Below are 54903 nucleotides of genomic sequence, written 5' to 3' on the forward strand. Positions count from 1 at the left end.
CCGCTCTACAAGGTCGAGAACCAGCCCTACGTCTATTACCGCAAGGGCTCGCTGGTCATGTACCGGCTGCAGAGCGAGGTCGGTGAGGAGACGGTCAACCGCGCCCTGCGCAAGCTGATCGCCAACCACGCCTTCAAGGGCGCGCCCTACCCGATCACGACCGACTTCCTGACGGCGCTCCGGGCGGAAGCTCCCGCCGACAAGCAGGCCCTGATCACCGACCTGTTCGAGAAGATCACCCTCTACGACCTGAAGACCAAGTCGGCGTCGGTGAAGAAGCGGGCCGACGGCAAGTTCGATGTCACGGTCACGATCGACGCTCAGAAGAAGTACGCAGACGGCAAGGGCAAGGAGACGGGCGCCGCGCTCGCCGAAAACATGGAGATCGGCCTCTTCACCACCAAGCCGGGCGACAAGGGCTTCGACGCCAAGGACGTAGTGCTCTACGAGCGCCGGCCGATCCGCTCGGGCGTGCAGACCTTCACCTTCACGGTGGCCAAGGCGCCGACCTTCGCGGGCATCGATCCCTACAACACGGTGATCGACCGCAACGGCGACGACAACACGGTCAAGGTGGGCGGGTGAGCGAGGCGATGAAGATGGACGCGGAAGCGCTGAACGCGTTCCTGCGTCGCGCCTTTCCCGACATCGATCCCGACCAGATCGCCTCGGTGGTCGAGGTCGGACCCGGGCGGGCGCTGCTGAAGCTGCCGCACCTGTCCCGGCATCTGCGGCCGGGCGGGGTGATCTCGGGACCGACCTTGATGGGCCTGGCCGACACGGCGGCCTATGCGGTGATCCTGGCGCACATCGGCGAGGTGGCCATGGCGGTGACCACCTCGCTCAACATTCATTTCCTGAGAGGGTGCAAGCCCGGCGATCTCTATGCCGAGGCCACCCTGCTCAAGCTCGGCCGCCGCATCGCGACGGCCGATGTCCTGATGTGGACGGAAGGGCGAGATCGGGCCGCCGCCAAGGCGACGGTGGCCTACGCCATTCCTTAGGAAGCTTACTGCTTCGCCTTCGCGACGTCCTCGCCGGTGTCGAAGCCCTTCTTCAGGCCCTCGGCCATGTTCAGGTGCTCCTGGACCTTCGGGGCCGTGGCGGCGGCGAAGGCCTTGATGGCGGCGGTGTCGCCGTCCTGGGCGTAGCGCTGCAGCAGGTTCAGGGCCGCCTGGTGGGCGTCGACCTGGCTGTCCGCGTACTTCTTGTCGAAGTCCTTGGCGTCGGCCTTGTTCAGGTCGTCCAGGTCATCCTGGGCGTCCTTCGACAGCATCGTCGGCAGGGTGATGGCCGCGCCCGAGGCGGCGATGGCCGTCTTCAGTTCCGCGCTGGTGGCCGTGTGGGCCTTTTCCATCATCGCGGCGAACTTCTTCACCTCCGGATTGGTCGAGCGCTTGGCGGCCAGCTTGGCGGCTTCGATCTCGAACATGTCGCTATCGGCGGCCTTCATGGCGAAGACGTCGGCCTTGGTCTCGTCGGCCGGGGTCGGCACGGTAGCGGCGGGGTTGGCGTCCGGCGTGGCGGCCTGTTCGGCCGGGGTGGCGGCGCCCTTGGTCTCATCGGCCTTCTGGCCGCAGGCAGCGAGGCTCAGCGCCGCGACGGCGGCGCCGACAATAAGAAAATGACGGGTCATGGCTGTCTTTCCCTGGGGTTCTTTTTGTACTGAGGGATGAAGGCGGCGCCGCGGTTCGCCGTCGTGCCGAATAAACATCACGGGCCTGTGATCGGTTCCGTGACCAGGGGGACAATCGACATGGCTGAAGGCCCGCTCTCCGGACTGCGCGTGATCGAGATGGGCTCGCTGATCGCGGGGCCCTTCTGCGGCCAGGTGCTGGGCGACTTCGGGGCCGAGGTCATCAAGCTGGAGGATCCCGGCGTCGGCGATCCGATGCGCCAGTGGGGGCGGTCCAAGCCCAAGGGCCTGTCGCCCTGGTGGCCGGTGATCGGCCGCAACAAGAAGTCCGTCACCCTCGACCTGCGCACCGAGGAGGGCCGCGACATCGCCCGCGCCCTGATCGCCAAGGCCGACGTGGTGGTCGAGAACTTCCGCCCCGGCACGCTGGAGAAGTGGGGCATGGGCTACGAGGCCCTGGCCAGGACCAATCCGGGCCTGGTGATGGCGCGGGTCTCGGGCTTCGGCCAGACGGGCCCCTATTCCAGCCGCGCCGGCTACGCCCTGGTCGGCGAGGCCATGGGCGGCCTGCGCCACATCACCGGCGAGCCCGACCGCAACCCCGCCCGCGCCGGCATCTCGATCGGCGACAGCCTGTCGGGCCTGAACGCCGCGCTCGGCGTGATGATGGCCCTGCACGCCCGCCAGCGGACCGGCAAGGGTCAGGTGGTCGACGCGGCCATCTACGAGAGCGTGCTGACGGTGATGGAGAACCTGATCACCGAATACGACCTGACCGGCTATGTCCGGGAACGGTCAGGGGCGGTGCTGCCCGGCATCGCGCCGTCGAACGTCTATCCGACCAAGTCCGGTGAGCTGGTGCTGATCGGCGCCAACCAGGACACCCTGTTCAAGCGCCTCTGCGACCTGATGGGCCGGCCTGACCTGGCCGAGGACGTCCGCTACCGCGACCACGCCGCGCGCGGCGTCCACCAGCACGAACTGGACGCCCGCATCGCAGCCTGGACCGCCGACCAGGAGATCGACGACCTGCTGCCCAGGCTGCAGGCCGCCGGCCTGGCCACGGGGCGCATCTATCGCGCGCCGGACATGATCGAGGATCCGCAGTTCGTCGCCCGGGAGTCTATCGTGACCGTGGCCCATCCGGTGTTCGGCCAGATCAAGATGCAGAACGCCTTCCCGAAACTGACCGAGACGCCAGGCGGCGTGCGCTGGCCGGGGCCGACCTTGGGCGAGCACACGGATGCGGTGTTGGCCGAGGTGGCGGGACTGAGCGCGGAGACGGTCGCGGGGCTGCGGGCGAAGGGGATCGTGGGCGCGGCTCCCCCCACCTGACCTCGCTTCGCGAGGTCGTCCGCCCCCGAAGGCGGGCGGAAGGAACGCAATGATCTTCTTCCCCCTCCGGGGGAGGCGCGCCGAAGGCGCGGAGGGGGCAAGTGCGCCGCTAAATCCGCCCCGTAACCCCCGCCACCGCGCGCGCGATCTGGTGGACGTTGTAGGGCTTCCTCACGATCGGCGCATCGAAGCCCATCGGCGCGGCCTTGTCGGCATAGCCGGTGGCGAACACGAACGGCCGCCCGATGCTGCGCAGGATCTCGGCCACCGGGGCGACCGACTGGCCGTTGAGGTCGGCGTCCAGCACGGCGACGTCGAAGTCCAGCTCGACCATCGACAGGGCCTCGCTGAGTTCGGCCGCGCAGCCGACCACCTCGACGCCGGCGTCTTCCAGCCCCGCTTCCAGCTCCAGGGCCAGCAGCAGGCTGTCCTCGACGATCAGCACCTTCAGACCGGCGATCGCGCCCGGCCGGACGGTCTCGTCGGCGGCGACCACGGTCTCGACGATGCGTTCCGGCGCCTCGGCGACGGGCTCGATCGGCAGGAAGTCGACCAGAGCTTCGGCCGCGCCCTGGATCATCGCGGTGACGCCGCTGGGCTTGTAGTGGATCCTGGCCGAGCCGCCGAGTTCACGGCCGGCGACGTCCTCGATCAGGGTCGCGCCGAAGCCCTTGGCCGTGGGGGCGGTGGCGGGCGGGCCGCCGGTTTCCAGCCACTCCAGGGCGAAGCCGCCTTCGGGCGTGCGACGCCAGACCACCTCGACCTTGCCGTGCTCGGTGGACAGCGAGCCGTAGCGCACGGCGTTGACCGCCAGCTCGTGCAGGGCCAGCGACAGCGCCGAGGCCGCGCGCGGCGTCAGGAACAGTTCCGGCCCGTCCCAGCGCGTCTGGGTCGGCGCCAGGCCGCCCAGCTCGGCCGCGGCGATCCGCGCCAGGGTGGCGCCGCGCCAGCGGGCGGCGGTCAGCAGGTCATGGGCCGAGCTCATCGACTTCAGCCGCGCGGCGAAGGTCTTCAGGAACACGTCCAGCGAGGCCGACTTGCGCGCCGACTGCGCCGCCACCGACTGGACGACGGCCAGCAGGTTCTTGATGCGGTGGTCCAGCTCGGTGACGAGGTTCTCGCGCTGCTCTTCCTCGGCCTTGCGCTCGGTGATGTCCTGGACAACGCCGATCAGGTAGGCGGGCGTACCGTCCGGCCCGGGCACCACGACGCCCGTGCCGTGGTTCCAGGTTTCGCGACCGTCCGGCCCCGTGGGGCGGCGATACTCGACATCGTACTGGCCGGTTTCCTTCAACTGCCTGTTGATCTCGTCCCGCGCCCAAAGCTGGTCGTCGGGATGCAGGTAGTCGAACAGCACTAGGCCGTTGCCAGCGGGCACCTCGCCCGGCTCGATGTTGGAGATCTTGGCCAGGCGCGGGCTGACGGTGATGATGTCGCGGGCGATGTCCCACTCGAACTCGCCCAGGCTGGCGGCGGTGATGGCCAGCTCCAGGCGCTCGCTCTCGAGATTGCGCGCGCCGCAGGGCCTGGCCGCCAGTTCGGTGGCGGCCAGATCGGCCAGATCCTCCAGGGCTTGCAGATCCTCGGCCGTGGCCGGTCCGCTGGCGCCGGGGCCTTCGACCACCAACGCGCCTAGAGCATGGCCTTCGGCGTCGCGGATCGGAACCGCCAGGCCGACCGGCGCGTCGGCGGCGACCACGCGCGCGGCCAGATCGCCCTCGCGCGAATCTTCGGCGCCGGCGTAGCCGACATAGCCCTTCCGCCAGACCCGGGTCTCGTCGACCAGGACGACGGCGGCCTTGGGGGCGTCGAAAAGCCGGGCGGCGAGGCGCGCGAGGCGCAGGAAATTGGGTTCGTTCGCGGGGCCGTCCAGGACGCCAAGGGCGCGCAAGGCGGCGAGACGAGCGGCTTCCTGGCGTTCGTCGCTGACGATGGTGGCGTCCTCCATGATTCGACCTTAGACCCGCTTCGCGTTTGGCGCGAGCGCCTTTGGAGAGGTCGATCGGACAGTCCGCCGAGGGCCTTCGGAGGGTGCTCGCGGGGATTCGCCAGTGGTGAAGCTTCAACCCCTGCGCTAATGTGGAACCGCAACGTCAAGCTCGGCGTTGACGGGGCGCAGCTTGAAGCGCCCGGTCGGTCGCGTCGCGAACAGGAGAGAAGAACCATGCCCGCCAGTTCCCCCGCCGCCAAGGAAGCCGACAAGGCCAAGACCGCCGGCCTGGAAGCCGTCGAGCACGCCGAGCGCAGCTTCGCCCAGGCCGCTGAAGCCGCCCGTGTCCAGCTGACCGATGCGGCCCGCCGCATCGAGAAGTCGGTCAGCGAAGGCTTCGACACCCTGCGCGCCCAGAGCCGCGCCTATAGCGACACCGCCGGCCAGTCGCTGGAAGAGGCGCAAGCCTATGCCTCGGAGCGCATCCGCGAGCGCCCGATCACCGCCACCCTCGCCGGTCTCGGCGTCGGCGTGCTGATCGGCCTGCTGATCGCCGGTAGCAGCCGCAACAACCGGTGATCTTCGAAAAAACCCTCATGACCCTGGCTGCGGCGGCGGCGATCGCCGCCGCCGCCGCGGTCGGCGTCGTGTCCGCGGCCTTCGCGCTGTACGCGGTGCTCGTGCCGCTGGTGACCCCGGCGGGCGCGGCCGCGATCGTGGCGGCCGTGGCGGCATTGATCGTCGCCATCGCCGGCATGCTCGCCGCGCGCAAGGTCGAGGGCCATCGCCATCACGGTGCGCCGGGCCAGCCGCAGGCGAACTTCGACATCACCGGCAAGGTGGTGGAGATCGTCAAGGATCGTCCGCTGATGTCGATCGGCATCGGCCTGGCGGCCGGCATCTTCGCCCTGAAGAACCCGACCCTGACCGCGACCCTGGCCAAGGCCTTTTTGGACCCGAAGCCACCACAACGCTGATCGCGCGTTTATAAAATGACCGGACGCCGTCGAGCCCGCTCGGCGGCGTTCTGCATTCCAGATTTCCTGGAAACCCCAAGTTTCCCAAAGCCCCTAAGTTTTCGGGGGAATTTCTCAACTAAAGTTGAGCGCCTGAACCTCTCGAAAGCGCTTACGCTTTCGCCTCCCGCGCTCTAGATGCCTTCCCGTGCGCGTTCCCGCTCCTCCCTCCAAGGGAACGCCTTCCCCTGGAGTGACCATGACGTACAAGCTGCCGGACCTGCCCTACGCGTACGACGCGCTGGAGCCGACGATCTCCGCCAACACCCTGCGCTTCCACCACGACAAGCACCACGCCGCCTATGTCACGGCCCTGAACGGCCTGCTGAACGGTGACGACAAGGGCTCGCTGGAAGCGGTCATCAAGGGCGCCGGCCCCAGCAAGGTGTTCAACAACGCCGCCCAGGCCTGGAACCACGCCTTCTTCTGGGACGGCCTCTCGCCGGCCAAGACCGCGCCGGGCGCCGACCTGGCCGCCGCCATCGAGTCGACCTTCGGCGGCCTGGACGCCCTGAAGGAAAAGTTCGTCGCCGAAGGCATCGGCCACTTCGGCTCGGGCTGGGTGTGGCTGGTCTCGGACGCCTCGGGCGCTCTCTCGATCATCTCGACCCACGACGCCGAGAGCCCGGTCACCCAAGACCTGACGGCCCTGGTCGTCGCCGACGTCTGGGAGCACGCCTACTATCTGGACTACCAGAACCTGCGGAAGGGCTTCCTGGAAGCCGTGTTCGACAACGTCATCAACTGGACCCTGGCCGACAGCCAGTACGCCGCCGCCAAGTCGGGCCAGCAAGGCTGGGCCTATCCGGCTCCGGAATAGGCTCCGGAACGCCCATTGACGGGGGTGCGTTGTTCCTAAGCGGGGCTACGCACCCCGGCCTTGGCCGGGCAACCCGGAGAGGCCGATGCTCAATTGGGCCGTGATCTTCCTGGTGATCGCCCTGGTCGCCGCCGTCCTTGGCTTCACCACCCTGGCCGGCGCCGCGATCAGCGTCGCCAAGATCGTCTTCTACGTCTTTGCCGTCCTGTTCGCGATCTCGGTGTTCCGCTACCTCTTCCGAGGCAATGCGTCCTGAGATCGTGACGGGCAAGGCATCGAACGGCGCGGCTTCGGTCGCGCCGTTTTCGTTTCAGCTTCGCCGGTCGAAGGCCCAGGTGCGCCAGACGTCGAAGCGGCCGTTCTGATAGGCCAGGGCCTTCACCCGCACGCAGCCGGGTTCGACCTCGATCACATTGAAGCCCGGCGCCGCGCCCCGCTCACGGTGCGAGAGCGTGCCCGAGCCGACCGCCTGGGTCTTGCCGTCGCCGAACGGGATGGCGGTGACGAACGGCAGGTGGATGTGGCCGGACAGGATCACGTCGGCGCCCGCCCGCACGAAGCGGTTGGCCGCATCGACCCCGCCGTGGACCTTGGCCGTCATCGGCCCGCCCAGGATCTCCATCAGCGGATGGTGGCAGACCACGATCCTCAGGTCGCCGGCCGGGGCGGCCTTCAGTTCGGCGACGACGCGGCGGACCTGGCCGCGCGACACCGCGCCCTTCGACCAGTTCCAGCGGATCTGAGCAGCGCGGGCGCTGTTCAGCGAGGCGACGGTGATCCCCGGTCCGCGCCAGGCCGCGCCGTCCTCGTCGCCGAACCGGTCCTTGAACCGCCGCCACGCGCGGGTGAATCGCTCCCACAGCTCGGCCGGTCCGACGAAGGGCGTGTCGTGATTGCCGGGGACGACGACCATCGGGTCCGGCAGGCGCGCCAGCCAAGCGGCGGCGGCGTCGAATTCGGGGACCTTGCCGTCCAGCGTCAGGTCGCCTGCGACGACGACCAGGTCCGGCGTGTTCTCCACGATCCAGGCGCACGTGGCCTCGACGGCCTCCTTGTTCTCGCCGCCGAAGTGGATGTCGGAGAGCTGAACCAGCCTCATGCGGGGGGCGCCTCCTCCGGCGGAGGAACCAGGGCGCGGAACGCCTTGGGCCGGAAGCGGATAGTCACGTCCGGGTCGAACCGGGCCGGCTCGCCGTCCAGGATCGCCGGAATGCGGCCGTTGGCCCAGACGCGGCCGATGCGGCAGCGGCCGACGCTGACGGACGGATCCTCGCGCCACTGCCCCCGCGCGGCGTTGAAGCCCAGGCGGAAGACGTCCAGGGCGCTGGACGGGTCGAGGGCTGCGGCCTCCAGGGCCCGCTCCTCGGCGTCGAGGGCGGTGGAGACCAGCGGGCACATCAGGGTCAGGGCCTCGGCCTTCACCTTCGGCCGGCCATCCAGAGTGAAGCGCAGCCGGCCCGAGAAGGCGGTGCGGAACGCGCGGCGGGCGCGGGCGGCGGCGATGGCGAAGCGGCCCTCACGAGCAGCTTCCCGCGCCGTGGCCCACAGGGCCGGGCTGCCCAGGATGGCGGCGACGAAGAACAATCGTCCGCCGACCTCGCCGCCCGAGATCGTCCTGGCCTCGCCGCTTTCGAGGCAGGCCTGCATGGCCGCCTGCCAGTCGCGGTCGCCATAGAGCGCGCGGGGCAACATGTTCATGGTCCCGCCCGGGAGCGGTGCGATCAGCGGACCGTCGGGTCCGGCCAGCTCGGCGGCGGCGCGCGCCGTGCCGTCGCCGGCCAGCACCAGCACCGCGTCGGGCGCGCCGTCGATCACCGCGCGCAGGCAGTCGCCCAGCTCTCCCGGCTGCGGCGCGTGGACGACGCCCGAGACGCCGTGCTCGGCCAGCAGGCGCTCGGCGATAGCCGGGGCGTCCGGGCCGACCGACCCCGAGGCGATGTTGGCGATGATGTCGATGCGCTTCACCCGCGTCCCCGTATGGCGAAAACTCGCCCAGGCAACGGCCGCCCATGGCTTATGGTTCCGCTTGCGAAACGGAACCGCCCCTTCGCGCGACCGTTTGCAGAGCAGGGGACAGGAAGCTCGGAACGGAGAGCCAAGATGAAGATGACCATGATCGCCCTGATGGGCGTGGGTGTGCTCGCCACCGCGTGCACCTCGACCGGCAATGTCGAACGCAACGCCGCCGGCGGCGCGGCCATCGGCGCCATCGCGGGCGCGGTGATCGGCAACAATGTAGGCAGTGGCAGCGCCGGTACGGGCGCGGCCATCGGCGCGGCCATCGGCGGCACCGCCGGCGCCATCAAGGGCTGCCGCGAGGATGGCGGTTGCGGCTCGACGGCGGTCAATCGGCGCCAGTACTATGACGAGCGCGCGGGCCGTTACTACTATTACGACTCCCGCAGCGGTCGCTACTATTGGGAAGACGGCGCCCCGCGCTACTAATGCCGGACTAGGCGACGACGCCCCTGCAAAGGCGATCGGCCTGGCCGGTCGCCTTTGTTGTGTCAGAAGGAGGGTTTGGATGAAGACCACGACGAAGCTCATCGCCCTGGGCGGCGCCGTCCTGGCCCTGGCGGGCTGCGCGGAGACGCAAGGCCCCTGGCGCAAGGTCAGCAAGCCGGTGGCCGCCGCGCCGCTCTCCTGCGCCGACTTCCAGTCATCGGTCTATTTCGAGCAGGACAGCGCCGACCTGACCAAGGAGGCGAAGATGATCCTCGCCGCCGCCCAGACCCAGGCCAAGGGCTGCGTGGTGAAGTCCGTGCGCGTCGTCGGCCTGGCCGACGCCGTCGGGACCTCGGAGGCCAATCTGGCGCTGTCCAAGCGTCGCGCCGAGAGCGTCAGCGCCGCTCTGGCCAAGGTCGGCTTCGGCAAGGTCGAGATCGACCAGGCTGCCGTCGGCGACGCCGGCGCCGTGGCGGCCTCGGGCGCCGCCGCGCCGCTGCGCCGCCGGGCCGACGTCCTGTTCGACGTCGAGACCAAATAGCGCAAACGAAGGAGAGGCGGGCCGGATGTCCCGGTCCGCCAAAGTTCGCATCAACAAAGGGGGGTGCGAAGGCGGCAGGCTGGCTATCGCCAGCCTCAAGTCGGGGGGGCGTCGCCGCCTTCGCAATGAGAAAACGACAAGCCGCGCGATGGGTTCCCGCCCCGCGCGATTTTTTTTGCGCGCGATGTTTCCGAGGTCGGCGCCCCTCCCCGCAGGGAACGGCTGTGCTCCCGAGGCGTTGAAAATCAAGGCGGCTAGAGGGTCGCCGGGGCAGGGGAGCAGCGTCGTGATCCGGACTTATCAAGCCGAGCATGGCGGTACGGTTTTCACTTCGGCGCCCTCGCGGCGTCAGCAACGGGCGCGTTCACGGATCATGGCCATCGCCGTGATCGTCGCGGTCGCCGCCTCCGCCGGGATGGTGCAGGCGTTCAACGACCGGGACAGGGCGGACGCCGCCGAAATCTGGAGGAGGTAGGACATCATGCCCGCCGACATTCATCACACCGCGCCGACCAGCCATGGTCCGCGTCTCAACGCCACCCGCGCCCGACAGGGCCGCTGGGGCCGTCACGTCTTCTGGGTTCTGATCATCTCGACCGTCCTGGCCGCCATGGCCCTGTTCGGCGCCTGGACCTTCAGGGCCAACGACCTGGCCTCGGTGGAGGTCAACAACGGCGCCAAGACGCCCGCCGAGGCCCAGCGCTACGACACGCAACAGACCCCGGCCCGCCAGACGCCTTAGGGATCTCCCTCATCCCTCTCTCCTTGTGGGAGGGGGTGGCCACCGGAGGTGGTCGGGTGAGGGGTTGAAGAACGATACCGCCGCGACAGCCTGTCCGCTGTCGCGGCGTTTCTGTTTGCGCGACCCCTCATCCGGTCCTCCGGACCACCGTCTGCCGCAAGGGGAGAAGGAATCCCCCAAACAAAAACGGCCTCCCTTTCGGAAGGCCGTCTCGTGGGGTGGGATATTTCGGGAGACCGCGTCCTACGCCGCCTTGGTGCGGGTCCGGCGCGGGTGGAAGAACAGCGCCTGGCCGATCGCCGCCTTCACCGTTTCCGGCTGGAAGGGCTTGGTGATCAGGAAGGTCGGTTCCGGGCGCTCGCCGGTCAGCAGGCGCTCGGGGAAGGCGGTGATGAAGATCACCGGCACGTCCATCCGGCCCAGGATGTCCTTGACCGCGTCGATGCCCGAGCTGCCATCGGCCAGCTGGATGTCGGCGAGCACAAGGCCCGGCGTGCGGCGGCTGACGGCCTCAATGGCCTCGCCGCGCGTGGCGGCGATGTCGGTGACGTCGTGGCCCAGTTCGCGGACCAGGGCCTCGATGTCCGCGGCGATGACCGGCTCGTCCTCGATGATCAGGACGTCGGTGGCCAGTTCGGCGTCGATCTCGGCCTGGGCGTCGGCGATCAGGCGTTCAACCTCGCCGAAGTCGCAGTCCAGGATCTGGGCCGCCTCGGACGGGGTGAAGCCCTCCAGCGCGGTGAGCAGGAAAGCCTGGCGCGAGCGGGGCGCGATGCGCATCAGGCGGCCGGCGGCGTCGTCGCCTGCCGTGAGGCCCTCGTCGCGACGCGCTTCCAGCTGGGCGCCGGAGCTGAGCCAGATGGCGTGGAACACCCGATACAGCGCCACGCGGGGCGACAGGTCGCCGTCCAGCGAGCGCTCGCCGGCGGCCAAGGCTTCCAGGGCCACGCGCACATAATGATCGCCCGTCGACTGGTCGCCAGTCAGGGCGCGGGCGTAGCGGCGGATGTAAGGCAGATGCGGCGCCAGCCGAGCAAGAAGACTCATGACCCCTCCCGATGCGGTGTCTTCGAAAACTAACCAACGCACGGCGAAGCTACGCCGTTCCGTCGAAGGTCGATAACGTTCCCTCAACTGAGCGGTTCCGTGAACGACGGAATTTTGACATCCTACGCCCAAGCTTATGGAACCCGGTACGGAAAACCACGTTGTCGTCTGGCGGAGAGACATTCGGCCAAAGGGGGCGGACGCCGATGCATATGCAGTTCGGTGTCGAGGACATGATCGAACACGTACCCATGGAAGACAAACGCAAGAGCGCCGCGGCGCTGGATGAAGCCCGACTGCGTCAGCAGGCCATCGGCGTGAAACTGCGTCAGATGTTCGACGAGGTCGTCAACGAGCCCGTGCCGGACGAATTCCTCGACATCCTCCGAAAAGCCGAGCCTCCAGCGGGAGGTCGCTGAGTATGAGCGAGGAACAAGTCGGTCGCTCGCCGCCCGACCCCGTGCGGGACAATGTGTTCAAGCGCGAGCTGGTCACGCTCATCCCGCACCTGCGCGCCTTCGCCCGGACCCTGACCGGCGATCCCACCGCGGCCGACGACTTGGCGCAGGACGCCATGATGAAGGCCTGGGACGCGCGCGCCTCCTTCCAGCTGGGCACCAACATGAAGGCCTGGACCTTCATGATCCTGCGCAACCAGTTCTATTCCGAGAAGCGCCGCAGCTGGCGCCAGAGCCAGCTGGATCAGGAAGCCGCCGAGCGGACCCTGGTGGCGGTCGATGATCCCGAGGCCCCGGTGGCTCTGGACGAGCTGCGCCTAGGTCTGGGCATGCTGCCGCCCGAACAGCGCGAAGCCCTGATCCTGGTCGGCGCGGGCGGCTTCGCCTACGAGGAGGCGGCCGATATCTGCGGCTGCGCCGTCGGTACGGTGAAGAGCCGCGTCAGCCGCGCCCGTCGGGCGCTGCAGGCCATTCTGGAGGCGGGCGCCTATGATCGGGACGGCGGCTCGGCGGGTGACGCCATGCACGCGATCCTGGCCGACGCGGAGCGGCTGAGCTCCCAGCGGTGAACATCCTCGCCGGCCGCGCCACGCAGGCCGTAACCTCGATCCGCGTCCGCCTGGCCATAGCTCTGTTCGTGGCCCTGCTGCCCGTGCTCATTCTCGGCGGCATGCAGTCGATCTTCGCCTTTCGGGCGGAGGCCGACTCGCGCCGCCAGACCCTGGAGCTGGCGGCGGGCCGCAGCGCCGAGATCGCCCGGTCGCGCATCATGTCGGCCGCCGCCCTGCTCCAGACCCTGGGGCCGGGCTCGGTGGGGCTTGAGTGCGCCCAGCGCCTGGCCGACGTCCGCGCCCGGCTGCCCGGCTACGCCAACCTTATCCGCTTCGATACGCACGGCCGGGTGTCCTGCGCCGCCGCCACCACGCCCTACGACACCCAGCGCGGGGCGCGGCCCTGGTTCCAGTCGTTGAAGACCGGGGCGACCATGGTCGTCGCCGCCGATCCCGGCGCGGTCTATGCCAACGAGCCGGCGGTGCTGGCCGCCGTCCGCGCGGGAACGCCCGAGAATTTCGAAGGCGCGATGGCCGCCGTCCTCACCCTGGCGGACCTGAAGGTCAGCACCACTAGCCGCTTCATGCCCGACGGGGCCGAGGTCGCCCTGGCCGATTCGCATGGCCGGGTGTTCGCCGCGACCGATCCCAAGGCCTTCGGCGCCCCGCCGAACGGCTGGCGCGGGCGGGCGATCAAGAACGGCTCGGCCCTCTGGAACAGCCGGGACACCGCCGGCCGCGCCCGCAACTATTCGGCCGCGCCGCTGGTGGACGACGACGTCTTCGTCCTTCTCTCGGCCCCGGATCCCGGGCTGCTGTCCTGGGCCTGGATCAATCCGATCTCGCGCCTGCTGATGCCGCTTCTGGCCTTCACGCTGGGCCTGGGGGCCGTCTGGTTCGCGGCCGAGCAGGGGATCATCCGCTGGATCATCTACCTGCAGCGCGTCGCGGCCATCTATGCCCGGGGCCGTTTCACCGTCCGTCCGCTCCAAGCCGAGCGCGCGCCGCCCGAAATCCGCGACCTGGCCGCCACCCTCGACGCCATGGCCGGCGGCATCGTCGCCCGCGACGCCTCGCTGATGGACAGCCTGGCGGAGAAGGACGCGCTGATGCGCGAGATCCATCATCGGGTGAAGAACAACCTGCAGATCATCACCTCGTTGCTGAACATGCAGCAGCGGGCGCTGAGCGACCCGGCGGCCAAGGCGGCAATGAACGACACGCGCCAGCGGATCACGGCGCTCGCCCAGATCTACCGCGCGCTCTACCAGGGACCGGACCTCAAGCGCGTCGACCTGCGACCGTTCCTGGAGGAGCTGACCGCCCAGCTGTTGGCCAACGACATGACGACCTCGCCGCTGGTGCGCACCGAGGTCCACGCCGATCCGCTGGTCATCGACCCCGACCGCCTGGCGCCCATCGCCCTGTTCGCGGTCGAGGCCATCACCAATGCCCAGAAGCACGCCTTCGGCCCGGGCGGCGGGACGCTGAGCGTCGGTTTCCACGTGCGGGGCGAGGAGGCCGAGCTGTCGATCAGCGACGACGGCCCCGGCGCGCCCGAGAGCCTGGGCGGCGGGGTCGGCCGCACCCTGATGACCGCCTTCGCCCGCCAGCTGCGCGGCAAGGTCACCTTCGAGAGCCAGGAACCGCGCGGCCTGACCGTTCGTCTCGTCTTCCCGACGCCACAGGCCATCACGCCCGGAACCTAGCTGAGCCGCTGACGTTTCCTGGGGGCAAGCAATTCACACGCCCCTCCTCCCCAACACCCGGGGCGAACAGCGGAGAAGACCATGCGTAAACTCGTGATTATCGCCGTCGCCCTCGCGTCCCTGTCGGTCGCGGCCTGCAACACCGTCGAAGGCGCGGGCAAGGACGTCTCGTCGGCCGGCAAGGCCGTCAGCGAGACGGCCAAGGACGTCAAGTAAGCGGCCATCCGATCGCTCGATCCGAAAGCCCGCCGGTTCCGCCGGCGGGCTTTCTCTTGCGACCCGCGTCACAGTATTGCGACGATGCAACCTTGAGGGGTCCGGCCGATATCGGACTGCAAACCTCATGGGTCAGCTTGAAGCTCGTCATCGAGGGGCTTCCGGCGCTTGCCGTCATCCGAAAACAAAACCGTCTTCGTCCATAGCGGCTGGCGCTGCTCTAGCACCTATGTCTGGAGCCGCTTCCGGGCCCTGGCCGGCGTGCGCGCCTATTACGAGCCCTGGCACGAGCAGCTGGCGCGCCTGAGGCCCGACACGATTCTCGCCGAGACCCCTGACAACAGCGGCCTGCGCCACCCCGGCGGGGCCACGCCCTACCTGCAGGAGTTCGAGGTGGTGCTCGACCCGGCCGGCGGCCTGCGCGGCTTCGACGCCAGCTTCGCCCTGGACCGTTTCTGGATCGAGCCCGAGGCCAGCGATCTGGCCCAGCAGACCTATCTCGACGGCCTGGTCGGGGCCGCGCGGGTCCGGGGCGAGGTTCCGATCTTCGCCTGCTGCCGCACCCTGGGCCGCGCCGGCTGGCTGAAGCGCCGGTTCGGCGGCTTCCATGTCATGCTGGTGCGCGATCCCATCCAGCAATGGCTGTCGTTCTATTCGCTGCGCAAGCGGCCGCGGCCGACCTATTTCGAGCTATGCCACTATGTGCTGCTGTCCGAGATGGCCGGCTGCGCCGACATTTCGCGGACGATCCTCGGCCATGATTTCGAGGGCGGTGGAAGCCTGGACCAGCGCCTCGCCGCCGTTCGTCGCCGCCTGAAGCGCGCGCCGGCCCAGGTCTCGTTCCAGGCCTTCCTGGCGGTATGGCTGCGCTCGTACCTGAAGGCCTTGCCCGAAGCCGACCTGGTGGTCGATGTCGACCGCATGTCGCGCGACCAGGCCTATGCCCGACAGATCGAGACCGCGATCGAGGCCGGCTGCGGCCTGCGCCCGGACTTCTCCGATTGCCGCGCCCCTGCCCCGCACGGCGTCGCCCCGCCGGTGGAATGGCGCAAGGCGGCGCGCGAGGTGGTGGACCTGATGGACCTGCACCAGGCCATCGTCGGGCCCGAGGCCTCGCCGATCCTGTTCCGCAAGCTCGCCCCGGCCTTCGCGGCGGTGACGCCGGCGCCGGTCAGCGCGATGACGAAGCTGGGTGAGGCTGTCGGGGGCCTCGTCGGCGGGGCGGCGGTGACCCGCGCGCCCGCCAAGGCCTATGCCGCGGCGGCTTCGGCGCGAACCGACGGATCGCGCAGGTAGATGCCGTTGCCGCCCGGCGCGGCGGCCAGGATGTCCTCGAACTGCGAGACGTCGTCCTCTGGATCCAGCACCAGCACGCCGTCGGGCGGCAGCAGGTTGGCCAGGGCCAGCACCACCTTGTCCCGTAGCGAGGCGTCCATGCCGTTCAGCACGTTGCGCAGCAGGATCACATCGAAGCGACCCATGACCGACAGGTCGGCCAGCAGGTTGATCCGCTTCCAGCGCACCATCTGGCGGATGCGCGGCGAGATGGCCCAGGTGTCGTCCTGGCTCTCGAAATACTTGATCAGCATCCGGATCGGCAGGCCGCGTTGGACCTCGAACTGGGTGTAGAGCCCGGCCTGGGCCTTCTCCAGGGCGCGTTCGGAAAGATCCGAGCCGAAGAACTCGAACCGCGTGCCGGTGGCCAGCTTGGTGGATTCGGCGCCGGCGATGGCCAGCGAATAGACTTCCTGCCCGGTCGCGCAGGCGGCGCTCCAGACCCGGATCGGCGCTTCGCGGCGGCGTTGCGACAGGGCCGGCAGCACCTCGTCGCGCAGGGCGGCGAAGGTCTCGCGGCCGCGGAAGAAGGTGGTTTCGCCCCGGCACAGGGCCTCGACCACGGCCCAGATCAGGCGATCCTCGCGGTTGGCGCGCAGGGCCGCGATCATGGCGTCGATCGAGTCGTAGCCTTCGCGCCGCGCCAGCGGCGAAAGGCGGCTCTCGACCAGATAGGCTTTCTCGGTCTCGACCCGCACGCCGGCGCGGGCGCGGCCCAGGGCCGCCAGCAGGTCCATGTCCTCGGGGCTCACAGCAGGCCCGCCTCGGCGAACTTCGCCTCGATGATGTCGCCGTCGAACGGCTTCATGATGTACTCGTCCGCCCCGGCCTCCAGGGCCGTGCGGATGTGGTCGACGCTGTTCTCGACCGTGCAGAACACGACCTTGGGCGCATTGCCGCCGGGCTCGGCCCGCAGCTGGCGCAGGAAGTCGATGCCGTTCATCACCGGCATGTTCCAGTCGAGCAGGATGGCGTCGGGCATGGCCGCGCGGCACCACGCCAAGGCCTCCATGCCATCGGCGGCCTCGGCGATCTCGAAGCCGATGTCCTCCAGGACCCGGCGGGCGACCTTGCGGATCACCCGGCTGTCGTCGACCACAAGACAGGTCTTCACGGCATGCTCCACTCCAGACCGCCAGCATGGGGCCGTCTGGTTAAGGACCGGTTTGCCGAAACCCGGAACGGGCTGCGTAAAGTGCGACTTTTACGCCAATGGGCGCCTTATGCGGGGACCTATGCGGGCACCCAGGCCGCGATCGAGGCGCGCTCTTCGCCGACTTCGACGGCGATCTGGCCGCCGGCCGCGCGGACCAGGGCGTGCAGATAGGCCGCCTGCACCCACGGACCGCCCAGGCCCTCGGCCAGGGGCTCGCCCTTCAGGCCCGACAGGACCTCCGGACGCAGGCGCGCGCGGGGGCCGACCGATTCGGCGATGATCGAGAAGCGGCCGTCGGCGTTGACGCCCTTGACCGTGGCCACGCCGCCGGCCGGCAGGGCGCTGGCGGCGATCTGGGCGATGTTGAGGACGGCGCGCGACGAGGGCTTGTTCATCGCCTGCGACTCGATCTGCCAGTCCAGGCTCGGCCGCACGTGGGCGAAGACGCCCTGGGCCAGCTTCTCCAGCTCGCGGGAGTCGAAGTTCTCGGCCGAGGCCGAGGCGCCGAACGCCACGCGGGTGAACTGCAGCAGGTCCGCCAGCTTGCGCGCCGACGAGGCGATCAGGCCCATGGCGTCCTCGCGCATGTCCTGGGCGGCCGGATCGTCCAGCAGGTCCAGCCCCGAGACGATGGCGCTGGCCGGACTGATGAAGTCGTGACACAGGCGCGCGGCCAGCATGGCGGCGAAGTCGGGGCCTTGGACGTCCGTTTCGGGCGACGCGGCGGGAGTCTCGGAGACGGAGTCGGTCATGGCGCGAACTTTGGCGTGATTTGAGGCTTTGGCAAACTGGGCCGGGCGCACTACAGGGATGCCCGTGATCGATCCGTTTCTAGAGCCGGGCGTGCTCGTGCGCCATCCCACCCAGCCCGATTGGGGCCTGGGACAGGTTCAGTCCGTCATCGGACATCGCATCACCGTCAATTTCGAAGAGGCCGGCAAGCAGACCATCGACGCCAACCGCGTGCGCCTGGTCTTCGTCGGCGACGACCCGCGGGGACAGGAATGAGCAGCGAAAATCTCGCGGACTGGGGCCCGACCCTGGCCAAGATCACCGAGGAAGCCGCGGTGGTCATCCTGCCGTTCTGGAAGACCGAGCTGGCCGTCGCCCAGAAGGCCGACGAAAGCCCCGTCACCGAGGCCGACCGCGCCGGCGAGCGGCTGATCCTGGAGCGCCTGGCGCAGCTCTATCCGGACGTGCCGGTGATCTCCGAGGAGCACGCCAGCGAGTTCGGTACGCCCGAGGCCATCGGCCCGCGCTTCTTCCTGGTCGATCCGGTGGACGGCACCAAGGCCTTCGTGCGCGGCGATCCCAACTTCACGGTCAATATCGGCCTGATCGAGGACGGCGTTCCCGTCGCTGGCGCTGTCTGCGCTCCGGCCACCGGCGAGGTGTGGTTCACCACGGCCGCCGGAACGATGAAGCGCACCACCTCGACCGGCGTTGATGCGCCGGTGAGCATCCGCCCCTGGCCGACCGGTCACGCCCTGGGCCTGGTCAGCCACACCATGCGCGAGGAAAAGGCCGCCGAACTGGCCGCCGAATACGGCTTCGACCTGCGCGCGCCGATGGATAGCTCGATCAAGATGTGCCGCATCGCCGAGGGCTCGGCCGACATCTATCCGCGCCACGGTCCGACCTCGGAGTGGGACACGGCCGCCGCCCACGCGGTGCTGGTCGCGGCCGGCGGGACCTTCACCCAGCCGGACGGCTCGCCGTTCCTCTATGGCAAGGCCGACCAGGCCTTCCGCAACGGCTGGTTTGTGGCGCGCGGCGGGACAGCCGCCTAAGGCACGTCTTCCGACACCGCCTCGGGCGGCGTCGTCAGGATCGTCCCCACCGACGCGGCCACGATGGCGGCGATGGCCAGCCATTGGGTCAGGACCAGCTGCTCGTGCAGGATGACGAGGCCCGCCAGGGCCCCGACCGCCGGCTCGACACTCAGCATGACGCCGAAGCTGCGCTTGGGGATGCCGCGCAGGGCGATCATCTCCAGCGAATAGGGGATGGCGCTGGACAGCACCGCCACCACCAGGCCCAGCGCGATCAGCTTCGGGTCGAACAGCGCCGCGCCCGCCGAGGCGATGCCGATGGGGGCCACGATCAGGGCCGCCGTGCTCATGCCAAGCGCCACCGAGCGCCCGGCGTGCAGGTGCCCGACCCGCTTGCCCAGGATGATGTAGAGCGCCCACATCACCGCCGCGACGCAGGCGAAGCCGACGCCGACCGGATCCAGCCGCGTGGCCGCTGGATCGATCGGCAGCAGCAGCCCCAGGCCCAGCACCGCCAGGCCGATCCAGACGAAGTGGATCAGCTTGCGCGAACTGGCCACGGCGACGGCCAGCGGGCCAACGAACTCGATGGCGATGGCCAGGCCCAGCGGAATGGTCCGGATCGCCATGTAGAAGCAGAGGTTCATCAACCCCATCACCGCCCCGTACATCACCACCTTGGTCAGGTCGGCGCGCGACAGCGGATGCTTCCACGGCCGCCAGACGGCCAGCAGGATCAGGGCCGAGAACCCCACCCGATAGGCGCTGACCCCCTGGGCCCCGACCAGCGGGAACAGCGTCTTGGCGAACGAGGTGCCGACGCACAGCGTGACGATGGCCCCGAACAGGGCCGCGTAAGGCAGGAGATGGGGGCGGGACGCGGACATGGGGTGTGTTTAGGCGCGCAAACTGCTGCCGTCATCCCGCGCTTCATGCGCGGGACCCATGGTTCAGCTTTCACGTGAGAGCTTGGTCCGCACTTCACTTGAGGTCCCGCGCATGAAGCGCGGGACGACGGGAAAGGAAGGCCTATTTTCCGCCTGTCCTGTGACGTGCTTCAATCAAAAGGTCACTCATGGAGCTGCGGCCTACGCGGCTGTCTTCAGCTTCGTCGATTAGACGCTGTAAGGCCGCGACTTTGCGGGTGCGTTCTTGATCAGCCTTCCACATCTGCATGGCGTCCGACGTAGGTCTATTCATCGAGCTACCTGGGATCCGGTGGCGCCAAGTTGATGAGCCTTGGGTGGCAGAAAAATCGTGTTCTGAGCGATCACATGAGGTTCCGTAGAATTTGGACACGCTGATTGTCCAGTTCACTCAATCGGCTTCGTACGAAGCCGACAGGATTCTCGATTACCGGCAAATACCGCCATTCAAGCGTGTCATAACCCGCCGGCTTTTCGATCTCTGTCTCGCCGTAACGCCAGCCGTAGCGATTCCAGGCATGATATCGGAGATAGGCGCAAAGAGGCCCCTGCTTGTCGGTCAGGCTGCCAAAGAATTCCGGCAACATGCATAGGTTCGCGAGGTGGGTGTAGACGTCGGGGTCTTTTGGCGCTCCCCATACGTGCGCGAAGGTCCAGCCAGACAGATGATGGGTGGCGGTGAAGCCGTGCGCCCAGAGCAGCGCCCAACGCGGTGTCACATTGTCGTCGAGAAGAATTTGACGCCCGCCGAGTTCTCCTACGGTGAGGCGTTGTTGTTGATCGCGGATAGCAGGAAAAACGGCTCCACCAAACGCGGCGACCGTTTGAGGCGCTGGCACTAGGCAGTGGCGAACGACAATGCGCGCGAGTGTTAGCTGATCGGGTCCCAGTTCCTGTAGGGCGAGCAACTCGTTTTCTTTTCGCGGGGAGGCGGGAGAAGCCGCGCGGGGCGAAGGCGGCCGGCCAACATGTTCTGTAGTCGCCGCAGTTGGATAGTTCGCGATCTTTCCTCGCGGGCCGATCCTTCGCCGGATATGCCCCCTTTGCTCAAGGCCTCGGCAGATCTGATTCACTGTTTGGCGCGGCGAGATGCCGAGAGCTTTTGCGATCTCATCATCGTTTCGCCCAGGAAAATCACGAATGTGGGCTAGAACCAGTTCGGAGTTGCTAAGCATTCGTATGCTCGAGGTTGGAAGTCGGAACCTCTCACACAGAATGCGCTACCTGCAACTCGAACGCGACGGCGCGGCCTCGCATGCGAGTTGCAGGCTATTTGACCTCGCTTACTTCTTCACCCAGCCGCCTTCCAGCGGCTTCCAGAACTGGCCGGGGGCCAGGCGGCTGTAGAGCTGCTTGGCGGTGGCCTGGCCGGCGGCCTCGGCGGTCACGCCGGTCTTGGCGGCGATGTCCTTGTAGGCGGCGGCGCGGCCGGTGTTGATCTCGGCGACCGAGGCGCGCAGGGCGGCGTCGCCACCCGACACGATGGCCAGGTAGCCGTCGGCCTGCTCGCCGACCGTGCCGGCGGCCTTGCCGGCGTCCACGGCGGCTTTCGCGGCGGTCGATTGGGCCATCGCCAGGTTGGCGCCGGCGGCGGTCATCGCCAGGCCCAGCGCCAGAACCGTCATCGTTTTGCGGATCATGTCGGTTCCTTTCCTTAGAAGAGGTTGGGGTTCTGCTGGATCAGCGACTGGACTTCCTTGTCCAGCTGCAGGCGCACGGTGGCGTCCAGCTTTGCGTAGATGTTGATCGGGTCGACCTTCACGCGGACGGTGGGCGTGCAGGCGGCCGCGCCGAGCGCTCCCGTCGCGATCAGGGCCATCAAGAGGGCGCGCTTGTTCATGCGTCTGGTCTCCAGTTCGTCAGCGGAGCCTGTCCGTTTCGGAGAAACGGATGAACAGGCTCCGAAAGTATACTCAGAGCGTGGCGGGCGCCGAAACCGCTCACACTTTCGGCTGCCACGCTCTCTTGGCCGGTCGCGGTTGAACCGGACCTGAACGGGGCGGGGTCGCTTACTTTTCCTCGGCGGCGAACGAGCGGCGCCATGCCGCCAGAAGCTCGTCGAAGTTCAGCGACGTGTCGAGGGTCAGGTCCACCGGGGTCTTGGCCGGGAGGGCGATGCGCTGGTTGAAGGCCCGGCCGCGCAGCAGGTCGAGGATCCCGACCTTGGCCTTTTCGGCGACCTTGGGATCGTGCTCGCCCTTCACGTGGAAAAGGATCCCCAGGCGCCCGTTGTCGGTGCTGTTCACCCCGGCTTCAAGCTCGACGAAGGCCAGGTTCTCCATGGCCTGGTAGGCGAAGTCCTGGATGGCGTTGACCTGTCCACCCGTCGGGGGCGGCGGCGCGCCGGGGGCGTCGGCCGGGCTGGCGGCGACGTCGGTCAGGGCCGCGCGCGACAGCTCGATGCGGCCCGGCTGGATCGCACGGATCTTGCCGTCGTGGAAGCGCAGGCCCTCGGGGCCGTAGGTGAAGGGCAGGCGGCCATCGACGATCGCCTCGATCTTGACCCGCTCGTTCAGCGACGAGGCGGCGGTCACCTCGCCCAGGTCCAGGTGCTCGATGACGATCACCCCGCTCATCGGCTTGTCCAGGGCGAGCGGCACGTCGATCGGCTCGATAGTGATGCGGCCCTTGGCGGCGTCGAAGGTGGTTTTCTCGACGTGCACCGCCTCGGCGCCCAGCTGGAACACCGATTCGATCGAGGTCAGGGGCACCAGCGAGTCGACCTTGACCACCTTCAGGGTCTGGCCCGGCTTGGTGGTCAGGGGGGCGAGGCTGTCGAACTCGACCGCGCCGTCCAGGGTGGCGACGAAGCCGATCGGGCTGGTGAAGTCGATCTTGTCCGCGACGAGGCGGCCCCGGCTGGTCGCGCCTTTAGCGTCCCAGGCGAAGACGCCGGTGAAATTGGCCGCGCCCTTGGCCTTGCGGGCGAAGGCGGCCATCGGCGACAGCTCGGACGGTTGCAGGCCGCCAGGCGCGAAGGTCAGTTTCGAGGCGTCGATATCGGCCTGGCCCTTGCCTGTGGCCACCACGTGCCGCAGGCGGATTTCTCCCAGCGGCGCCCCGACCGGCGTCGTCGCCTGGAAGGTTCCGGTCCAGAGGCCGCTGGCGAGCGCCAGGCCCCCCTTCGCGAGAATGCTGTTGAAGCGCCGCTCCGGCGCGGCGTCCGTGACGGCGGCGGCGTCGACCCGCACGGCCGAGCGCTCGAAGCCATGGACGCCGCCGAAGGTCGCCTCGCCCTTGACGTTCTGCAGCCTGGCCTGGGCCACGGCCACGTCGCCTTCGCCCTCGTCGAAGCGCAGGGCGGCGCTCCAGCCGTCGGCGCCGGCGGTGATCAGCGGGGCCTTGGCCGGGCAGAGCTTGGCCTTGACGTCGGTGACCGGGCTCTCGCCCAGTTCATAGGCCTTGGCCGCGACAGGGACGCACTGGGCGGTGGTCAGGGTGAAGCGGCCGCCGGCGATACGCGCCTGGCCGTCGATGGCGCCGGAGACGCCCTTCAGCGGCGGCAGGTCGAAGCCTTCGGTGGCGATCGACAGCGGCGAGGTGAGGACGCCGCCGGCCATCCGCCAGTCGGCCGCCGTGGCCTTGATGACCGGCAGGCCGCCACCGGACAGGGACGCTTGCAGGGCGCCGCGCGCGCCGTTCGATCCGGCGTCCAGCAGCAGGCCCTTCGGCGCGCCGGCGGTCAGGACGACGCCGTTGGGCGCGGCCAGGCGGGCTTCGCGCGACAGGGTCACGCGGGCGCGGCCGTCCTTGAAGGCCAGGCCGACCGCCGGCAGCGACAGGTCGAAGGTTCGCAGCGCTTGGGACAACGACTTGGCGTAGGCCGGATTGGGAACCAGGGCCGCCAGGCGTTCGGCGTCGGGACCCGCAATGCCGCTCTTGCCGCCGGCCGAGCCGTCCAGGGCCAGCACCAGGCCGCCCGCGCCCTGGTCGATCCGGCCCTTGGCGTTCAGGTGCGCGGTCGACAGGGCCAGGGCTCCGGCGGCCAGGCGGCCGGCGGTGGCGTCGACGCTGAGCGGTCCGCTGATCGCCGCGCCCTGGTCGTCGAGCTTCAGGCCCAGGTTCTGCGACCCGATGCGCGCGTTGATGTCGCGCAAGGCGGTTCCGGCGGCGATGACCTCCCGCGCCCGCAGCTCGGCCTTGGCGGCCCCGCGCGCGCTGATGCGGCCCTGGGCGCGACCGGCCGAGACCTGGGCCAGGTCGAGCGACAGGCTGGCGTCGCGGGCGTCCAGCGACGGGGCCGTCAGCCGGGCGCCCCGCAGGGCGCCGCGCGAGCGGCCGAGGAAGGCGAAGCTCTCCAGCCCGCCATCGATGCGGCCGGTCAGGGCGAGGTCGCCGGCCAGGGCGTCGACCTGGCTGTCGCCCACGCGTCCGCTGTCGGCGCGCAGGTCGAGGCGGGCCTCCAGGGGACCGCTGGCGGTCTGCTTGGCCAGGTCCGGATAGGGCAGGTCGGCGGTCAGCTTGGCGCTGGCGTCGGTCAGGTCGGCGGTCTGGGCGTCCAGGCTGTCGATGGCCAAGGAGACCTCGATCGCCAGGCGGTCGCCGCGCTTGCGGGCCGAGACGCTGGCGCCCTTGCTGTCGAGGACGAGGTTCGAGACGGCGTAGCGCAGCGGGGCCAGGCGGCCGTCGAAGCGCAGCAGCTGGCCGTCGTCCAGGCTGGCGTCGCCCGTCAGGCGGGCGCGACCGCCGGGGGTGAGGAGGTCCAGGCGCGCGTCCTCGACCAGCACGGCCGGGCCGGGGACGTTCGGCTTCTTCGGCGACTTCAGGAACTCGTCGATCAGCGGCTGCAGGGCGCCAAAGCGGACCTGGCCCTTGTCGTCGATGCTGGCCATGACGCGCGGGCGGACCAGGCGCACGGCCTTGGTCTGGATGCCGAAGGTCTCGCCGTTCCAGGGCGTGGTCAGATCGTAGGCGACCTCCAGCCGGTCGGCGGAGAAGACGGGGGCGTCGCGCGAGCCCAGGCGGACCTTGCCCGCGAAGCCGGTGGAATCGAGGTCTTCCAGCTCGACGGCGGCCTCGATGCCGTGGTCGCGCAGCCAGGCCTCGGCCAGCTCGCGGCTGATCTCGCGCCGGCCCGACCAGACGACCAGGCCGGTGGCGATGAAGGCCAGCATCGACAGCGACAGGGCCTCCAGGCCCAGATCGACCAGCCGCTCGCGCGAGCGCCAGGACTTGGGCGCTTTGGCGGGTGCGGTGTCTGTCGAGGGCTCGGTCATCAGGTCCTAAAAGTTCGGTTCCGTAAGAAAGCCCCCCGGCTAAGCTTTCGATCCCTACTTCGAGAAACCCAGAACGTCCTGCATGTCGTAGAGGCCCGGCGGCCTGCCCTTGACCCAGACGGCGGCGGCGATGGCGCCGCGCGCGAACAGGCCCCGGTCGATGGCCGAGTGCGACAGGGTCAGGCTCTCGGACTCGCCGGCGAAGATCACGCTGTGCTCGCCGATGATCCCGCCGCCGCGCACGACCGAGAAGCCGATCGCGCCCTCCTTGCGGGCGCCGGTGACGCCGTCGCGGCCCCGGTCGGCGACCTGGCCGAGACCGACATTGCGGCCCTCGGCCGCGGCCTCGCCCAGCATCAGGGCCGTGCCCGAGGGGGCGTCGATCTTGCGCTTGTGGTGGGCTTCAAAGACCTCGATGTCCCAGTCCTCGGCGGGCAGGGCGGCGGCGGCCTGGCGTACCAGGCCCATCAGCATGTTGACGCCCAGCGAGTAGTTGCCCGAACGGACGATGGCGATCTTGGTCGCGGCCGCGTCGATGCGGGCCAGCTGTTCATCCGAAAAGCCGGTCGAGCCGATGATCAGCGCCGGGCCGCCATTGGCGGCGGCCTCTTCGGCCAGGGCGACGGAAGCCTCGGGCAGGGTGAAGTCGATCACCGCCTCGGCCTGGTCCAGCGCGACCTCGCGCGGGACCAGGTCGGGGCCTTCCGCGCCCGGACGATCGAAGCGGGCGACGACGGCGGCGTCGGCGCGACCTTCCAGCGCCTTGGCCACGGCCTGGCCCATGCGGCCATAGGCGCCGGCGATCGCGATCTTCACGGGCTGGGACAAGGCGGTTCCTCTGTACGCTTAGCGACATTGCAAATCGCAATACCGGCGCCCCAGGTCAACCTCGCGCGGCCTTCCCGAAGGTCAGCGAACTTGACGCAACGCCAATTCCAACAAGCGTTTGCTGGGATTTTCGCTGTCCAACCCGGTTGTGACGCTCGGCGCCCGCCGTTACGGTGACCTCACATAAGGGCGTGTCGCATCGTTCGGCGCGCCTCCTACTCGACTTGCGCAGCAGGATGGAAACGCCGGATGAGCGACGCGGAACGTAAGACCTTCACCGATGCGGAGGCCTTGGCCTTCCACCGTCATCCGCAGCCGGGCAAGCTGGCGGTGACCCCCACCAAGCCGATGGCCACCCAGCGCGACCTGTCGCTGGCCTATTCGCCCGGCGTCGCCGTTCCCGTCCACGCCATCGCCGCCGATCCGGACATGGCCTACGAGTACACCTCGAAGGGCAACATGGTCGCCGTGATCAGTAACGGCACCGCCATCCTGGGCCTCGGCGATCTCGGCGCGCTGGCTTCGAAGCCGGTCATGGAAGGCAAGGCCGTCCTCTTCAAGCGCTTCGGCGACGTCGACAGCATCGACATCCTGGTCAGCTCCAAGGACCCCGACGAGATCATTACGGTGGTCAAGAACATCGGGATCACCTTCGGCGGCATCAATCTCGAGGACATCAAGAGCCCCGAGTGCTTCCGCATCGAGAGCGAGCTGCAGGACCTGCTCGACATCCCGGTCTTCCACGACGACCAGCACGGCACGGCGATCATCTGCGCCGCCGGCCTGATCAACGCCTGCCACATCACCGGCAAGAAGATCGAGGACGTGAAGGTCGTGCTGAACGGCCCCGGCGCGGCGGGCATCGCCTCGCTGGAGCTGATCAAGGCCATGGGCGTCCACCCGCAGAACGTCATCGCGGTCGACAGCAAGGGCGTGCTCTACGAGGGCCGCACCGAGGGCATGAACCAGTGGAAGAGCGCCCACGCGGTCAAGACCGACAAGCGTACGCTTGCTGAAGCGGTGGTCGGCGCCGACGTGCTGCTCGGCCTCTCCGCCAAGGGCGCCTTCACGCCCGAGATGATCGCCTCGATGGCCCCCAACCCGGTCATCTTCGCCATGGCCAATCCCGATCCGGAGATCACCCCGGAAGAGGTCCACGCGATCCGCAAGGACGCGATCATGGGCACGGGCCGCAGCGACTATCCCAATCAGGTCAACAACGTCCTGGGCTTCCCCTACATCTTCCGCGGCGCCCTCGACGTGCGCGCCCGCCGCGTGAACCACGAGATGAAGATCGCCTGCGCTCAGGCGCTCGCGATGCTGGCCCGCGAGGACGTGCCGGACGAGGTCGCCGCCGCCTATCACGGCCGCCAGCTGAAGTTCGGCCCCAACTACATCATCCCCTCGGCCTTCGATCCGCGCCTGATCTGGTACGTGCCGCCGTTCGTCGCCCAGGCGGCCATGGACACCGGCGTGGCCCGCAAGCCGATCGCCGACATGGACGCCTATCGCGCCTCGCTGGCCCAGCGCCTCGACCCGACCGCCGGCTTCCTGCAGAAGATCTCGAACTCGGTCCTGGCCAATCCCAAGCGCATCGTGTTCGCGGAAGGCGAGGACCCCAGCGTCATCCGCGCCGCCTACGCCTATCAGACCGGCGGCTACGGCAGGGCCATCCTGTGCGGTCGTGAGAACCTGGTGCACGAGAACATGCGCCTGGTCGGTCTCGACCCGGACGTGGTGGACCTGGAGATCATCAACGCCCGCCTGTCCGACCGTAATCCGGACTATGTCGACGCGCTCTATCACCGCCTGCAGCGCCAGGGTTACCTGAAGCGCGACGTCCAGCGCCTGATCAACCAGGACCGCAACAGCTTCGCCGCCTCGATGGTCACCCTGGGCGAGGCCGACGGCATGGTCACCGGCGTCACCCGCAGCTTCGACCAGGCCCTGGAAGAGGTGCTGCGCGTCATCGACCCGGCCCCCGGCGGCCGGATCATGGGCATGTCGGTGGTGCTGGCCAAGGGCCGCACGATCTTCGTGGCCGACACCAACGTCACCGAGCTGCCGGAAGCCGACGAGATCGTCGAGATCGCCTGCGAGGCCGCCCGCGCCGTCAAGCGCCTGGGTTTCAAGCCCCGCGTGGCCTTCATGAGCTACTCGACCTTCGGCAACCCGATGGGCCTGCGTTCGGAAAAGGTCCGGGAAGCCGTGGCCATGCTCGACGAGATGGTCGTCGACTTCGAGTACGAAGGCGAAATGCCGCCGGAGCTGGCCCTCGATCCGGAAAAGCGCGCGAACTACCCGTTCATGCGCCTGACCGACAGCGCCAACATCCTGATCATGCCGGCCATCCACTCGGCCTCGATCGCCACCAAGCTGGTCCAGTCCCTGGGCGGCGCCACGGTGATCGGCCCGGTGCTGCTGGGCCTGTCGAAGTCGGTGCAGATCGCGCCGCTGTCGGCCTCGGTGTCCAAGATTCTGAACATGGCGCTGATGGCGGCCTACGACCAGCCGGTCGAGATGGCGGCGGAGTAGCTTGACCACAACCTCCGCGACAGGGCGTCACATCCACTGGCGCCCCGTTTCGCGGTACCTATTTCACGCCTGTCGGCAGCAGTAAGCCGGCGCGTAAAGCCCTCCGGCCGGCGCCATCCCCTTGCGGCGCCGGCCGGCCCTTACGCCTTCGATTTCTGCGGATAGATCGTCTCGCCGCGCTCCAGCATGGCGACGAAGTCGGCGATCTTCTTCTTGCGCCCCGCTTCCGTCTTCAGATTGTGCACCCGGAACGCGAAGGCGAAGCGGTTCTGCGCCGACAGCGTCGGCAGCATGGCCTTGGCCTTCGGGCTGGCCTCGATGGCCGCCAGCAACTCGCCCTCGATCTTCATGTTCTGGCCATTGGCATAGGCCCGGTCCCAGCGGCCGTCGGCCTTGGCGGCCTCGACCTCGCGCAGGCCATGCGGCGTCATTCGGCCCTCGGTGATCAGCCGCGCGACATTGTCGACATTGATCTGGCTCCAGATGCTCTTCTTGCCGCGCGGCGTGTAGCGCTGCAGGAAGCTCTTGTCGTCGAAGCCCTTGCGCACGGCGTCGATCCAGCCCCAGCACAGCACCACATCGATGGCCTGCTTGGCGTTGATGGACGGCAGGCCCGAGTCGACCTTGTGGATTTTGATCCACAGCTCGGGGGCCTTGTCGTGGTTTTCGCCCAGCCAGGCGTAGAAGGCGTCGGCGTCCACGAACTCGCGGACATGGGCGGGATCGACCTGGATCGGAGCCATGGGAATCCTTCGGCACGGGGATTGGCGGCGCTCTATCCCCGCTCTTGTCGAGACAAAGCCGCGCCGGATCAACGGCTTCGAAGAAAGTTGAGCGCGCCAATCATCCGCGTTCAAAACCACCCCCATACTCTTCCTCACCTGATGGCTTGAAAGGGACGTCCGGCCGGCGACTTGGGCGGCTGTCAGGGGTGGTCGAGCGGGTAGCGCTCGTCGGTCTCTTTTCGGAGAGGCGCCTTCGCGACGGATCCAGATGCGGGTTCCCTGAAACATCGGGACAAAGCCCTGGCGGCGAAGGCTTCGACGGCGCGACAGGCACGGGCTGAAATCGCCCGTGCGTTCCGGAGGGGAGCCAAACCCTCCGCCCGTCGGGGGCCTAAGGTCGGGAGCGGGTTAAGACCCCGCGCCTCGCAGGCTCACCGGATAACGACCGCGCGGAGCGTCCCGCCTCGCCGAAACGGTACTCACTACTCACCTTCCGGGCGACGCCCGGGCGCTCCGCGATCCCTTTCACCAACTCGCGCCCGAAAAGCGCGGGGATGCTTTCACTTGCCCCCACCTGACCTGCTGCGCAGGTCGTCCGCCCCCCGAGGGGGCGGAAGGTTCGCGTGCGTCCTTCTTCCTCCGGGGGAGGAGCGCGAAGCGCGGAGGGGGCAAGTGACCGCACCACCTCACCGCCCCTTCAGAATCCCTGGGCTTGCATCCCCGCTGCCCCACACGTAACTCCCCCGCGATGACCATGGCCAAGATCTGCGGCCTCTCGACGCCCGAGACGGTGAAGACCGCTTTCGACGGCGGAGCGGCGTTCCTGGGTTTCATCTTCTTCGAGAAGAGCCCGCGCAACATCGCGCCCGAAACCGCCGCGCGGCTGATCGAGCCCGTGCGTGGCCGGGGCGTTAAGACCGTCGCCGTCACGGTCGACGCCGACGACGCCTTCATCGACCGGCTGATGGCCACCATGAAGCCCGACCTGATCCAGGCCCACGGCAAGGAGACGCCCTCGCGGGTCCGCGAGATCGCCGTCCGCGCCGGCGTCGGGGTCATCAAGGCGCTGTCGGTCTCGTCCCCCGCCGATGTCGACCAGGGCCAGGCCTATGACGGCCTCGTCGAGCACCTGATGTTCGACGCCAAGCCCATGGAAGGTTCGGTCCTGCCCGGCGGAACCGGCGCACGGTTCGACTGGGGACTGCTGGCCGGCCGGCGATTTTCTCGTCCGCATTTCCTGGCCGGAGGGCTGGATCCGTGGAACGTGGCCGAGGCCGTCAAGGTCTCGGGCGCCCCGCTTGTGGACGTTTCCTCTGGCGTGGAGCGCGGTCCCGGCCTAAAGGACCCCGCTCTGATCACGGCGTTCCTCGACGCCGTCAAACGCGCCCAATCCTGAAAAGCGCAGCTCGGAAGACGATCTTGAACGCTACTGCCAAGCCCAACGACTGGTCGGCTTACCCCGACGCCAAGGGCCGTTTCGGCGACTACGGCGGCCTCTATGTGGCCGAGACCCTGATGCCGCTCGTGCTCGAGTTGGACCGGGCCTACACCGAGGCCAAGAACGATCCGAGCTTCCAGAAGGAGCTGAAGGGCTACCTGACCCACTATGTGGGCCGCCCCTCGCCGCTCTATTTCGCCGAGCGCCTGTCCAAGCACCTCGGCGGCGCGAAGATCTACTTCAAGCGCGAAGAGCTGAATCACACCGGCGCGCACAAGATCAACAACTGCATGGGCCAGATCCTGCTGGCCCAGCGCATGGGCAAGACCCGGATCATCGCCGAGACCGGCGCCGGCCAGCACGGCGTGGCCTCGGCCACCGTCACCGCGCGCTTCGGCCTGCCCTGCGTCGTCTATATGGGCGCCGTCGACGTCGCCCGGCAGAAGCCCAACGTCTTCCGCATGAACCTGCTGGGCGCCGAGGTGCGACCGGTGACCTCCGGCGCGGCGACCCTCAAGGACGCCATGAACGAGGCGATGCGGGACTGGGTCACCAACGTCCACGACACCTACTACATGATCGGCACGGCGGCGGGGCCGCACCCCTATCCGGCCATGGTTCGAGACTTCCAGGCGGTGATTGGCGCCGAGACCCGCGACCAGATCCAGGAACTGGAAGGCCGCCTTCCGGACGCCGTGGTCGCCTGCGTCGGTGGCGGTTCGAACGCCATCGGCATGTTCCATCCGTTCCTGGGCGACGAGAGCGTCAAGATCTATGGCGTCGAGGCCTCGGGCCACGGCCTGGAGACCGACAAGCACGCCGCGTCCCTGACCGGCGGCCGCCCCGGCGTCCTGCACGGCAACAAGACCTATCTGCTGCAGGACGAGGACGGCCAGATCCTGGACGCCCACTCGATTTCGGCGGGCCTGGACTATCCGGGCATCGGTCCGGAACACTCGTTCCTGCACGACATCGGCCGGGCCCAGTACCTGACCTGCACCGACGACGAAGCGCTGCAAGCCTTCCAGCTGTGCGCCGAGCTCGAGGGTATCATTCCGGCCCTGGAAAGCGCCCACGCCCTGGCCAAGCTCCCGCAGCTGGCCAAGGAAATCGGCGAGGGCGGCGTGATCGTGCTCTGCCTGTCGGGCCGGGGCGACAAGGACATCTTCACCGTGGCCGACGCCCTCGGGCGGACGATCTAGGGTAAGCGACACTTGACCAAAGACCGTATCGACCGTCGCTTCGCGGCGCTGAAGGCCGAGGGCCGCGCCGCTTTCGTGGCTTACGTCATGGCCGGGGATCCGGACGCGGCGACCGCGCTCGAGATCGTCAAGGGCCTGCCGGCCGCCGGCGCCGACATCATCGAGCTGGGCTTCCCGTTCTCGGACCCGATGGCCGAGGGCCCGACCATCCAGCGCGCCAGCCAGCGCGCGCTGGCCAAGAAGATGACGCTGAACGGCACGCTGGACATCGTCCGGGTGTTCCGCGAAGGCGACCAGGACACGCCGATCATCCTGATGGGCTATCTGAACCCGCTGGTGAATCGCGGCTTCGAGGCCTTCGCCAAGCAGGCCAACGACGCCGGCGTCGACGGCCTGATCGTGGTCGACTGTCCGCCGGAAGAAGCCGACCCGCTGTCGGACGCCCTGGAAGCCGAAGGCCTGTCGCTGATCCGCCTGGCCTCGCCGACGACGGACGACAAGCGCTTGCCGGCCGTGATCCGTCGCACCTCGGGCTTCGTCTATTACGTCTCGGTCGCCGGGGTGACCGGCGTGAAGGAAGCCGACGCGGACGCGGTGGCTCCGGCCGTCGAGCGCATCCGGGCGGCCTCGGGCCTGCCGGTCGCCGTCGGGTTCGGAATCCGCACCGCCGAACGCGCCGCCGAAGTGGCCCGCGTGGCCGATGCGGCGGTCGTCGGCTCGGCTCTTGTGGATGAAATCGAGTCCGCGGCCCAGTTGAACGAAAACGTGACCAACAAGGTTCTTCTAAAAGCGTCGGAGCTGGCTAAGGCTGTGCGTTCGGCTCGCGTCGGGACGAAGTGAGGCTCGAAGGCTATGGCTATGGCTGAACCGCAAGACCCGAAGAAGGGCGACAAGAAAGCCGCCGAAGGCCGCCGTGGCGGCTGGCTGTCGCGAATCGCCCCGGGCGTACGGGGCGCGTTCTCCAAGCGCGAGACGCCGGAGAACCTCTGGGTCAAATGCCCCGACACCGGCGAGATGATCTTCCGCTCCGACCTGGAGGCGGCCCTGTGGGTCACGCCGGCCGGTCGCCACATGCGGATCGGGCCGGAAGCCCGCTTCAAGTTCACCTTCGACGACGGCCAGTACGAGGCCCTGCCGACTCCGGCGGTCGTCGAGGATCCGCTGCACTTCTCGGATGGCAAGCCCTACAAGGATCGCCTCGCGGCGGCCCGCAAGTCGACCGGTGAGCCGGACGCCATGGCCATCGGCTACGGCAAGGTCGGCGGCGTCGACGCCGTGGTGCTGGTCCAGGACTTCGCCTTCATGGGCGGCTCGCTCGGCATGGCCGCCGGTGAAGGCTTCATCGCCGCCGCCAAGGCCGCGCTTGAGCGCCAGGTTCCGCTGATCGCCTACACCGCCGCCGGCGGCGCCCGCATGCAGGAAGGCGCGCTGTCGCTGATGCAGATGGCCCGCACGACGCTCGCCATCAACGAACTCAAGGACGCGGCCCTGCCCTACGTCGTGGTCCTCACCGACCCGACCACCGGCGGTGTCACCGCCTCCTACGCCATGCTGGGCGACGTCCACCTGGCCGAGCCGGGCGCCCTGATCGGCTTCGCCGGTCCGCGCGTCATCGAGCAGACCATCCGCGAGACCCTGCCGCCGGGCTTCCAACGTTCGGAATATCTGGTCGAGAAGGGCATGGTCGACCGTGTCACGCACCGCAAGGAACTCCCCGAGGTGCTGGGCTCGATCCTCGGCACCCTGATGATGGGCCGCAACCGCAAGGCGGCCTGAGCTCTTTGAGCGACCATCTCCGCGCCCATGACGCCGCCCTGGCGCGGCTCCAGGCGCTGCATCCCAAGCTGATCGACCTGTCGCTGGACCGGATGCGACGGCTCTGCGCCGCGCTCGGCGACCCGCAGGACCGCCTGCCGCCCGTGATCCACGTGGCCGGCACCAATGGCAAGGGCTCGACGGTCGCCTACCTGCGGGCCATGGCCGAAGCGGCGGGCCTCAAGGTCCACGTCTTCACCTCGCCGCATCTGGTCCGCTTCGCCGAGCGCATCCGCCTGGCCGGGACCCTGATCACCGATCCTCAGTTGGCCGACGTGCTGGACCGCGTCGAGCAGGCCAACGCCGGCCTGGAAATCACCTTCTTCGAGATCACCACGGCCGCCGCCCTGGTCGCCTTCGCCGAGGTCCCGGCCGATCTCTGCATCGTCGAGGTCGGCCTCGGCGGCATCCTCGACGCCACCAACGTCGTCACGCCCAAGGTCAGCGTCATCGCCCCGGTCGATCTGGATCACCGCGAGTTCCTCGGCGACACCATCGCCCAGATCGCTGGCGAGAAGGCCGGCATCATCAAGCCCGGCGCCTCCGCCGTCTCGGCCCGCCAGCACGAAGAGGCCGAATCGGTCATCGAGGCCGTCGCCGACAAGGCCGGCGCGCCGCTGACCCTGATGGGCCGTGATTTCGACGCCTGGAACGAACGCGGCCGGCTGCTGGTCCAGATGGAAGACCGCCTGCTGGACCTGCCGGCGCCTTCGCTGCCCGGCGATCACCAGTTCGCCAATGCGGGTCTCGCCGTCGCCGCCCTGCTGGCCCTGGCCGACCCGCGCATCGACGAAGCCGCCATGGGGCGCGGCATCGCCAGCACGGTCTGGCCCGCCCGTTTCCAGCGCCTGACCGCCGGTCCGCTGGCCGAACGCGCCAAGGCGGCCGGGGCCGATCTCTGGCTGGACGGCGGCCACAATCCGCACGCCGGTCGAGCCGTCTCCCGCGCCGTCGCCGATCTGGCCGCCCGCGACGGCCGGCCGGTGGCGCTGATCTCGGGCTTGCTGGCCAACAAGGACGCCACCGGCTTCTTCGGCGCCTTCCGAGGCGTGGCGGCCAAGGTCTTCACCGTCACCTTCGAGGGCCACGCCGCCGCCAGCGCCGCCGACACGGCCGCCGCCGCCGAACTGGCCGGCCTGCGGGCCTGCGCCTGCGATTCGGTCGAAGACGCCCTCACCCGCGCCCTCAAGCTGGAGCCGACGCCCCACGTCCTGATCTGCGGCTCGCTCTACCTGGCCGGCGAGATCCTGGCGATGAGCCGCGAGACCTGGCCGACCTAAGCGCGTAAGGCTGGCGGACGCCGATAGGGCGGCACGGCCCGCTGGACATCCTCGGCAGGCGCGACCGTCCTGGCAGGAACCGCCGATGGCCAAGGGTCAGAAGAAGTCGAACAAGGAAATTCGCAAGCCGAAGGCCGAGAAGAAGGCGGCGCCCGCGCCGGTCTCGCCGTTCATCGTGACGGGGAAGAAATAGGCCCTCTCGCGAGGCCCAACGAAAAACGCCCGCCCCGAGCGATCGGAGCGGGCGTTTCTCATTCAGCTCGGAAAGGGCCTTAAGCGGCGGCGACTTGCACGCCGGCTTCGTTCAGCCATTCCAGGATCTTCTGCTTCGGCATGGCGCCGACCTTCATCGAGGTCATCTGGCCATCGCGGAACAACATCATGGTCGGGATGCCGCGGACGCCGTAGCGCGACGGGGTCGTCGGGCTGTCCTCGATATTGACCTTGGCGACGGTCACGACGTCGGCCAGCTCTTCCGAGATCTGCTCCAGGGCCGGGGCGATCTGCTTACAGGGACCGCACCACTCGGCCCAGAAGTCGACCAGCACGGGCTTGCTGGCCTTCAGGACGTCGGATTCGAAGGTGGCGTCGGTCACCGCAACGGTGCTCATGGCTTGCTCCAGTCTGGCGTCACGCGGCCGATGTCGGCGCGGAGGACGCGATAAAGATCCAAAACCCGGATTCGTTCCGGGCGCTTGCACAAAGATGTAGGGGGACGACGGCCGTCCGGCAACGGGATTAGCCCAGCCGGGCGAGCGCCTCGACCATCACCTTTTCTGGAACCGGCATCAGTTTGGGACCGTCGGTCCAGACCAGGGCCGCCTCGACCGTCCGACCCGGAAACACTTCGCGCAGCACGGCGGCATAGACCGCCATCTGGGCCAGGTAGGCCGGATCGGCGTCCTCGATGAGGTCGGGCGAGGGGCGGTTGGTCTTGAAATCGACGACCAGGACACGCTGATCCTCGACCACCAGCCGGTCGACTCGGCCCGAGACGGCAAGGCCTTTCGGCAGGTGCGCGCTAGTCCCGGCCAAGGCGACCTCGGCGCGGGAGCCGGGACCGAACACGGCGGCGAATCGGGCGTCGAGCAGCACGCCGAAGGCGGCCTGGGTCATCTCCTGGCGCTGCTCGTCGGTCAGGTCGCGCTCGCCGGCCAGCAAGCGCCGGGCTGCGTCGGGGCGCTGGTCCGGTGCGACGTCGGGCAGGAGCTGCAACAGCTTGTGGACGATCTCGCCCCGGCGATAGCGGCCCAGGCCTGAGACCCGGGCGAGAGGCGAAGGGGCAGGGACCCGGGCGTTGTCCTCGATCCGCGACGGGGCGGCATAGCGGGCGGCAGCCGGCTCGGGCGGGGCGACGGTCCGGATCCAGGCGGGGGCCTCGGCGGCGATGCGGACATCGTCTTCGGCTCGGGGTGCGCTCTGCGGATCGGGGCCGTAGCGCAGGAAGGCCGTTTCGTCCTCGCCGATGGTGCGGACGTCCGGCGCGATGTCGGCATGGGCGAAGGCGGCGCGGGCGGCGGCGTACCAGCCCCCGACCTTGTCGTCCTTGGTCCGGGCGTCGATGCGGCCGCACAGGATCAGCCGGTCTCGCGCCCGGGTCAGGGCCACGTACAGCAGGCGCAGGGCTTCCTGGCTTTCCTTCTCCTCGCGCAACTTCCGCGCCTTGGCCGAGGCCTCGCAGTCGCCCTTGCTGGAGCCGCACCACAGCAGCGCGCCATCCTCGGTGACCAGCAGCGGAGAGCCGCCGGCCCCGCGCTTCACGGTCGTCTCGGGCAGGAAGACGATCGGCGCCTCCAGACCCTTGGAGCCGTGGGCGGTCATCACCCGCACCTCGCGCCGGGCGCCTTCCATCTCGCGCTTGACCACGATCTCCAGCGCCGCGAAGTCGGCGACCAAGGCCTCGAGATCGCGGACGCCGCGCTGCTCGGCCTCCATGACCTGGGCCAGGAACTCGTCGAGCGCCTCCTCGGCCTCGGCGCCGAGGCGGGTCAGCACCTTGGCGCGATGCGAGCGGCCGTCGTCGCCGACCAGGCCCAGCCAGCTGGCGAAGAACTCGAACGGCTGGCGGCGGCGACCTTCGGTCAGGGCCCAGTCCAGCACGGTCCGGGCGGCGGTCCACGCGGCGCGCTCGTCGGCCCGGCGGAGCAGTTCGGTCCACAGCGTCGCCCGCCGGCCCTTGGCCAGGGCGTAGACGTCCTCGTCGGTCAGCGAACAGAACGGCGACTTCAACAGGGCCGCCAGGGTCAGGTCGTCATCCGGGAACAGGATGAACCGCCCCAGAGCCAGCAGGTCCTCGAAGGCGATATGGCTGGACAGCGACAGGCGGTCGGCCCCGGCCACCGGCACGCCGCGCCGCTTCAGGGCCCGGATGATCTCCTCGAACAGCACCTTGCGGCGGCGGACCAGCACCAGAATGTCGCCGGCATGGGCGGCGCGGTGGCGGCCGATCTCCTTGTCGAAGACAGCATCGCCTCGGGCCAGGATCGCGGCCGTCTCGGCGGCGATGGCCTCGGCCAGGCGGCGGTTGGCGCTGTGCTCGGTCTCGGCGTCGACCGGCGCGTCCCAGGCCTCGCGTTCCTCGCCGGGCAGCTCACGGGTCAGAGGCCACAGGTCGACACAGCCGGGATGGCCGTGACGGAAGAGCTCGTGGCGTACGAAGTCCTGGCCGACCGGCGGCGGTACGCCCTCGCGGGTCTCGGGATCAGAGAACAGAGCGTCGACGAAGCTCAGCACCTCGCGGGTCGAGCGGTACGACACGGTCAGCGGCACGCCCTTGCCGACCGCGCCGGCGGCCTCGATGCGGGCGATGTAATTCTGCGTCTCGATCAGCAGCCGCTGCGGATCGGCGCCCTGGAACGAATAGATCGACTGCTTCTCGTCGCCGACCACGAACAGGGTCCGCTCGGCGCGGCGGGCGCCCTTCCAGCCCTCGGCGCTCTCGCCCACGAAGAAGTCGGCGGTCAGGGCGGACAGGATCTCCCACTGCTCGGGGGCGGTGTCCTGGGCCTCGTCCAGCAGGATGTGGTCGATGCCGCCGTCCAGCTTGTAGAGCACCCAGGCCGCATCGACCTTCTCGGTCAGCAGGACCCTGGTCCGGTCGATCAGGTCGGTGAAATCGAGCGCGCCCCGGGCGTCCTTCTCGATCTGGTGCGAGGTCACGTACAGCACCGCCAGCCGCAGGGCGTCGGCGGTGTCCTCGGCCACCTTGGCGGCGTGGACCCGCTCGCGGGCGGCCTCCAGCTTGGCTTGCTCCAGCAGCAGCGCCTCGCGACTTTTCAGCCCCGAGGTCTTGGCCGGCCAGGTCGCTGGCGTGCCCTCGCCGCCTTCGGTGAACAAGGCGCGCAAGGCCAGGTCCAGCGTCGCATCCGGATCACGGGCGACGGCCGCCAGCGCCTCGGCGTACTTGGCGTCCTGCTTGCCGCCGCCGTCGAACAGCACCGTGGCCGCAGCGCGCCAGGCGCCGAGATCCAGCCGCGCCATGGCCTGGGCGGCGATGTCGGCGGCCGAGGTCGGCGCGTCGAAGCCGCAACGGGTCCAGGCGTCGGCGACCGCTTCGGACAGCCCGCCGCAGCGCCGAACGTACTCCATGATCTGGCCGCGCCGCGCCTCGAAGCCGGCGAACATGGTCTCGAAGCTCTGGAAATCCAGCGCCACCGAGAAGCGGGCATAGGCCTCGGCGAAGGCGTCCTCGTGGCTGTCGACCCAGGCGGCGGTGGCCCTGCGAGCGGCGCGGGCGATGGCGGCGCCGGCTTGGTCGTCCATCACCGTGAAGCCGGGCGAGACCCCGGCTTCCAGCGGGAAGCGCCGCAGCAGTTTCTCACAGAAGGCGTGGATGGTCTGGATCTTCAGGCCGCCAGGCGTCTCCAGCGCCTGGGCGAACAGGGCGCGCGCCTCGGACAGGCGCTTGGCGTTGTAAGTGGCCTCCGGTTCGCCGACGAGTTTCACCAACTCGGCGCGCAGGTCGGCGTCGCCGGTCACCGACCACTTGCCCAGCCGCTCGAACAGGCGCCGCTGCATCTCGGCGGCGGCGGCCTTGGTATAGGTCACACACAGGATCGCCTCGGGCTTGACCTTGGCCAGCAGCAAGCGCGCGACCCGGTCGATCAGGGTCTTGGTCTTGCCCGATCCGGCATTGGCGGTGACGAAGGCCGAGATCGTCGGGTCGGCGGCGATGCGCTGGGGGTCGAAAGCGCTCATTCGCCTTCCCCATCGTCGCCGCTGGTCGACCATTCGAACACCCGCGCCAGGTGGGCGTAGTCGCCGGGGTGTTCCTTGACGAACTGCGGCGCGACCCGCGAGCGATAGGGCTCGTCCGGGTCGTCATAGCGGGCGATCAGAGTCGAGAGGCCCTCCATCGCCTTGGTCGCGGCGGCGCTGCTTTCCTCGCCGGCGAGGGCGCGGACCTGCTCTTCTCCGGCCGGACGTCTGCCGGTGACGCGGACATAGGTCAGGTCGCCGGGCGTGGGCTTGCCCAGGTCCGGGAAGCCGCCGTTCATCAGGATCGCCGCCGTCAGGGTCAGCTGCGGCGAGAAGCCGGTGTCGACCTGCTTTTGCGACGGCGCAGCGCCGGTCTTGTAGTCGAGGATGTGGGCCGTCCCGTCAGCGGTCGGCTCCAGCCTGTCGGCCTTGGCGGTCAGGGTGAAGGGGTGGCCGTTGATCGACAGGTCGAGCTTGCCCTCGGCCTCGACCACGATCTTGCGGGCCACGGTGCGGCGCTGACGCTCCCAGTCGGCGACCCACAGGGCGGCCTCGCGGGCCAGGGCCTTCTCGCGAGCCAGGGCGGTCGGCGGCATGCCGGCCTTGATCAGGTGATCGACATAGAGCTTCTCGAACACCGCGGCCGCGTTGACCGGGACGGCGTCGGGGAACGCCTCGGCGAAGTCCTCGAAGGCCGCGTGGATGGCGGTGCCCCGCGCCCGGGCCTCGACCGGCTCGTCGGGACGCTCCAGCGGATAAAGCCGCAGGATGTCGCGGGCCCAGACGGCGTAGGGGTCGCGGGTCAGGGCCTCGACCCGGGTGACCGCCATCTTGCGCGGACGATCCTCGACCGGCGGGCGCGGCTCGGGACGCTTGATCGGCGAATAGGGACCGGGGGCGTCGAGGGCGCGGACCCAGTCCAGCACGTCGTCGCGGCGCGGCAAAGCGAGGCCCGCGCCGGCGGCCAGGGTCTTCAGGCGCCACAGCCAGCGCGACTCGACGGCGGGCGCCCCGCCACGACGTTCGCAGTGGACCAGCACCACGTCCGGCGCGCTGGCGGCTTGGGCGAAGTCGTGGGCGGTCAGGCCGACGCGCCGCTCGGGCGGCGGCAGGCCCAGGCGCGACCGCATCGGGCGCGACAGGAACGGATCGATCGGCGCGCCCTGCGGCCAGACGCCTTCTTCCAGCCCGGCCAGCACCAGGCGGTCGGCGCGGACCAGGCGAGCCTCGATAGCGCCGAGGATGCGCAGGCGCGGATGGGTGGCGCCGCCGACGCGGACGGTCTCCTCGTTGACCAGCCGGTCGAGGATGTCGGCGAAGGCCTGGGGCGAGGCGTCGGGCAGGGGCTCGCCGTCCTGGATCAGGGCGGCCATCAGCCCGCCCAGGCTCTCGCCGGCGCCGCCGGCCCACAGGCGGTTGGGCGCGATCAGGCCTTCCAGGGCCTCGACGATGGCTTGGGCCGCGCGGCAGGGCGGGGCGAAGCCGTCGGCATAGACGGCGGCGGCGTGGTCGACGGCGGCCAGAACGCGGTCGCATAGCGCCAGAGCTTCAGCGGCGTCGTTCAGTCGGGCGCGCAGGACGTCCTTCGAACCGGGCGCGGCGCCGCGCAGCCCCTTGCGCTCGAGCAGGGCGGCGGCCGGCGCCTCGTCCTCGCCCAGCACCAGGGGGTGCTTGGCGAAGGCCAGCAGGCGGACCGGGTTCAGCGGCTCTTCGACCAGCCGCGCCAGGTGCAGGGCCAGGATCGCCGAGCCGGCGGCGGCCAGCGGCGCGCCGGCCGAGCTATCCGGAATCACGCCCCAGCGCTGCAGGCGGGTCATTACCCGGCGCGCCAGGGTCTGGTCGGGGGTCACGAGAGCGGCGGTCCGCTCCGGATCCTCCAGGGCTTCGCGCAGCAGCAAGGCGCAGGCCCCGGCGGCCTCCTCCTCGGCGCGGGCGGCGATGACCGAGAAGCCGGTGAGGCCCTCGGCGATCGGGTCGAGGTCCGGGGCCTCGGCGCGCAGGGCGGCGATCTGCGCCAGCCAGTCGGCGGTGGCCTCGGCGGGGCGCAGGGCCTCGTTGACGATCCGCCGCCGCCAGCGACCCCGGCTGTCGACATCGGGGACCCAGGCGCGGACGTCGGACCGGGCGACCCCGGCGCGGTCCAGCAGGCGCTTCATGGCGCCCTGCGGATGCTGTTCGCCAGGCGTGCCTTCGATGCGGTCCCAGGCGCTGTCGGCCAGGTCCTCGTCGAGGCCGGGCAAGACCACTGCGCCCTTAGGAGCCTCGGCGACGACGCGCAGCAGGTCGGCGGTGGCCGGCGCGGTGCCGGTCGAGCCGGCGGCGACCAGCACCTCGGTCGGCGGGGTGTCGCGCCACTGCTTCTCCAGGGCGCGCAGCAGGCGGACGCGACGGTCGGAGACGTCGATGAGGCCCAGGTCGGTCAGCCGACTGGACCAGGCGCGCAGCACGCCCTTCAGGAACCGGGCCGAGACCTGCCAGTGCTGGGCCAGGTCGCCCTCGGCCAGGCCGTCGAGCTTGTCGTCGAATGCGACCTCCTCGATCTGGCAGCTGTCGAGGAAATCGGCCAGCGCCTTGGCCAGCTCCAGCGCCTGGACGGGGCCGGGCTTGAACGCCAGCTTGTCGCCGTGGTCGACGACCAGCCGCGCCAACTCGAACCGGCGCCGGCGCGAGGAGATGGCCGGCGGCAGGTCCAGGGACAGCTCGCCCGGCTCGAACGGCGGCTCGCCCTCGTCCAGATCGCCCAGTGGCCGGATCTGCGGCAGGAGCAGAGCGCGACCGCCGCCGACCGCCAGGAAGGCGTCGGCCAGGGCTCGGGCGCCGCGGCGGGTCGGGGTCAGGACGGTGGCGCGCGGCAGGGCCTCGGGACCCAGCGGCTCCAGCGTGTTCAGCAGGCCGCGCGCCAGGTCGTCGACGAACGGACGGTGGGCGGGGATCGAGAACCAGCGCGGCCCCTCACGCTCGAAGAAAGGGGCCGGGCCGCTCATCCTTCAGAGAGCTTGGCTTCGGCCGCCAACTTGGCGTCGGGATCGCCGACATGCATCCAGAGCCCGTCGGGCGCGACGCCATGGACGCGGTGGTCGGTGGCCAGGCGCTTCCACAGCGGCAGAAGCGAGAAGGGGCCGTCGGGACCGTCGGCGGTGATCGCCGGCTTGCAGATGTGGACGCCGACATAGACGAGCGGCGCGGTCTCGCCGAGGTCCTTGAAGCGGACAACACCGTCTTTCAGGAAAACATCGCCGCTGTCGTGGAAGCCCAGCGAGCCGCTGGTCGAGGCCAGCATCAGGCAGACGTCCATCGCCTCGGGATCCCAGGCGGCGGCCACGGCATCGACGGCCGCGCCGCCGTGCTCGATCCAGACGGAGTCGATATTGGCCACGAACACGGGCTCGTCGCCCAGCAGCGGCAGGGCGTGCTTGATGCCGCCACCGGTCTCCAGGGCCTGGGCGCGTTCGTCGGAAATGACGATGCGGGGTCCGAGACCCTTGGCCTCGCGAGCCTTGAGGTGCGCTTCGACGAGGTCGGCGAAGTAGTGGACATTGACCACGGCGGTCTCGACCCCGGCGGCGGCCAGGCGGTCCAGCATGTGGTCGATCAGCGCCTTGCCATGGACCTCGACCAGGGCCTTGGGGCGGTCGTTGGTCAGCGGTCGCATGCGGGTGCCGAGGCCGGCGGCCAGCACCATCGCGACTTTCGGGGCGCTCATCGGCGGGTCTCCACCGGCACGTAGCGATCGAACCAGGCTTTCAGGTCGGCCAGGGCCGGGTCGGCGAAGCAGACGTCCAGATAGACCCACAGGCGAGGGATGAAGTCGGCGTAGCGGGGCTTGCCGTCGCGGGTCACCAGACGGGCGAAGATGCCCAGGATCCGGATGATGTTGAGCGCACCCAGCGCATGGTAGTCGGCCAGGAAGGCGGTACGGTCCAGCTCGGGGCGGGCGGCGAGATAGCGGTCGAGGCTGGCGGCCTCGCGCTCCGGCGAGACCGTGCGGCGGGCGTCGTGCAGCAGCATCGACAGGTCCCAGGCCGGGTGGGCCAGGACGGCGTCCTGGAAGTCCAGCATGCCGACGCGGGCGGCGCCGTCGCGCTGCGGCAGCCAGATCAGGTTCTCGGCGTGATAGTCGCGATGGCAGAAGACAGTCGCGCCCGCCTCGCCCTTCGCGCGAATCGGAGCCCAGATGGCTTCCCATTCGGCGAGAGCGGCTTCGTCGAAGCTGAGGTCTCGGAACTTCGGCTGCCACTCGACGAAGATGTCGTGGGCGGTCTTCAGCGCCAGGTCGTCATAGGTCAGCAGCGGCCAGGTCGAGCCGTCGAAGTCCAGCACGCTGGGCGTCGGCGCGGCGTGAAGGGCCAACAGGCCGTCGATGGCGGCGTCGTACAGCGGGGCCTCGTCGGTCCCGGCCTCGATCAGGCGGGCATAGAGGTCGTCGCCGAGGTCTTCCAGCACGGCCAGGCCAGCGGCCGGATCAGCGGCCAGCACCTTGGGGGCCGACAGGCCCTGGGCGTTCAGCCAGCCGGCGCAGGCCACGAAGGCGTCCACGCGGCCGGCGGCCAGGCGGGCCAGGGCGTTGTAGCCGAGCGCGGCGCGCTCTGCGGGCGAGGCGTCCGGCGGGCAGGGCGCGGTTTCGACCGACGGCGGCTGGTCCATGAAGATGAAGCTGGCGCCGCCGTCACGGTGCAGGCGCTCGTAAGACCGCGTCGAGGCGTCGCCGCCCAGGCTCACCCGGCGAACGTCGCCGAAGCCATGGGTTTCAAGGAACGCGGCCTTCGCCATTTCACGCTCAGAACTCAAGGGAACGTCCTTCGAAATCGCCGTGCCGCACGATGACGGCGTGTCGCGCGTCGCCGTCGAGGGCGATGTCTATATCGAGCCGAGTCGCGGGCAAACGCCCTTCCAATCTCTGGGGCCACTCGATCAACACCACGCCACCGTCCAGGGCCTCGTCCAGGCCGATCTCATAGGCCTCGTCGGGGTCGGACAGGCGGTAAAGATCGAAGTGGGCCAACGGGAAAGCGGCCGTCTCGTAGAACTGCACCAGGGTGAAGGTCGGGCTGGGCACTTCCTCGTCCGGCGTCGTCAGGGCGCGGATCAGGGCGCGGGCCAGGGTCGACTTGCCAGCGCCCAGGGGGCCGGTGAGGCACAGGGCGTCGCCGGGCCGCAAGGCGCTAGCCAGCTTGTGGCCCAGGTCCTGGGTCGCGGCCTCGTCGGCGAGGAAGACTTCGGTCACGTCAGGCGGCTCGTCGGATCGGTGGGCAACACACGCTCCACATAGCGCTTCAACGCCTCCGTGGCCTCTCCCGTATCGTCGGGCAAGCGTTCAGGATCAATCGGCGGCCCGACGATCAGCGAAAAGCGCCGGCCCGTCTTGTTCAACAGCTCGTGGAACAGGGTGATGTCGCGCAGTTCCCGCGAGACCCGGTCGAAGGCGTGGAACAGCGTCGACCACGGACCGGTCAGGTGGATCGGCACGATGGGCGCGCCGTACTTGCGGGCCAGGGAGACGGCCGAGGTCATCCACGGCGGGTCGGTCAGCAGGCCCTCGGCGTCCTTCACCGCGAGGCGACCGGCGGGGAAGATCATCAGGGCGCGCTCGGCCTCCATCGCCTCGCGGGTCATGGTCAGCGTCAGGCGCATACGATCGCGGCTACGCTTTTCCTCGACCCATTCGACCGGGATCAGCACCTCGTCGAAGCGCGCGCAGACCCGGTGGGCGTCGGCATTGGCGTAGAAGACGACGTCGGGCCGCCGGGCCTTGATCGCGTCATAGACCGCCACGCCGTCGCCGATGCCGGTCGGATGATTGGCGACGATGATGACCCGGCCGGTCGGCGGCAGATTCTCCAGCCCCTGGACCTCGACCTTCAGCGCCAGCAGGTCGGAGACATGATCCAGCGCCGCGCGGCCGCCCATCGTGCAGATGGTCTCGGCCATCCGCCGGGCCTTGCCGTAGTCGAGCAGCTTGTAGAGCCCGGGCCGCACCAGCGGCCAGATCGCCGAACCCGTCAGCCCCGGCGCGCGCTCGGCGATGAGGGTGTCGATGATGTGGGGCCGCGAGGTGTTGCGCGCCTCGACCTCCCCGAGGGCCGGAACATGAACCATGACGGGAGCTTAGGCGTGGCCGGCGAGTCTGTCAGCAGACGGAACGAGCAGGTTCGGGCTTCCCCCGAAGCGTCTCCCGCGCTAACCGCACTTCTCGATGCCGACATCCCTTCGCACCGCCTATCGCGAGCGCCTGGCCCAGGGCGAGATCAAGCCCGATGTGGCCCAAGCCGCCGCCGTCGAGGCGCTGTCGCGGCTGGAGGCCGATCTGGACAATGCCGGGGAGCCCGGCTTCTCGCTGTTTGGCCGCAAGCCCAAGAGCCAGCGCGGCGTCTACCTGTGGGGTCCGGTCGGGCGCGGCAAGTCCATGCTGATGGACCTGTTCTTCGACAGCGCGCCCGTGGCCAAGAAGCGCCGCATCCACTTCCACGCCTTCATGGCCGAGGTCCACGCCGACATCGACGCCTGGCGAAAGGGCGATACGGCCGCGCGCAAGGCGCGGTTCGGCCAGGCCAAGGGCGACGACCCGATCGCCCCGACCGCCGAGCGGATCGCCGACGAGGCCCGCCTGCTGTGTTTCGACGAGCTGCAGGTCACCGACATCGCCGACGCCATGATCCTGGGGCGGCTGTTCGAGGCGCTGTTCGCGCGCGGCGTCACCCTGGTCGCCACCTCGAACCGGCCGCCGGAGGACCTCTATAAGGACGGCCTCAACCGCCAGCTCTTCCTGCCGTTCATCGACATGCTGAAGTCGGCGCTGGATGTCGTCGCCGTGCGTGGCCCGGTCGACTTCCGCCTGGACCGCCTGCGCGCGGCGCGGATGTGGCTGGCGCCGAACGACAAGGCGACCCAGGCCGAGTTCGAGCGCCTGTGGGCCGACATGCTGGACGGTGCGCCCGAGACCGGCGCGACGCTGGAGGTTCTGGGCCGCAAGATGCGCCTGCCGCGCGCCGCCGGCGGCATGCTGCGTTCATCCTTCGCCAGCCTGTGCCAGCAGGCCCTGGGGCCGCAGGACTACCTGGCCGTCGCCGAGCGCTTCCACACCATCTTCCTGGAAGATGTCCCGCGCCTGACGCCGGAGCGGCGCGACGCGGCCAAGCGGTTCAACACCCTAATCGACGCGCTCTATGAAGCCGACGCCAAGCTGGTGGCCCTGGCCGACGCCGAGCCCGAGGCGCTGTACCCCGCTGGCGACGGCGCCTTCGAGTTCGAGCGCACGGTCTCGCGCCTGCAGGAGATGCGATCGGCCGACTACGTGGCGCGGGTGCGCGACTAGCTAGCGGCAGCTGAACGACAACGTGCGGTAGTTGCCCTTGTTGTCGAGACGCTGGAGCTCCTGCGAGCAGGTCCTTGCGGCCTTCGGGACCTGCACGACCGCCGTCGCGCCGCCTTTGTAGGCGCACTCCACATGCGCCTGACGGCCCAGCTTGGTGATGTCGGCGACGTTCCAGGTCTGCCGCAGCTTACCCTTGATCTCCCGGCCGTCCTCCGGACGCATCGAGGCCATGTCTTTCAGCGGGCCATCGAACACGGTGACATGCTCCAGCGCCCTGCCGGGCTTCACAGGACAGGTGAAGGGCGCGGCCCCATGGCTCGCGTCAGGAGCGGCGCCCGCGAAGGCCATGACCGACAGAATGGTGACGATGCGCATCTCGATCTCCCGGGAGCGTGAAGCTTGCCCAAGCATGGCCTCGCAGGCAACGGGGCCTTGCTTCGCGTCGTGGGCGCTTCGAAACTGGCGCGCATGACCGTCAAAGATCGCCTCCGCGTCCACGAGACCAAGCTGCTCTCCGACAACTGGTACGTCCTGAAGACGACCAGCTTCGACTGGAAGCGGCGGGACGGAACCTGGCAGACGCAGCATCGCGAGCACTACGACCGGGGCAACGGGGCGGTGCTGCTGCCCTACAACCTGGCCAACCGCACCGTCCTGCTGGTGAAGCAGTTCCGGTATCCGGCCTACGTCAACGGCCATGACGACCTGCTGATCGAGGCGGCGGCCGGCCTGCTGGACGACGCCGAGCCGGAAATCCGCATCCGCGCCGAGGTCGAGGAGGAGCTGGGCTATCGCCTGGGCGAGGTCCGCAAGGTGTTCGAGGCCTTCATGAGCCCCGGCTCGGTGACCGAGATCCTGCACTTCTTTGTGGCGGAGTACGATGCGGCCATGAAGATTGGCGAGGGCGGTGGTCACCCCGACGAGGGCGAGGACATCGAGGTGCTGGAGCCGACCATCGGCGAGGCCCTGGCCATGATCGCCGACGGCCGCATCCGCGACGCCAAGACCATCATGCTGTTGCAGCACCTGGCCCTGACGGTGTTCCGCTAGCCGAAATCGCGCGCCAGGGGCACGGCGAACGTCACGACCAAGCCGCTTTCGCCATAGTCGGCGCTGACCCGGCCGCGCAGTTCGCCGGAGATGCTGCGCTCGATCAGCCGGGAACCAAAGCCTCGGCGCTCCGGACGGGCCGCCGCCGGGCCGCCGGCCTCGCGCCATTCGAAGGTCAGCTGCTCGCCTTCGGACACCGACCACTCGAGAAGCAGGCGGCCGGCGGTGGAGAGCGCGCCGTACTTGGCGGCGTTCGTCGCCAGCTCGTGGAAGACCATGCCCAGGGACAGAGCCACGCGGGCCGGAAGATGGACGTCCGGTCCCGTCATGGTCACCCGTTCGGCGCCATAGGGACCCAGTTCCTGGACAAGGATCTGGCGCAGCCCTGCCCCGGCCCATTGGCTGTCGGTCAGGGCGTTATGGGTCTGGGACAGCGCCAACAGGCGCGACTCGAAGCGGCGGCGAAGGCCTTTGGATCGCTGGCGCCCCGCAGGGTCTGTTGGGCGATCGCCTGGACGGTGGCCAGGGTGTTCTTCACGCGGTGGTTCAGCTCGTCCAGCAGCAGGTGCTGGCGCTCGTCGGCCTGGACCTGATCGGTCATGTCGACGCCTTCGACGAAGACGCCCGAGGCGGTTCCGTCCGGCTCGATGATCGGCTGGTAGATGAAGTCGAGATAGCGCTCTTCCAGTTGGGAACCGGCGCTGCGCTGCAAGGCGACCTTCACGCGTCGCCCGACGAAGGCTTCCTGGGTCGACAGCACGCGGTCCAGCAGTTCGACGAAACCCTGGCCGACGACCTCGGGCAGGGCGACGCCGAGGGGCAGGCCCGTGACCTCGCGATGGCCGATCAGCTGGGCGTAGGCATTGTTGGTCAGGTCGAACACATGGTTGGGACCGCGCAGCACCGCCATGAAGCTGGGCGCCTGCATGAACAGGTTGCGCAGCTGGCGGCTCTGGGACTGCACCGTCTCGGCTCGCCGCAGCACCTCGTCGCCGAGAACCGCCGCCGACCGCGTTCCGAACACGGCTTCCTTGAGGCGCTGGATCGCGGTGACGTCCTGGGTGTGCTGTAGAATGTAGCGGGTGACGCCGGCCTCGTCCGGGATCGGCGTGTGGGTCGCGCTCCAGATCCGGTCCTCGAAGCCGCCGCCCAGTTCGGCGGGGCGCTCGATGGCGTAGTGGATCAGCGGCAGTTCCGTGACCTCGCCGCTGTCGCGGGCCCGGCGCAGCGAGCTCTCGAGCTGGGCGCGGGTTTCGCCCTCGGAGGGGAAGGCGTCGAAAAGATTACGGCCTTCCAGTTCCTCCCACCGCCGTTCCAGGGTCCGCAGATAGGAGGCATTGGCCGCGACATACCGGAACTCGCGGTCCAGCAGCATGTAGGGGGAGGGAATCCGGTCGAATATCCCCCTGAAGTCGATCGGATTGGCCACGCGTTCCCCCCGGAGCAACCAAGCCTAACGCAACCTTGGCTTTCTTGGTTCCGCGCGATACCCGAGATGAGAACTGAGAACGTTTCTCAAGAGGGCCCCGTTTAATTGACACCCCCGCCTTCGCGCTTAAAAGCGTCCCGCAACGCACAAAGGCTACTGGGGTTGGACCTCTCATGACCGACACGAGCCGGGGGCTGCCTGAGCGCCCGATGTCGCCGCACCTCACGGTATGGCGTTGGCATATCACCATGGCCTGCTCGATCCTGCACCGTGGCTGCGTCATCGGCCTGTGGGTCGGCGCCGTGATCCTGGCCGGCTGGGCCGCCGCCCTGGCCGCCGGTCCCGACGCCTATGCCTGCTACGTCGGCCTGCTGGGCTCGCCGATCGGCAAGCTGGTCCTGCTCGGCGAGACCTTCGCCGTCTTCTTCAACGTCGCCTACGCCATCCGCCAGACCTTCTGGGACATCGGCAAGGGCTTCGCCCCGCGCATCGCCGACATGACCGGCGCCATGGCGATCGCCTTCGCGGTCGTGGCCACGATCGTGACCTGGGTCATCGCCGGCGCAAACGGAGCGTTCTGATCATGAGCAAGAAGAACGACCTCTTTCAGCCGATCCAGTTTCGCACGCCGCTGTCGCGCGCCCGGGGCATGGGTTCGTCGCACCACGGCGTCAGCCACTTCATCACCGAGCGCGTTTCGGGCCTGGCCCTGATCCCGCTGAGCCTGTGGGGCGTCTACGGCGCCCTGAAGCTGATCGGCGCCGACCAGCACACGGTCGCGACGTGGATCGGCCAGCCGGTCAACGCCGTGCTGCTCAGCCTGCTGCTGATCGCCGCCCTCGTGCACCTGCAGGCTGCGGTCCAGGTGGTGATCGAAGACTATATCTACCGCTTCACGAGCAAGTCGGCCCTGGTGATCGGCAATCTGTTCGTCTGCGTGCTGGCCGGCGCCGTGGGGGTCTTCTCGATCCTCAAGGTCGCGCTGACGGGAGCCCTTTGATGTCGGCCTACAAGTTCATCGACCACAAGTTCGACGTCGTCGTCGTCGGCGCGGGCGGCTCGGGCCTCCGCGCCGCTCTGGGCGCCGCGCAAGCCGGTCTCAAGACCGCCTGCATCACCAAGGTGTTCCCGACCCGCAGCCACACCGTGGCGGCTCAAGGCGGCATCTCGGCCTCGCTGGGCAATATGAGCCACGATGACTGGCGCTGGCACATGTTCGACACCGTCAAGGGTTCGGACTGGCTGGGCGACCAGGACGCCATCGAGTACCTGACCCGCAACGCTCCGGCGGCGGTGTATGAGCTCGAGCACTGGGGCGTGCCCTTCTCGCGCACCTCGGACGGCAAGATCTATCAGCGCGCCTTCGGCGGCATGACCAAGAACTACGGCGAAGGCCCGATCCAGCGCACCTGCGCGGCGGCCGACCGCACCGGTCACGCCATGCTGCACACGATGTACGGCCAGTCGCTGGCCCACGACACCGAGTTCTTCATCGAGTACTTCGCCCTCGACCTGATCATGGACGACGGCGTCTGCCGCGGCGTGACGGCGTGGAAGCTCGACGACGGCACCCTGCACCGCTTCCAGGCCCAGACGGTGATCCTGGCCACGGGCGGCTATGGCCGCGCCTACTTCTCGGCCACCTCGGCCCACACCTGCACGGGCGACGGCAACGCCATGGCGCTGCGCGCCGGCCTGCCGCTGCAGGACATGGAGTTCGTGCAGTTCCACCCGACCGGCATCTACGGCGCGGGCTGCCTGATCACCGAAGGCGCGCGTGGCGAAGGCGGCTACCTGACCAATTCGGAAGGCGAGCGCTTCATGGAGCGCTACGCCCCGTCGGTGAAAGACCTGGCGCCCCGCGACATGGTCAGCCGCGCGATGACCATCGAGATCCGCGAAGGTCGCGGCGTGGGCCCGAACAAGGACCACATCTTCCTGCACCTGGATCACCTGGATCCGAAGATCCTGCACGAGCGCCTGCCGGGCATTTCGGAGACCGCCAAGGTCTTCGCCGGCGTCGACGTGACCAAGGCGCCGATCCCCGTGCTGCCGACCGTCCACTACAACATGGGCGGCATCCCGACGAACTATCACGGCGAAGTCGTCACCAAGTCGGGCGACAACCCCGACCAGGTGATCCCGGGCCTGATGGCCGTGGGCGAGGCCGCCTGCGTGTCGGTGCACGGCGCCAACCGCCTGGGCTCGAACTCGCTGATCGATCTGGTGGTCTTCGGTCGCGCCGCGGCTCTGCGCTGCGCCGAGGTCCTGAAGCCGGGCGCCAAGCAGCCGGAACTGAAGGACGCCTGGACCGACGGTCACGTGGCGCGCTTCGACAAGTTCCGCAACGCCTCGGGCTCGACCCCGACCGCCGACCTGCGCCTTGAAATGCAGAAGGCCATGCAGGAAGACGCCGCCGTGTTCCGCACCGGCGAGAGCCTGGACAGCGGCGTGTCGCGTCTGGCCGAGGTCTGGAAGAAGAAGGACGACATCAAGGTCAGCGATCGCGGCCTGGTCTGGAACACGGACCTGATGGAGACCCTGGAGTTCGACAATCTGATCGGTCAGGCCGTCGTGACGGTGAACGGCGCGGCCAACCGCACCGAAAGCCGCGGCGCCCACGCCCGCGAGGACTTCTCGGACCGCAACGACACCGAATGGATGAAGCACACCCTGGCGTGGCTCGATCTCGACACCGGCAAGGTGAAGATCGATTTCCGCCCGGTCCACAGCTACACCATGTCGGACGACATCGCTTACATCCCGCCGAAGCAACGGGTCTACTGAGGGTACGATGGTCGAACTCGCACTCCCCAAGAACTCGCAGGTCAAGTCGGGCAAGCATTGGCCGGCCCCGGCGGGCGCCAAGAAGGTCAAGACCTTCAAGATCTACCGCTACGACCCGGAAGCGGGCGGCAATCCGCGCTGGGACACCTACGACGTCGACATGGACGCCGTGGGTCCGATGGTCCTGGACGCCCTGCTCTATATCAAGAACACCATCGACCCGACCCTGGCCTTCCGCCGGTCGTGCCGGGAAGGCGTCTGCGGCTCGTGCTCGATGAACATCGGCGGCCGCAACACCCTGGCCTGCACCCATGGCTGGGCCGAGGTCCCGGGCAAGGCCGTCCAGATCAGCCCGCTGCCGCACCTGCCGGTGGTCAAGGACCTGATCCCGGACCTGACGCTGTTCTACGCCCAGTACGCCTCGATCGAGCCCTGGCTGCACACCGACACGCCCGAGCCGCAGACCGAGTGGAAGCAATCGCCGGAAGACCGCGAGAAGCTCGACGGTCTCTACGAGTGCATCCTGTGCGCCTGCTGCTCGACCTCGTGCCCCAGCTACTGGTGGAACGGCGACAAGTATCTGGGCCCGGCGGCCCTGCTGCACGCCTATCGCTGGCTGATCGACAGCCGCGACGAAGCGACCGGCGACCGCCTCGATGCGCTTGAGGACCCCTTCAAGCTCTATCGCTGCCACACGATCATGAACTGCGCCCAGGTCTGCCCGAAGGGCCTGAACCCGGCCAAGGCCATCGCCGAGATCAAGAAGATGATGGTCGAGCGCGTCGTCTGATGCTGGCGCCCATCCTCGCCGCCGGTCTGCTCGCCTCGAGCGCCGTCGGCGTGGGCGGGCCGCAATACGGTCCCGAGGTCGAACGGATCAAAAGCGGCTTCGTCGCTGGCGATCCCGCCGCCAGGGCCAAGATGGAGCGCCTGGCCGAGCGTGGCGACGTGGGCGCCCAGACCCTGCTCGGCGGCGCTCTGTTCTCGGGCGTCCCCGGCATCCCCATCGACAAGGCGCGGGCTTGCCAGCTCTGGGAGCGGGCCGCGCCGAGCTCGCCCTATGCCGCGCATCTCTACGCAGAATGCATCCAGATGGGACATGGCGGCTTGCCTCGCGACCCCGTCAAGGCTCGAACCCTGTTCCAGGCGGCGGGCGATCGGGGCTTCGCCAAATCGAAATGCGCCCTCGGCAACATGCTGATCGGCGGCGAGGGCGGTCCTGTCGAGGCTTCGCGCGGCGTGGCCCTGTGCCAGGAAGGCGCGGAGGCCGGCGACGCGGACGCCCAGACGGACCTGGCCAACTACTATCTGGCGGGTCGGATCGTGCCGCGGGACACCGTCGCGGCGCGTGGCTGGTACGAGAAGGCCGTGGCCCAAGGCCAGAAGAACGCGGCCTTCACCCTCGGACAGATCTATTGGAACGGCGACGGCGTGACCAAGGACAACGCCAAGGCCGCCAGGCTCTGGCGGTACGCCTACGACAACGGGCGCCTCGAAGCGGCCGTGCTGCTGGGCGACGAAGCCTTTGTCCGCAGCCTGCCCGAGAAGACGCGCGTCGACCGCGCGGCGATGGACGAAGCGATCGCTTGGTACGAAAAGGCGCTAGAGCAGGATGCCGGAGCGGCGGCCAGGATCGGGCCCCGCCTGGACATACTCCGCAAGATCAAGGCCGCGAGGCCTTAGCGCACTATATGTTTGCCGGCTTGCCAAAAGGTGACGCCGCCGTCATTTTCGACGGAACGGGAGGATTGTGGCGTTGAGCGAAGCGATCGTGAACGACCCCAAGGCCAAGGTGGTCATCGTCGGCGCGGGTCATGCGGGCGGCTCGGTCGCCGCGTTCCTGCGTCAGTACGGTCATGAGGGCCGGATCGTCCTGATCGGCGACGAGCCGCTGTTGCCCTATCAGCGCCCCCCGCTGTCCAAGGCCTGGCTGAAGGGCGAGGCCGACGCGGATTCGCTCTCGCTGAAGCCCGCCGAGTGGTACGCCGAGAACAACGTCATGCTGCGCCTGGAAGGCGTGGCCGAGCGGATCAATCGCTCGGAGAAGACGGTGACCCTGGCCTCGGGCGAGGCCCTTGCCTACGACTTCCTCATTCTCGCCACCGGCGCCCGCGCCCGGGCGTTGCCGATTCCTGGCGCGAACCTGGCCGGCGTCCTGGCCCTGCGCACGGCGGCCGACGCCGAGTTGCTGAAGAACGCCCTGGGTCCGGACAAGCGCCTGGCCGTGATCGGCGGCGGTTATGTCGGTCTGGAGGCCGCCGCCTCGGCCCGCGCCCTGGGCAGCCACGCCACGGTCATCGAGCGCGAAAGCCGCGTCCTGGCCCGCGTGGCCTGTGAGACCCTGTCGCTATTCTTCCAGGACTATCACGGCAAGCACGGCGTCGCGTTCGAGCTGAACGCCGGCGTCGCGGGTTTCGAGGGCGAGGACGGCCGCGTCACCGGGGTGCGATTCGCCGACGGCTCGGTGCGGCCCTGCGACGTCGCCCTGGTCGGGGTCGGCGCGATTCCCAATGACGAGCTGGCCAAGGACGCAGGTCTGGCGACCGCCAACGGCGTGGTCGTCGATCTGGAGGCGCGGACCAACGATCCGTCGATCTTCGCGGTCGGCGACGTCACCCATCGTCCGCTCCCGCTCTATGAGCGCCAGTTCCGCCTGGAAAGCGTGCCCAACGCCCTGGAGCAGGCCAAGCAGGCCGCTTCGGCGGTCATGGGCCGCCCGGGCCCGGCGCCCGAGGTGCCGTGGTTCTGGTCCGACCAGTATGATCTGAAGCTGCAGATCGCCGGCCTGCCGTTCGAAGCCGATCGCCAGGTGGTGCGCGGCGATGTCGCGGCGGCGAAGTTCGCGGTCTTCCATATGAAGGGCGACCTGCTCCAGGCTGTGGAGGCGGTCAATGCGCCGCCCGAATTCATGGCTGGCAAGCAGTTGATCGCCAAACGCACGCCGGTGAACGCCGACAAGCTCGCCGATCCGTCGGTGTCCATGAAAGAGGTGGCGGCTTAGGTCGCCCTATAGAGAGAGCCTCCAGGGGTAACGGGAAACAGATGGCCAAGATCACCTACATCGAACACGACGGTAAGGAGCACGCGCTCGACGTGAAGCCGGGCCTGACCGTCATGGAAGGCGCCGTGAAGAACAACGTGCCGGGCATCGACGCCGACTGCGGCGGGGCCTGCGCCTGCGCGACCTGCCATGTCTATGTCGACGAAGCCTGGCTGGATAAGACGGGCGACAAGTCGGCCATGGAAGAATCGATGCTGGACTTCGCCGAGAACGTCGAGCCGAACAGCCGCCTGTCGTGCCAGATCAAGGTGAGCGACGCGCTGGATGGCCTGGTGGTTCGCCTGCCGGAGAGCCAGCACTAATATAAGGGGCCGGAGCCCGTCCAAATCCTGCATGGGAGCGGGCTCCGAAAGGCGACGCTAACCAAGGCGTCAAAAGAGCGTCGTTATATTG

57 protein-coding genes and 1 pseudogene (1 of these 58 only partly in view) are annotated in these 54903 nt (G+C 69.0%); 34 read left to right on the plus strand and 24 right to left on the minus strand.

The window, feature by feature from the left end:
* Nucleotides 1–585, plus strand: the 3' portion of a protein-coding gene (locus AC07NN_RS23710) for an ABC transporter permease/M1 family aminopeptidase (protein WP_494646271.1). 3012 nt of this gene lie to the left of the window's left edge; 585 of the gene's 3597 nt are visible here — the last part of the coding sequence; the start codon falls outside the window, past its left edge; its stop codon occupies nt 583–585.
* A gap of 8 nt (nt 586–593) precedes the next feature.
* Nucleotides 594–1004, plus strand: a complete 411-nt coding sequence (locus tag AC07NN_RS23715; protein ID WP_494646272.1) for a PaaI family thioesterase — start codon at nt 594–596, stop codon at nt 1002–1004.
* 5 nt (nt 1005–1009) lie between these two features.
* Here the strand turns inward: AC07NN_RS23715 and AC07NN_RS23720 are convergent, their stop codons facing one another.
* The gene (locus AC07NN_RS23720) at nt 1010–1636 is read right to left on the minus strand and encodes a DUF4142 domain-containing protein (protein WP_494646273.1); all 627 of its coding nucleotides are present in this window, start codon (nt 1634–1636) and stop codon (nt 1010–1012) included.
* Nucleotides 1637–1756: 120 nt separating this feature from the next.
* Between AC07NN_RS23720 and AC07NN_RS23725 the strand changes: the two genes are divergently transcribed.
* Nucleotides 1757–2971, plus strand: coding sequence for a CaiB/BaiF CoA transferase family protein (locus AC07NN_RS23725; RefSeq protein WP_494646274.1), 1215 nt, complete (start codon nt 1757–1759; stop codon nt 2969–2971).
* A 109-nt stretch (nt 2972–3080) separates the two neighbouring features.
* Here the strand turns inward: AC07NN_RS23725 and AC07NN_RS23730 are convergent, their stop codons facing one another.
* Nucleotides 3081–4919, minus strand: coding sequence for an HWE histidine kinase domain-containing protein (locus AC07NN_RS23730; protein ID WP_494646275.1), 1839 nt, complete (start codon nt 4917–4919; stop codon nt 3081–3083).
* A 216-nt stretch (nt 4920–5135) separates the two neighbouring features.
* Between AC07NN_RS23730 and AC07NN_RS23735 the strand changes: the two genes are divergently transcribed.
* From AC07NN_RS23735 to AC07NN_RS23750, 4 genes are all read left to right on the plus strand, one after another.
* On the plus strand, nt 5136–5480 hold the full coding sequence (locus AC07NN_RS23735; RefSeq protein ID WP_494646276.1) for a hypothetical protein: 345 nt from the start codon (nt 5136–5138) through the stop codon (nt 5478–5480).
* A complete protein-coding gene (locus AC07NN_RS23740) occupies nt 5477–5878 on the plus strand; it encodes a hypothetical protein (protein ID WP_494646277.1) in 402 nt (133 codons plus the stop codon). Before AC07NN_RS23735 ends, AC07NN_RS23740 begins: the two co-directional genes overlap by 4 nt.
* Before the next feature lie 238 nt (nt 5879–6116).
* Nucleotides 6117–6737, plus strand: coding sequence for a superoxide dismutase (locus AC07NN_RS23745; RefSeq protein ID WP_494646278.1), 621 nt, complete (start codon nt 6117–6119; stop codon nt 6735–6737).
* Between the two features lie 85 nt (nt 6738–6822).
* Nucleotides 6823–6993, plus strand: a complete 171-nt coding sequence (locus AC07NN_RS23750) for a DUF1328 domain-containing protein (RefSeq protein ID WP_494646279.1) — start codon at nt 6823–6825, stop codon at nt 6991–6993.
* A 54-nt stretch (nt 6994–7047) separates the two neighbouring features.
* Here the strand turns inward: AC07NN_RS23750 and AC07NN_RS23755 are convergent, their stop codons facing one another.
* A complete protein-coding gene (locus AC07NN_RS23755; RefSeq protein WP_494646280.1) occupies nt 7048–7836 on the minus strand; it encodes a metallophosphoesterase family protein in 789 nt (262 codons plus the stop codon).
* Nucleotides 7833–8702: a diacylglycerol/lipid kinase family protein gene (locus AC07NN_RS23760; RefSeq protein WP_494646281.1), complete on the minus strand. Its 870-nt coding sequence runs from the start codon at nt 8700–8702 to the stop codon at nt 7833–7835. The genes AC07NN_RS23755 and AC07NN_RS23760 overlap by 4 nt, the downstream gene beginning before the upstream one ends.
* 135 nt (nt 8703–8837) lie before the next feature.
* On the opposite strand from AC07NN_RS23760, the gene AC07NN_RS23765 reads away from it, so the two are divergent.
* The 4 genes from AC07NN_RS23765 to AC07NN_RS23780 all read left to right on the plus strand — a co-directional run bounded on the left by AC07NN_RS23765 (nt 8838) and on the right by AC07NN_RS23780 (nt 10465).
* Nucleotides 8838–9182 carry a YMGG-like glycine zipper-containing protein gene (locus tag AC07NN_RS23765; protein ID WP_494646282.1) on the plus strand — a complete coding sequence of 115 codons (345 nt, stop codon included), beginning with the start codon at nt 8838–8840 and terminating at the stop codon, nt 9180–9182.
* Nucleotides 9183–9261: 79 nt separating this feature from the next.
* Nucleotides 9262–9723, plus strand: coding sequence for an OmpA family protein (locus AC07NN_RS23770; protein WP_494646283.1), 462 nt, complete (start codon nt 9262–9264; stop codon nt 9721–9723).
* Nucleotides 9724–10009: 286 nt separating this feature from the next.
* Nucleotides 10010–10198, plus strand: coding sequence for a hypothetical protein (locus AC07NN_RS23775; protein ID WP_494646284.1), 189 nt, complete (start codon nt 10010–10012; stop codon nt 10196–10198).
* A 6-nt stretch (nt 10199–10204) separates the two neighbouring features.
* The gene (locus AC07NN_RS23780; protein WP_494646285.1) at nt 10205–10465 is read left to right on the plus strand and encodes a hypothetical protein; all 261 of its coding nucleotides are present in this window, start codon (nt 10205–10207) and stop codon (nt 10463–10465) included.
* Nucleotides 10466–10708: 243 nt separating this feature from the next.
* On the opposite strand, the gene phyR is transcribed toward AC07NN_RS23780, so the two are convergent.
* Nucleotides 10709–11512, minus strand: coding sequence for an anti-anti sigma factor/receiver protein PhyR (gene phyR / locus AC07NN_RS23785; RefSeq protein WP_494646286.1), 804 nt, complete (start codon nt 11510–11512; stop codon nt 10709–10711).
* A gap of 233 nt (nt 11513–11745) precedes the next feature.
* Between phyR and nepR the strand changes: the two genes are divergently transcribed.
* The 5 genes from nepR (at nt 11746) to AC07NN_RS23810 (ending at nt 15742) form a co-directional block, all read left to right on the plus strand.
* A complete protein-coding gene (nepR, locus tag AC07NN_RS23790; protein WP_081612907.1) occupies nt 11746–11931 on the plus strand; it encodes an anti-sigma T factor NepR in 186 nt (61 codons plus the stop codon).
* Nucleotides 11932–11933: 2 nt separating this feature from the next.
* Nucleotides 11934–12539: a sigma-70 family RNA polymerase sigma factor gene (locus AC07NN_RS23795; RefSeq protein ID WP_494646287.1), complete on the plus strand. Its 606-nt coding sequence runs from the start codon at nt 11934–11936 to the stop codon at nt 12537–12539.
* A complete protein-coding gene (phyK, locus tag AC07NN_RS23800) occupies nt 12536–14230 on the plus strand; it encodes a sensor histidine kinase PhyK (RefSeq protein WP_494646288.1) in 1695 nt (564 codons plus the stop codon). The genes AC07NN_RS23795 and phyK overlap by 4 nt, the downstream gene beginning before the upstream one ends.
* Nucleotides 14231–14311: 81 nt before the next feature.
* A complete protein-coding gene (locus AC07NN_RS23805; RefSeq protein WP_494646289.1) occupies nt 14312–14446 on the plus strand; it encodes an entericidin A/B family lipoprotein in 135 nt (44 codons plus the stop codon).
* 168 nt (nt 14447–14614) lie between these two features.
* Nucleotides 14615–15742 (plus strand): hypothetical protein, encoded by a 1128-nt coding sequence (locus tag AC07NN_RS23810; protein ID WP_494646290.1) that lies wholly within the window; start codon nt 14615–14617, stop codon nt 15740–15742.
* Here the strand turns inward: AC07NN_RS23810 and AC07NN_RS23815 are convergent.
* The 3 genes from AC07NN_RS23815 to chpT form a co-directional block, all read right to left on the minus strand.
* Nucleotides 15697–16533 carry a CheR family methyltransferase gene (locus AC07NN_RS23815; protein ID WP_494646291.1) on the minus strand — a complete coding sequence of 279 codons (837 nt, stop codon included), beginning with the start codon at nt 16531–16533 and terminating at the stop codon, nt 15697–15699. The genes AC07NN_RS23810 and AC07NN_RS23815 overlap by 46 nt on opposite strands.
* On the minus strand, nt 16530–16907 hold the full coding sequence (locus AC07NN_RS23820) for a response regulator (RefSeq protein ID WP_494646292.1): 378 nt from the start codon (nt 16905–16907) through the stop codon (nt 16530–16532). Before AC07NN_RS23820 ends, AC07NN_RS23815 begins: the two co-directional genes overlap by 4 nt.
* A gap of 107 nt (nt 16908–17014) precedes the next feature.
* Nucleotides 17015–17689 carry a histidine phosphotransferase ChpT gene (gene chpT / locus AC07NN_RS23825; RefSeq protein WP_494646293.1) on the minus strand — a complete coding sequence of 225 codons (675 nt, stop codon included), beginning with the start codon at nt 17687–17689 and terminating at the stop codon, nt 17015–17017.
* Nucleotides 17690–17753: 64 nt separating this feature from the next.
* Here chpT and AC07NN_RS23830 point away from each other — a divergent pair, with 64 nt between their 5' ends.
* Complete coding sequence (locus AC07NN_RS23830; RefSeq protein WP_494646294.1) at nt 17754–17945, plus strand: DUF3553 domain-containing protein; 192 nt, start codon at nt 17754–17756, stop codon at nt 17943–17945.
* Nucleotides 17942–18727 (plus strand): 3'(2'),5'-bisphosphate nucleotidase CysQ, encoded by a 786-nt coding sequence (gene cysQ, locus AC07NN_RS23835; RefSeq protein WP_494646295.1) that lies wholly within the window; start codon nt 17942–17944, stop codon nt 18725–18727. Before AC07NN_RS23830 ends, cysQ begins: the two co-directional genes overlap by 4 nt.
* Here cysQ and AC07NN_RS23840 read toward each other — a convergent pair.
* The 6 genes from AC07NN_RS23840 to dapB all read right to left on the minus strand — a co-directional run bounded on the left by AC07NN_RS23840 (nt 18724) and on the right by dapB (nt 25679).
* Entirely contained in the window at nt 18724–19596 is an 873-nt protein-coding gene (locus AC07NN_RS23840; RefSeq protein ID WP_494646296.1) for an EamA family transporter, read from the minus strand. The genes cysQ and AC07NN_RS23840 overlap by 4 nt on opposite strands.
* A gap of 383 nt (nt 19597–19979) precedes the next feature.
* Nucleotides 19980–20810 carry a hypothetical protein gene (locus tag AC07NN_RS23845; RefSeq protein WP_494646297.1) on the minus strand — a complete coding sequence of 277 codons (831 nt, stop codon included), beginning with the start codon at nt 20808–20810 and terminating at the stop codon, nt 19980–19982.
* A gap of 108 nt (nt 20811–20918) precedes the next feature.
* Nucleotides 20919–21275, minus strand: coding sequence for a YdbL family probable chaperone protein (locus AC07NN_RS23850; RefSeq protein WP_494646298.1), 357 nt, complete (start codon nt 21273–21275; stop codon nt 20919–20921).
* 14 nt (nt 21276–21289) lie between these two features.
* On the minus strand, nt 21290–21475 hold the full coding sequence (locus tag AC07NN_RS23855; protein WP_494646299.1) for a YnbE family lipoprotein: 186 nt from the start codon (nt 21473–21475) through the stop codon (nt 21290–21292).
* 169 nt (nt 21476–21644) lie between these two features.
* On the minus strand, nt 21645–24851 hold the full coding sequence (locus AC07NN_RS23860) for an intermembrane phospholipid transport protein YdbH family protein (RefSeq protein WP_494646300.1): 3207 nt from the start codon (nt 24849–24851) through the stop codon (nt 21645–21647).
* 54 nt (nt 24852–24905) lie between these two features.
* Nucleotides 24906–25679 (minus strand): 4-hydroxy-tetrahydrodipicolinate reductase, encoded by a 774-nt coding sequence (dapB, locus tag AC07NN_RS23865; RefSeq protein ID WP_494646301.1) that lies wholly within the window; start codon nt 25677–25679, stop codon nt 24906–24908.
* A gap of 249 nt (nt 25680–25928) precedes the next feature.
* Between dapB and AC07NN_RS23870 the strand changes: the two genes are divergently transcribed.
* On the plus strand, nt 25929–28214 hold the full coding sequence (locus tag AC07NN_RS23870; protein ID WP_494646302.1) for an NADP-dependent malic enzyme: 2286 nt from the start codon (nt 25929–25931) through the stop codon (nt 28212–28214).
* Between the two features lie 140 nt (nt 28215–28354).
* Here AC07NN_RS23870 and AC07NN_RS23875 read toward each other — a convergent pair whose 3' ends face one another.
* Nucleotides 28355–28957 (minus strand): YdeI/OmpD-associated family protein, encoded by a 603-nt coding sequence (locus tag AC07NN_RS23875; protein WP_494646303.1) that lies wholly within the window; start codon nt 28955–28957, stop codon nt 28355–28357.
* A gap of 730 nt (nt 28958–29687) precedes the next feature.
* Between AC07NN_RS23875 and AC07NN_RS23880 the strand changes: the two genes are divergently transcribed.
* The 6 genes from AC07NN_RS23880 (at nt 29688) to AC07NN_RS23905 (ending at nt 34867) form a co-directional block, all read left to right on the plus strand.
* Nucleotides 29688–30335 carry a phosphoribosylanthranilate isomerase gene (locus AC07NN_RS23880; RefSeq protein WP_494646304.1) on the plus strand — a complete coding sequence of 216 codons (648 nt, stop codon included), beginning with the start codon at nt 29688–29690 and terminating at the stop codon, nt 30333–30335.
* Between the two features lie 23 nt (nt 30336–30358).
* Entirely contained in the window at nt 30359–31579 is a 1221-nt protein-coding gene (gene trpB / locus AC07NN_RS23885) for a tryptophan synthase subunit beta (RefSeq protein WP_494646305.1), read from the plus strand.
* Nucleotides 31580–31591: 12 nt separating this feature from the next.
* Nucleotides 31592–32419 (plus strand): tryptophan synthase subunit alpha, encoded by an 828-nt coding sequence (gene trpA, locus AC07NN_RS23890; RefSeq protein WP_494646306.1) that lies wholly within the window; start codon nt 31592–31594, stop codon nt 32417–32419.
* A gap of 12 nt (nt 32420–32431) precedes the next feature.
* On the plus strand, nt 32432–33355 hold the full coding sequence (locus AC07NN_RS23895; protein ID WP_494646307.1) for an acetyl-CoA carboxylase carboxyltransferase subunit beta: 924 nt from the start codon (nt 32432–32434) through the stop codon (nt 33353–33355).
* A 5-nt stretch (nt 33356–33360) separates the two neighbouring features.
* On the plus strand, nt 33361–34674 hold the full coding sequence (locus tag AC07NN_RS23900) for a bifunctional folylpolyglutamate synthase/dihydrofolate synthase (RefSeq protein ID WP_494646308.1): 1314 nt from the start codon (nt 33361–33363) through the stop codon (nt 34672–34674).
* Nucleotides 34675–34759: 85 nt separating this feature from the next.
* Nucleotides 34760–34867, plus strand: coding sequence for a hypothetical protein (locus AC07NN_RS23905; RefSeq protein WP_494646309.1), 108 nt, complete (start codon nt 34760–34762; stop codon nt 34865–34867).
* 79 nt (nt 34868–34946) lie between these two features.
* Here the strand turns inward: AC07NN_RS23905 and trxA are convergent, their stop codons facing one another.
* The 7 genes from trxA to AC07NN_RS23940 form a co-directional block, all read right to left on the minus strand.
* Nucleotides 34947–35285 (minus strand): thioredoxin, encoded by a 339-nt coding sequence (gene trxA / locus AC07NN_RS23910; protein ID WP_494646310.1) that lies wholly within the window; start codon nt 35283–35285, stop codon nt 34947–34949.
* Nucleotides 35286–35412: 127 nt separating this feature from the next.
* On the minus strand, nt 35413–38871 hold the full coding sequence (addA, locus tag AC07NN_RS23915) for a double-strand break repair helicase AddA (protein ID WP_494646311.1): 3459 nt from the start codon (nt 38869–38871) through the stop codon (nt 35413–35415).
* The gene (addB, locus tag AC07NN_RS23920) at nt 38868–41855 is read right to left on the minus strand and encodes a double-strand break repair protein AddB (protein WP_494646312.1); all 2988 of its coding nucleotides are present in this window, start codon (nt 41853–41855) and stop codon (nt 38868–38870) included. The genes addA and addB overlap by 4 nt, the downstream gene beginning before the upstream one ends.
* Nucleotides 41852–42574: an N-acetylmuramate alpha-1-phosphate uridylyltransferase MurU gene (murU, locus tag AC07NN_RS23925; RefSeq protein WP_494646313.1), complete on the minus strand. Its 723-nt coding sequence runs from the start codon at nt 42572–42574 to the stop codon at nt 41852–41854. Before murU ends, addB begins: the two co-directional genes overlap by 4 nt.
* Nucleotides 42571–43641: an N-acetylmuramate/N-acetylglucosamine kinase AmgK gene (gene amgK, locus AC07NN_RS23930; protein ID WP_494646314.1), complete on the minus strand. Its 1071-nt coding sequence runs from the start codon at nt 43639–43641 to the stop codon at nt 42571–42573. Before amgK ends, murU begins: the two co-directional genes overlap by 4 nt.
* A 7-nt stretch (nt 43642–43648) precedes the next feature.
* Nucleotides 43649–44095, minus strand: coding sequence for a tRNA (adenosine(37)-N6)-threonylcarbamoyltransferase complex ATPase subunit type 1 TsaE (gene tsaE, locus AC07NN_RS23935; RefSeq protein ID WP_494646315.1), 447 nt, complete (start codon nt 44093–44095; stop codon nt 43649–43651).
* Nucleotides 44092–44967 carry a GNAT family N-acetyltransferase gene (locus AC07NN_RS23940; RefSeq protein WP_494646316.1) on the minus strand — a complete coding sequence of 292 codons (876 nt, stop codon included), beginning with the start codon at nt 44965–44967 and terminating at the stop codon, nt 44092–44094. Before AC07NN_RS23940 ends, tsaE begins: the two co-directional genes overlap by 4 nt.
* Nucleotides 44968–45064: 97 nt before the next feature.
* On the opposite strand from AC07NN_RS23940, the gene zapE reads away from it, so the two are divergent.
* Nucleotides 45065–46183 (plus strand): cell division protein ZapE, encoded by a 1119-nt coding sequence (gene zapE / locus AC07NN_RS23945; protein WP_494646317.1) that lies wholly within the window; start codon nt 45065–45067, stop codon nt 46181–46183.
* Here zapE and AC07NN_RS23950 read toward each other — a convergent pair whose 3' ends face one another.
* A complete protein-coding gene (locus tag AC07NN_RS23950) occupies nt 46184–46558 on the minus strand; it encodes an STY0301 family protein (protein WP_494646318.1) in 375 nt (124 codons plus the stop codon).
* Between the two features lie 93 nt (nt 46559–46651).
* Here AC07NN_RS23950 and AC07NN_RS23955 point away from each other — a divergent pair, with 93 nt between their 5' ends.
* Complete coding sequence (locus AC07NN_RS23955; RefSeq protein ID WP_494646319.1) at nt 46652–47233, plus strand: GDP-mannose pyrophosphatase; 582 nt, start codon at nt 46652–46654, stop codon at nt 47231–47233.
* Here AC07NN_RS23955 and AC07NN_RS23960 read toward each other — a convergent pair.
* Nucleotides 47230–48608 (minus strand): annotated as a pseudogene (locus AC07NN_RS23960) (sensor histidine kinase). The gene AC07NN_RS23955 and the pseudogene AC07NN_RS23960 sit on opposite strands and share 4 nt — an antisense overlap.
* 227 nt (nt 48609–48835) lie before the next feature.
* On the opposite strand from AC07NN_RS23960, the gene sdhC reads away from it, so the two are divergent.
* The 7 genes from sdhC to AC07NN_RS23995 all read left to right on the plus strand — a co-directional run bounded on the left by sdhC (nt 48836) and on the right by AC07NN_RS23995 (nt 54812).
* Nucleotides 48836–49243 carry a succinate dehydrogenase, cytochrome b556 subunit gene (sdhC, locus tag AC07NN_RS23965; RefSeq protein WP_494646320.1) on the plus strand — a complete coding sequence of 136 codons (408 nt, stop codon included), beginning with the start codon at nt 48836–48838 and terminating at the stop codon, nt 49241–49243.
* Nucleotides 49210–49662, plus strand: coding sequence for a succinate dehydrogenase, hydrophobic membrane anchor protein (sdhD, locus tag AC07NN_RS23970; RefSeq protein ID WP_494646337.1), 453 nt, complete (start codon nt 49210–49212; stop codon nt 49660–49662). Before sdhC ends, sdhD begins: the two co-directional genes overlap by 34 nt.
* On the plus strand, nt 49662–51449 hold the full coding sequence (gene sdhA / locus AC07NN_RS23975; RefSeq protein ID WP_494646321.1) for a succinate dehydrogenase flavoprotein subunit: 1788 nt from the start codon (nt 49662–49664) through the stop codon (nt 51447–51449). Before sdhD ends, sdhA begins: the two co-directional genes overlap by 1 nt.
* A 7-nt stretch (nt 51450–51456) precedes the next feature.
* Nucleotides 51457–52239, plus strand: coding sequence for a succinate dehydrogenase iron-sulfur subunit (locus AC07NN_RS23980; RefSeq protein ID WP_494646322.1), 783 nt, complete (start codon nt 51457–51459; stop codon nt 52237–52239).
* A complete protein-coding gene (locus AC07NN_RS23985; RefSeq protein WP_494646323.1) occupies nt 52239–53132 on the plus strand; it encodes a tetratricopeptide repeat protein in 894 nt (297 codons plus the stop codon). Before AC07NN_RS23980 ends, AC07NN_RS23985 begins: the two co-directional genes overlap by 1 nt.
* An 85-nt stretch (nt 53133–53217) precedes the next feature.
* Nucleotides 53218–54450, plus strand: coding sequence for an NAD(P)/FAD-dependent oxidoreductase (locus AC07NN_RS23990; RefSeq protein WP_494646338.1), 1233 nt, complete (start codon nt 53218–53220; stop codon nt 54448–54450).
* 41 nt (nt 54451–54491) lie between these two features.
* On the plus strand, nt 54492–54812 hold the full coding sequence (locus AC07NN_RS23995; protein ID WP_494646324.1) for a 2Fe-2S iron-sulfur cluster-binding protein: 321 nt from the start codon (nt 54492–54494) through the stop codon (nt 54810–54812).
* Nucleotides 54813–54903: the final 91 nt, after the last annotated feature.

This window comes from Caulobacter sp. GW821-FHT09H08, assembly GCF_059415885.1.

Bases quoted from the DNA above. Each gene is read 5' to 3' on its own strand.
- AC07NN_RS23715 (WP_494646272.1), top strand. From the start codon at position 594: ATGAAGATGGACGCGGAAGCGCTGAACGCGTTCCTGCGTCGCGCCTTT.
- AC07NN_RS23720 (WP_494646273.1), bottom strand. From the start codon at position 1,636: ATGACCCGTCATTTTCTTATTGTCGGCGCCGCCGTCGCGGCGCTGAGC.
- AC07NN_RS23725 (WP_494646274.1), top strand. From the start codon at position 1,757: ATGGCTGAAGGCCCGCTCTCCGGACTGCGCGTGATCGAGATGGGCTCG.
- AC07NN_RS23730 (WP_494646275.1), bottom strand. From the start codon at position 4,919: ATGGAGGACGCCACCATCGTCAGCGACGAACGCCAGGAAGCCGCTCGT.
- AC07NN_RS23735 (WP_494646276.1), top strand. From the start codon at position 5,136: ATGCCCGCCAGTTCCCCCGCCGCCAAGGAAGCCGACAAGGCCAAGACC.
- AC07NN_RS23745 (WP_494646278.1), top strand. From the start codon at position 6,117: ATGACGTACAAGCTGCCGGACCTGCCCTACGCGTACGACGCGCTGGAG.
- AC07NN_RS23750 (WP_494646279.1), top strand. From the start codon at position 6,823: ATGCTCAATTGGGCCGTGATCTTCCTGGTGATCGCCCTGGTCGCCGCC.
- AC07NN_RS23755 (WP_494646280.1), bottom strand. From the start codon at position 7,836: ATGAGGCTGGTTCAGCTCTCCGACATCCACTTCGGCGGCGAGAACAAG.
- AC07NN_RS23765 (WP_494646282.1), top strand. From the start codon at position 8,838: ATGAAGATGACCATGATCGCCCTGATGGGCGTGGGTGTGCTCGCCACC.
- AC07NN_RS23770 (WP_494646283.1), top strand. From the start codon at position 9,262: ATGAAGACCACGACGAAGCTCATCGCCCTGGGCGGCGCCGTCCTGGCC.
- AC07NN_RS23780 (WP_494646285.1), top strand. From the start codon at position 10,205: ATGCCCGCCGACATTCATCACACCGCGCCGACCAGCCATGGTCCGCGT.
- phyR (WP_494646286.1), bottom strand. From the start codon at position 11,512: ATGAGTCTTCTTGCTCGGCTGGCGCCGCATCTGCCTTACATCCGCCGC.
- nepR (WP_081612907.1), top strand. From the start codon at position 11,746: ATGATCGAACACGTACCCATGGAAGACAAACGCAAGAGCGCCGCGGCG.
- AC07NN_RS23795 (WP_494646287.1), top strand. From the start codon at position 11,934: ATGAGCGAGGAACAAGTCGGTCGCTCGCCGCCCGACCCCGTGCGGGAC.
- AC07NN_RS23805 (WP_494646289.1), top strand. From the start codon at position 14,312: ATGCGTAAACTCGTGATTATCGCCGTCGCCCTCGCGTCCCTGTCGGTC.
- chpT (WP_494646293.1), bottom strand. From the start codon at position 17,689: ATGACCGACTCCGTCTCCGAGACTCCCGCCGCGTCGCCCGAAACGGAC.
- cysQ (WP_494646295.1), top strand. From the start codon at position 17,942: ATGAGCAGCGAAAATCTCGCGGACTGGGGCCCGACCCTGGCCAAGATC.
- AC07NN_RS23840 (WP_494646296.1), bottom strand. From the start codon at position 19,596: ATGTCCGCGTCCCGCCCCCATCTCCTGCCTTACGCGGCCCTGTTCGGG.
- AC07NN_RS23845 (WP_494646297.1), bottom strand. From the start codon at position 20,810: ATGCTTAGCAACTCCGAACTGGTTCTAGCCCACATTCGTGATTTTCCT.
- AC07NN_RS23850 (WP_494646298.1), bottom strand. From the start codon at position 21,275: ATGATCCGCAAAACGATGACGGTTCTGGCGCTGGGCCTGGCGATGACC.
- AC07NN_RS23855 (WP_494646299.1), bottom strand. From the start codon at position 21,475: ATGAACAAGCGCGCCCTCTTGATGGCCCTGATCGCGACGGGAGCGCTC.
- AC07NN_RS23860 (WP_494646300.1), bottom strand. From the start codon at position 24,851: ATGACCGAGCCCTCGACAGACACCGCACCCGCCAAAGCGCCCAAGTCC.
- AC07NN_RS23870 (WP_494646302.1), top strand. From the start codon at position 25,929: ATGAGCGACGCGGAACGTAAGACCTTCACCGATGCGGAGGCCTTGGCC.
- AC07NN_RS23875 (WP_494646303.1), bottom strand. From the start codon at position 28,957: ATGGCTCCGATCCAGGTCGATCCCGCCCATGTCCGCGAGTTCGTGGAC.
- AC07NN_RS23880 (WP_494646304.1), top strand. From the start codon at position 29,688: ATGACCATGGCCAAGATCTGCGGCCTCTCGACGCCCGAGACGGTGAAG.
- AC07NN_RS23895 (WP_494646307.1), top strand. From the start codon at position 32,432: ATGGCTATGGCTGAACCGCAAGACCCGAAGAAGGGCGACAAGAAAGCC.
- AC07NN_RS23905 (WP_494646309.1), top strand. From the start codon at position 34,760: ATGGCCAAGGGTCAGAAGAAGTCGAACAAGGAAATTCGCAAGCCGAAG.
- trxA (WP_494646310.1), bottom strand. From the start codon at position 35,285: ATGAGCACCGTTGCGGTGACCGACGCCACCTTCGAATCCGACGTCCTG.
- addA (WP_494646311.1), bottom strand. From the start codon at position 38,871: ATGAGCGCTTTCGACCCCCAGCGCATCGCCGCCGACCCGACGATCTCG.
- addB (WP_494646312.1), bottom strand. From the start codon at position 41,855: ATGAGCGGCCCGGCCCCTTTCTTCGAGCGTGAGGGGCCGCGCTGGTTC.
- murU (WP_494646313.1), bottom strand. From the start codon at position 42,574: ATGAGCGCCCCGAAAGTCGCGATGGTGCTGGCCGCCGGCCTCGGCACC.
- amgK (WP_494646314.1), bottom strand. From the start codon at position 43,641: ATGGCGAAGGCCGCGTTCCTTGAAACCCATGGCTTCGGCGACGTTCGC.
- AC07NN_RS23940 (WP_494646316.1), bottom strand. From the start codon at position 44,967: ATGGTTCATGTTCCGGCCCTCGGGGAGGTCGAGGCGCGCAACACCTCG.
- zapE (WP_494646317.1), top strand. From the start codon at position 45,065: ATGCCGACATCCCTTCGCACCGCCTATCGCGAGCGCCTGGCCCAGGGC.
- AC07NN_RS23950 (WP_494646318.1), bottom strand. From the start codon at position 46,558: ATGCGCATCGTCACCATTCTGTCGGTCATGGCCTTCGCGGGCGCCGCT.
- AC07NN_RS23955 (WP_494646319.1), top strand. From the start codon at position 46,652: ATGACCGTCAAAGATCGCCTCCGCGTCCACGAGACCAAGCTGCTCTCC.
- sdhC (WP_494646320.1), top strand. From the start codon at position 48,836: ATGACCGACACGAGCCGGGGGCTGCCTGAGCGCCCGATGTCGCCGCAC.
- sdhA (WP_494646321.1), top strand. From the start codon at position 49,662: ATGTCGGCCTACAAGTTCATCGACCACAAGTTCGACGTCGTCGTCGTC.
- AC07NN_RS23980 (WP_494646322.1), top strand. From the start codon at position 51,457: ATGGTCGAACTCGCACTCCCCAAGAACTCGCAGGTCAAGTCGGGCAAG.
- AC07NN_RS23985 (WP_494646323.1), top strand. From the start codon at position 52,239: ATGCTGGCGCCCATCCTCGCCGCCGGTCTGCTCGCCTCGAGCGCCGTC.
- AC07NN_RS23995 (WP_494646324.1), top strand. From the start codon at position 54,492: ATGGCCAAGATCACCTACATCGAACACGACGGTAAGGAGCACGCGCTC.